Genomic DNA, 54,678 nt, shown 5'->3' with positions numbered 1-54,678 from the left:
GTCGGGAGCCGTCCATCAGCCAGCGACAAGTCTCGGTGGCTATGGTCGAGCCGCAAGTCACTGCCGACGCGCTGGAATCTGAGATGCGGGGACGCGCAACCGACGATGCCAACACATCGAGGTGACGATCTAAACGGACGAAGCGGGTCCTGGTCCTGACCCGCACACCTCGACAGCATCACGGCAAGGCGCGCACCCACCGCTTCGGGACACTGCTGCACTCCCGCAGCCGCTCGGCGCCAAGCAAATCAAGCACCCACGTTCGGAACTCTTGGGGCACACGCATCCGCGCGTGCCGGAGCGCTGAATGGACGGCATCCGCGAGGGCGGCGTCGCCAAGTTCCGTTCGGAGCCGGGGATGCGAGAGGAGGTCGAGGGTGCAGATCGGGGGTGAGGCGCAGAGGGGGATGGCAATCCGGGTCCCCTTGCGCTCATCGAGGACCGGTACTGCGCCGACCTCCACCGCGTACGCCACCGTGGCCGCCTCGCCGTCATCCAATCCATCCGGGGATGGGGCGCCAACAAGGTCGAGGTAGTGGAGGTAGGCCGCCTCGGACAGCGCGGCGAACCGGAGGAGGCCGGCGGTTTGCAAGCGTCTCAGCGCAACGTCGCCGGGGGTGCCCGCCAAGGGGTCGCGCCCAACCTCCCTCGCCGCCACCTTGGTCATGATCACCTCGTGGGGGAACGCCCGCGCGAGGGTTTTCAGCAGAGCGCGAGCGCTTCCGCAGGTCAGCCGGACACTGGGCCGATTGCCCCATCCACTCCTTCCTTACGTCTACGATTGACTACGACGTGTTTTCTCAGGAGCGCTCTCGGTCAAGCCACCGCCTCGCGGATGCCGATAGACAGTGCGATGGCACCGCTCGCCGAAGCACAGAAGAAGGGAAGCTGCGACGATCGGCGCGGTCTATGTCAGTGCCGATGGCAGATCGTTATAGCCGCTATCGTCCCCTGCTCGGTGGCAAGACGGGGTTGCAGGACCGGAACGCCCGCCTGCTCGGCTCCGCCCATCCCCTCATCGTCTGCTTCCCAATACTGACAATCGCAGCAATAGTTGTGCGTGCCGCGCGTCAAGCGCTGGCAATGCCATTGGGAGCGCCGGAGGGGCTGTGAACGCCATCCAGCTTGGCATCATCTGGCAGCGTCTGACTGGTCTGATGGACGAGGTCGCGCAGGCCGTCGTTCGCACCTCCTTCTCCACGGTAATCCGCGAGAACTGGGACCTCGCCTGCTCGCTGCTCGACAGCCAGGGCCGGCAGATCGCGCAGTCGAGCCGAAGCGTGCCGTCCTTCATCGGCACCATAGCGCCGGCTGCGCGTGCCATGCTCGCGAAGTTTCCGCCGAGTACGCTCGACCCCGGCGATATTCTCATCACCAATGATCCCTGGATCTCGAGCGGCCACCTCAACGACATCACGATGATGAAGCCGTTGTTCCGCGACGAACGCATCATCGCCTTCGTCACCAGCGTCTTCCATTCCGTGGACATCGGCGGCGCGCCCTCGCCGAGCGCGCGTGACTCTTACGAGGAAGGGCTCTGGATCCCGGTGAGCCGGATCGTGAAGGCCGGCGTGGAGAACGCCGAGCTGATCGAGCTGATGACGGAGAACCTCCGCATCCCGGCCGACACCTTCGGCGACATCCGCGCGCAATTCGCGGCCTATGGGGTGGCGGAGCGCAAGCTTCGCCGCATTATGGCAGAAGAAGGGCTGGAGGAGATCGACGGCGTTTCCTCGCTCATTCTCGACCGGTCCGAGACCAGCCTGCGTCGTTCGATCGAAGCGGCGCCGGACGGCACGTACACTGCCGAGGTGAGCGCTGACGGCTACGACGCCCCATTGCTGGTTCGCGCCGCTGTCACCATCGCCGGTTCCGACCTGACAGTCGATTTCGCCGGAACCTCGCCGCAGGTGGACCGGCCTATCAACTCGGTTCTGAACTACACCTTCGCCTGGACTGCCTTCGCGGTGAAATGCCTGTTTGATCCGGCTGTGCCGAACAATAGCGGCTCCTTTCGGCCGGTGCGGCTCACGGCACCCGCGGGCAGCATACTCAACCCGATCCGACCAGCGCCGGTCTGGGCGCGTCATCTGGCGGGGCATTATGTCCCGCTCGTGCTTTTCCGCGCGCTGGCGTCGGTCCGGCCAGACCGCGCCATGGCGGATTGTGCTGCACCGATCTGGTCGGCTTACTTCAAGGGCGAGCACAGCGACGGACGTCGCTTCGTCAAGATGTACTTCATGGCGGGCGGCCTTGGTGGCCGAGCGGCGATGGATGGCCTGGATTGCCGCAGCTACCCCAGCAACATCGCCAACTCGCCCGTCGAGGTGTTCGAGGCCGGTGTCCCGATGGTGATCCGGGAGAAGGCGCTGCGCACTAGCTCGGGTGGTGCGGGGCGGCATCGCGGCGGGCTAGGGCAGCGCATCACCTTCGAGTCTCTCTCTGAGACGCCGATTAGTATGACCATCCGGCACGAGCGCGTGCGGTTCCCCGCCGAGGGCCTGCTCGGCGGCAGTGCCGGCAAGCCTGGAAGCAACCAGGTCAACGGGTGCGAGATCGCAGCGAAGAGCGTAACGCGTTTGGAGAAGGGCGACCGCGTCACCTTTCTCACGCCAGGTGGTGGCGGCCTTGGCGACCCATCTGAGCGCTCCGCCGCGCTGATCGCGCGCGATCTGGCTTTCGGCTACGTGGAGGGGGAGCCGTCCGGAGAATGAGTGGCGTCACCATCGGTGTGGATGTCGGCGGCACGTTCACCGATTTCGTGCTCCACGACCCCGCGAGCAACGCGCTGCACTTCGAGAAGCTGCTGACCACGCCCGAGGACCCGTCGGTTGCCGTGCTCGACGGGGTGGCTCGCATCATGGCGAGCGCGGGCGTCACGCCGGCAACGGTCGCGCGGGTGGTGCATGGCACAACGCTGGTCGCCAACGCGCTGATCGAACGCAAGGGGGCCCGCGTCGCGCTGGTCACCACGGAAGGCTTCCAAGACGTCATCGAGATCGGGCGGGAGAACCGCTACGATACCTATGATCTATCAATCACCATGCCGGAGCCTTTGATAGCGCGTCCGTTACGCTTTGAAGTGGCCGAGCGCATTGGGCATGACGGTAGCGTGCTACAGGCTTTCGATCGCGACTCTGCGCTGTCCGCGGCCCGCGGGATCGCGTCGTCCGGCGCAGAGGCGGTAGCCGTGGTCTTCCTGCACGCGTTCACGAACCCCGCGCATGAGCAGGCGATGGCGGAACTGCTGCAGCAGATTCTGCCCGGTCGGACAGTCTGCACCTCCTCTGATGTCGTGCCGGTGATCGGGGAATACGAGCGCTCCACCACCACCATCGCTAATGCATACGTGCAGCCTGTCTTCGATCGTTACCTACGACGCCTCTCGGAGGGGCTCGCCCGCCTAGGCATAACACGCGAGCTGCAACTCATGCTGTCCGATGGGGGCACTGTGGAAGCGAGTGCAGCGATCGCTGCGCCGATCCGCCTGGTGCATTCCGGCCCCGCCGGCGGCGCCGAGGCCGCGGCGCTTTTCGGCGGGATTGCAGGTCTCGAACAGGTCGTCTGCTTTGACATGGGCGGCACCACCGCGAAGGCCTGCCTCATCGAAGGCGGCCGGCCGAGCCGCACGACGGAAGTCGAAATTGCGCGCCTGGCGCGCTTCAAGCCAGGCAGCGGCATTCCGCTGCGCGTGCCCATCGTCAGCATGATTGAGATCGGAGCTGGTGGAGGCAGCATCGCGCGCGTTAACTCGATGGGCCTGATCCAGGTCGGGCCGGAAAGCGCGAGTTCCCGTCCCGGGCCAGTCTGCTACGGGCAGGGCGGTAGGGAGCCGACGGTTACCGACGCGGACCTCGTGCTCGGCTACCTCGATGCGGGCAACTTCCTGGGTGGCGCCATGCGGCTCGACCTTGAGGCGGCGCGAGCTGCCATTCTCCGCGATCTTGGCGTGCCCCTTAACCTGCCGATGGAGGCGGCCGCCTGGGGTATCCTGGAGACCGTTAACGCCAACATGGCGCAGGCAATGGTCATCCAGGCGCTCGAGCAGGGAAAGCGGCTATCGGATTTCGCGCTGCTTCCGATCGGGGGCGCTGGTCCCGTTCATGCCTGCATTGTCGCGCGCAGGGCAGACATCGCGAAAGTGGTGTGCCCACTCGGGCCGGGCGTCGCCTCGGCACTCGGCTTCCTGTCCGCCCCGACGTCCTTCGAGTTGCTGCGGACCGCGGTCGCCCCGCTGCATGGCGCCGATTACGGCGCCTTGCTCTCGATGCTGGACGCGCTGCGCGACGAGGGCCGCGCTCTGCTCGCCCGCGCCGGCGTTAAGGACGGCGTGACGACGCAGATCACATGTGGCCTCCGCTACGCTGGTCAGGGCTATGACGTGGAGGCGCAGATAGCGCGCGAGGAGATCGCTAGCGCCGACGCCGCGGCGATTGCCGCGCGCTTCGAGCGCAACTACGCCGCGCTGTTCGGCCGCACAGAGGCCGGGATCAGCATAGAGATGGTCTCCTGGCGCGTGGTGACGAGCGGCCCGCGCGCCGGCCTCAGGCCCGATGTGCCCGTGCATGCGCGCGGAGACACCGCGGTTTTTCAGAAGGGGCAACGCGACGTGTGGTTCGCCGAGACAAGGGGCTTCCGCCGTACGCCAGTATTCAATCGCTACGCCGCGCGCCCCGGGACGCGGCTGGCCGGCCCCGCGGTGTTCGAGGAACGCGAATCTACCTTCGTCGTGCCGCCCGATGCGCGCGTCGAGGTCGACGAAGGGCTAAACTTGACCGTCAGCTTGTAACAGCTGAGCGTGCGGGGCTGGCGGCCTCGGCGCGGTCGAAGGGAGCGGAGCAGATGCAGCGTCGTGTTCTCATCCGTCTGGCCGCCACCGGGGTCGCCGCCGCTAGCGTGCGCGGTGCTTTCGCGCAGGAGCGCTACCCGAGCCGACCGATAACGCTGATCGTCGGCTTCGCTGCGGGCGGCAATGGCGACATCACGATCCGTTATCTAGCCAATGCGCTAAAGGATCGCTTTGACGTACCGATTGTGGTTGAGAACCGTCCTGGGGCAGGTGGTGCGCTGGCGGCCGAGCGCACCGCCCGCGCCCGGCCGGACGGCTACACCTTCAGCATGTACACGGCGAGCCCGTTCGTGGTCGAGCCGGTGATGCGTCCCGCACCCTATGACCCCGCGAAGGACTTCACGTATGTCGCGCAGTACCTGATCACGCCGCAGGCCGCATTCGTGCTTTCGTCCAGCCGCTTCAGGACCTGGCAGGACGTGATTGACTTCGCGCGGGCGAACCCCGACCGATTCCGTTGGGCAACCGCCGCCGCGCGTGGCGGGCCGTACATCGCGACAGAGGCCGCGTTCAGAAAAGAAGGGCTGACCACCATCGTCGCCTCGTACAACGGCGGGGCACCAGCCGTGGCTGCACTGCTGGCCGGTGACATCGACATGGTTGTCTCGCCGGACTACCCGCCACTGCTCGACGCTGGCCAGGTGCGTCTTCTAGCTGAGATCGGGCCCGAGCGGGTGAGAGGCCTGGAGAATGTGCCGACCTTTGGCGAACTCGGCTACCCACTGACACTGCAGGTAAACCTCGGTGTGGTCGGGCCGGCAGGCCTTCCTCCGGAAGTTGTGCGTATGTGGGAGGAGGGCGTACGGGAGGTGACGGCAACAGCGGAATGGGAAGCGCTCATGGTCCGGCTGCGCGCTGTGACGAGCTATCTCCCGAGCGCGCCCTTCACGCGGCGAGTGCTGGATACCTACCGGGAAATGGGGCCGGCCGTGGAGCGCCTGGGCCTGAAAGGCTGACGCTGGATGCGTATGTGAGCGACGGCGCATCCGCGCCTATTCGTTCAGTCCACGGCCGGGATACGGGTGCGTCGCGATCCAGTGCCGTGCGATCTCGCCGCGGCGTGCCACCCACACGCCGCGCCGTGCCGCGATGTGGTCGAGCAGACGCTTGAGCCCCATCGCGCGCGCGGGATGGCCGATCAGCCGCATGTGCAGGCCGACCGACATCATCTTCGGCCGGCCCTTCGCGCCATCTTCCCACAGCATGTCGAAGGCGTCGCGGATGTAGGAGAACCACTGCTCCCCCGTCCCCATCCATCCCGCGTATTTCCCGTCGTTGTTGGTGAGCGAGTAGGGCACGACCAGATGCGCCTTGCCCTCGACGGTAACCCAGAACGGGAGTTCCTCGCCGTAGTAGTCGCTGTCGTAGAGGAAACCGCCATGTTCGACGACCAGGCGACGGGTGTTCACGCTCGGTCCGTAGCGGCAGTACCAACCATCCGGCCGATGGCCCACCGTTCTCTCGAGGCTCGTCACCGCCCGCGCGATGTGCTCTCGCTCCTCCGCCTCGGGAAGCTCGAAGTGCTTCACCCAGCGCCAGCCGTGCGAGCACACGTCGTGCCCGGCATCCCGTATGGCGGCCGCCGCGAGCGGGTTTCTCTCCAACGCCAGACCGCAGCCGAAGACAGTTAGAGGCAGGCCGCGCTCTGCGAACAGCCGCATCAGGCGCCAAAAGCCAACGCGGCTGCCGTACTCGAACATGCCTTCCGCAGCCAGGTCGCGGCCCGACTTCACCTGACCGCCGCCGAGCGCCTCGGTCAGTCCGGATTCGGTGTATCCCTCGCCATCCTGCACCGAGGGTTCCGAGCCTTCCTCGTAGTTCATGACGAAGTTCACGGCGACCTTGGCGTCGCCCGGCCATTGCGGGTCGGGTGGAGCATCGCCATAGCCGACGAAATCGCGCGCGACCTGATAGGGCATGCGAGGGCTCCGGTCAGGGACGGATGATCTGGAAGGGTTCGACTTCGACGAACTCGTCGTCGGCCGGCGTGCCGTGTTTCCACATCAGCACGGCGAAGCTCGCCGGCCTATCCAGCACCGTGAAGGGGTGATGCCAAGCGCCGGCGCGATAGGTCACGCCCTGGTCGGGTCGCGCGAGGAACGCCTGCGCCCGGGCCATGTCGGGCCCGCCCACTGCCGCCTCCGGCGCAACAACAACGAGCCACGCGCCGGCGTCGAGCGGCATGAACGTCTGCGAGGAGAAGGGATGACGTTCCATCGTCGCGGACCGCAGGGGCAGGTCCGCATTGGGCTTGAAGACCACGGCGAGGCTTGGCCGCAGCGCCGGCTGCGTCGGGCCCAGCGCGTCATCGGCGACGACGCGGCCGGGCAGTGCCGGACCTTCCAGCACGTCGCCGAACGGCGCGAAGGCGTCTGCCGTCAGGGGGGCCACGATGAGCGTCATGGCGCAGTGTTGCGTCCGGCGCGCGCCCGCGACAAGCGGCTCGACAGAGGCAAGCGGCCGCCGGCGGTGCGCTTGACACCTTCCGCGCTGGCGCTTGATCCTCGGCTGTGCCGGTCCTCGACCAGACCCCCGCCCGGAGCTTCCGATGAACCGCCGCGCCTTTTTGCCCCTTATCGCGCTTCTGGCGTGCATCGCGGCCGGTGCCACGGCGCAGGAAGCGGACCACCCGTCGAACCGCCCCATGGTCGTCGGATCGGATTTCGGCGTCGCGCCCTGGATGATGCGCGGACCGAACGGCCCTGAGGGCTTCGGGGTTGATTTGATGAACGAGATTGCGCGCCGGCTCGGCCGACCGGGCGTCGAGATCGTCGACATCAACTTCTCTGGCCTCTTCGCCGCGCTCTTCGCCAAGCGCTTCGAGTTCACCGCGAACCCGCTCAACATCACGGAGGAGCGGGCGCAGCGCATGCTCTACACCGAGCCATTCTTCGCTACCGGCAACGGCTTCATCACGCGGCGTGGCGAGACCATGGCCAACCTTGAGGCGTTGCGTGGCCGCGCCATCGCGGTGAATCGCGGCACCATCAGCGATACCTGGGCCACGGCGAACGCCGAGCGCTATGGGTTCGAGGTCCAGCGATACGATACCTTCCCCGACAGCGTGCAGGCCGTGCTCACGCGCCGCGCCTTCGCTGCCATCAACGAGATCCCGACGGCGGTCTATGCCGCCAGCCAGAACCGCAACATCACAGTCGCCTTCCGCGACTATACCGGGCGCAACTTCGGCATCGCCTTCCGCCAGGAAAGCCGCGAGTACCGCAACCGCGTGGAGGAGGCGATCGAGTGCATGAAGCAGGACGGCACGCTCGCCCGCCTGCATGAGAAGTGGTACGGCAGCGCGCCTGAGCCCAATACTTCCCTGACCGAAGTCTTCCCGGGCTTCGGCCCGCCCGGCCTGCCCGGCTTCGAGGACACGCCGCACACGCCGCGTTGCAACTAGCCCGCGGGCGCCCGTGGAGCGCTTCGCGGAGTACTACCTCAATCTCGAGATCCTAGAGCGCTACTGGCCCGACATCCTGCCGGGCATCTGGGTAACGCTCGGCGTGGCTGCGGCCACTGTCGCGATCGGCGTCGGACTTGGGCTGCTGATGGCGATCGTGTTGGTCGCGCGCGTGCCGCTGCTGCGCTGGCCCGTCACCTGCTGGATCGAGGTGTTCCGTACGCTGCCGCAGCTCGCGGTCATCGTCTTCGTGTATTTCGGCCTGCCCTATGCGGGCGTGACGCTCTCTCCGTTCTGGGCGACGGCTGGTGCGCTGGGTGCCGTGCTCTCGGCCTTCGCGGCGGAGATCTTTCGCAGCGCGATTCAGGCCCTGCCGCAGGGTCAATGGGATGCCGCCGCCGCGCTCGGGCTGCGCTTCCGCGGCATCTTCTTCCTGGTGATCCTGCCGCAGGCGATCCGGCTCGCCGTGCCGCTGCTGACCAACCGCGCGATTGCCATCACCAAGGGCACAGCGCTCGGCACCGCGGTCTCCCTGCCGGAAATCCTCGGCCGCGCGCAGAGCGTAATGGCGATCGCCGCCAACCCCTCGCCTCTGAGCCTCGCGGCCGCGCTCTACCTCGTGCTGTTCCTGCCCCTCGTCATCGCCAGCCGGTGGCTAGAGGCGACCCGCATGGTGCCGCGATGATGCCGGAAGGGCTCGAGCTCCTCATCGAGAACTTCGCGGACTGGGACAGCGCCGTGCGGGCCTGGCCGCTGCTGCGGCAGGGACTGATGCTGACGGTGGAACTGGCCGCGGTGGCGCTGCCGCTGGGCCTGCTGGCAGGGCTGGGGATCGGCCTGCTCTACGCGCTGGGTGGACGCGTGCTGCGCGCCGCACTGATCGCCTGGATAGACCTGTTCCGCGCCTTTCCAGTGCTGGTACTGCTCATCCTAATCTATTTCGGCCTGCCCTTCCTGGGCGTGCAACTGCCCGCCTTCGGGGCGGCGGTGCTGGCGCTGGTGCTGAACAACTCCGGCTATTTCGGGGAGATCTTCCGCGCCGGGCTGCTCAGCGTGCCACATGGACAGATGGAGGCCGCCCAGGCTCTCGGCCTCACGCGGCTGCGCGCGCTGCGGCTTGTCGTCCTGCCGCAGGCGCTGCGCAGCATCGCCGCGCCGCTCGCCTCCAACTCCCTGGAGTTGGTGAAGGCGACCTCGATCGCGGCGCTCGCTGCCCTGCCCGAGTTGCTGCGCAGCGCGCGTGTCGCGCAGGAGCAGACCTACAATCCGACGCCGCTGATGGTCGCGGCGCTGATGTACTTCGTACTGCTCTGGCCGTTTGCTCATGCGGTGGCGCGGCTGGAGCGGCGAATGCTGGCGCGAGGCGCCCGCTGAGGAGGACACGATGGGAGACAGGCTCGCGGGCAAGGTGGCGCTTGTCACCGGCGGCGCCTCCGGCATCGGGCGCGCGATCGCGCTGCGCTTCGCACGCGAAGGCGCCAAGGTCGCGATCGCCGACGTGACGACGGCGGTGCGCGAGGGCGGCGTGCCCACGCATGAGCTCTTGGCCGCAGAGGGCCACGACGTCGTCCATCTCGCCTGCGACGTCTCGCGCGAGACGGATTGCGAGGCTGCTGTGGCGGATGTGGTGGCGCGGCATGGGCGGCTCGACGTGCTGGTTAACGACGCCGCGGTCGGCCTGGGGAAAACGCTACTCGATTGCACGCTCGAGGAGTGGAACCGTGTGATGGCCGTGAACCTGACCGGGGTCTTCCTGATGTCCCGGGCCGCCGTGCGCGCCATGGTGACGCAGGAACCACGCGGCGAGGTGCGGGGCCGCATCGTCAACATCTCATCGCAGCACGGCATGGTCGCCTCGCCGGAGGATGTGGCCTACGGCACGTCCAAGGCGGGCGTCGTCTACCTGACGCGCCAAGTCGCCGTGGATTATGCGCGGCAGGGCATCGTCTGCAATGCGGTAGCGCCGGGGAAGATCCTGACCGGCAAGACGGGGCGCGCGATCGAGCCGCGCTGGATCGACTACAGTCACGCCCGCACGCCCTGGCCGCGGCTCGGCCGGCCCGAGGACGTGGCAGGCGCGGCGCTGTTCCTTGCCTCGGAGGACGCGGCTTATGTGACCGGTCACAACCTGCTCGTGGATGGCGGCTGGATGGCGTTCTGAGCCACCCCCGACACGGCGCCGCGTCAGCCCTTCTGGGTCGAAAGCAGGATGCTAGTCTCCGTGTTGGCGACGCCTTCCAGCGCGCGGATCCGGTGCAACGCCTGATCGAGCGTCTCCAGGCTCGGTGCGGCGAGTTCCGCGACGACGTCCCAGCGCCCGTTGGTCATGTGCAAGGTTCGCACCTCCGGGAAGCCCTTCAATGCTCGGACGACCCCGTCCGTCGATCGGCCGCGGATCTCGATGGCCGTGATGGCACGGACCGAGGCGCCGGCCGTCTGCGACTCCGGCGCCAGGCGCAGCGTGAAGCCCTGGATGACGCCGCCCCGCAGCAAGCGCGCGATCCGGTTCTGCACCGTGCCACGCGAGACGCCGAGTACCGCCGCCAGGCTGGAGGCGGGCCGGCGCGCATCGGCACGCAGCAGCGCGATCAGCCGGCGGTCGGTGTCGTCGAGTTCCATGTCGTTTGCCGATTTGCCAGATGCGGCTGGCATTGTGCCAGCTTTCCCCCGCCCGGCTGGCGCTTTTTCAGCGGATTGCTGACGCGCGCCGTTGCGATGCTGGAGCATCGAGTTCGCGGTCGGGAGCGACCATGGCAGCGCAGATCCTGATGACCGACCCCGCCCACTTCGCGGTGGACTATGTGATCAATCCCTGGATGCGCCCGGCGGCGTGGCACGCCGATGCGGACGTCAACCGTGCCACAGCGAGCGCGTCCTGGGCCGCGCTGGCCACGGCCTTGCGCCAGGCTGGCGCGGAGCTCGAGGTCCTGCCCGGTGTGCCCGGCCTGCCGGACATGGTGTTCCCCGCGAACGCGGCCGTGGTGCTGGACCGGCGTGCGCTGCTTTCGCGCTTCGCCTGCCCCGAGCGCCGGCCGGAAGAGGCGCGCTTCCGCTCGGGTTTCGGCCGCCTTCAGGCGCGCGGCCTTGTGACCGAGGTTGCGACCCTGCCCGAAGGCCTCTTCCAGGAGGGCGCGGGAGACTGCATCTGGGACGAGGCACGTGGGCACTTCTGGGCCGGCCATGGCCAGCGCTCCCGGAATGACGCGATTGCGGAAGTCGCGACCTTCTTCGGACTCGAGGCGGTGCCGTTGGAGCTGGTCTCGCCGCGCTTCTACCATCTCGATGTCTGCTTCTGCCCTCTGCCTGGCGGCGAGGTTCTCTACTACCCCGGCGCCTTCGCCCCGGCCTCGCTCGAGGCGATCCGCGAGCGCGTCCCCGCCGTGCAGCGCATCGAAGCCACCAAGCAGGAGGCAGGGCTGCTCTGCCTGAATGCGGTCGCCATCGGCCGCACCGTGGTGATGGCCCGGACCTCCGCCCGCCTGCGCGCCGTGCTCGACGGGTGCGGCTACCGCACGGTCGAGCTCGATCTTGCACCCTTCATCCTCGCCGGCGGTGCCGCCTTCTGCATGACGCTCCGCTTGGACCGGAGCTCGGTCGGCGCGTCGCGCCGCCTGGACCTCGCCACCGCAGCTGAATGACGACGGAGGCTTCGCCATGCCCGACACCATGATCCCCAGCATCCGCTACGACCACATCGGCGTCGAGGAGCGCCTCGGCGCCCACAACTACCGCCCGCTCGACGTCGTGCTCACGCGTGGGCAGGGCGTATGGGTGTGGGACGTCGACGGCAACCGCTATCTCGACTGCCTGGCGGGCTACTCGGCGGTCAACCAGGGCCATTGTCATCCGCGCATCCGCGAGGCGCTCGTCGAGCAGTCGGGACGGCTCACCCTGACGTCCCGCGCCTTCCGCAACGACCAGTTCGCGCCCTACCTCGAGGAGCTCTGCGCGCTGACGCGCTCCCACATGGTGCTGCCAACGAACACCGGCGCGGAGGCGGTCGAGACCGCCATCAAGGCAGTGCGCAAATGGGGCTATGAGGTCCGCGGCGTGCCGGAAGGCGCGGCCGAGATCATCGTCTGCGCCGAGAACTTCCACGGCCGCACCATCGCCGTGATCGGCTTCAGCAGCGACGCCGAGACGCGCGGCGGCTTCGGCCCCTTCGCGCCGGGCTTCCGCGTCGTGCCCTTCGGCGACGCCGCCGCGCTGGAAGCGGCGATCAATGCGAACACGGTCGGCGTGCTGATTGAGCCGATCCAGGGCGAGGCCGGCGTGATCATCCCGCCACCCGGCTACCTGCGCGCGGTGCGTGACCTCTGCACCCGGCACGGGCTGACGCTGGTCCTCGACGAGATCCAGACCGGGCTCGGCCGCACCGGCCGTCTATTGGCGGAGGAGCATGAGGGGATCGAGGCCGACGTGACCCTGGTCGGAAAGGCGCTGTCGGGCGGCTTCTATCCGGTCTCCGCCGTGCTGTCGAACACCGCCGTGCTCGGCGTGCTGCAACCGGGGCAGCATGGCAGCACCTTCGGCGGCAACCCGCTCGCCTGCGCGGTGGCGCGCGCGGCGTTGCGGGTGCTCGTTGAGGAGGACATGATCGGCAATGCCGAACGCATCGGGGCGTATCTTGCGGCGGGGCTGCGCGGCATCGCCGGCGATCGTGTGAAGGACGTGCGCGGCCGCGGCCTGATGCTGGCAGTCGAGCTGGAAGCGGAGGCCGGTGGCGCCCGTCGCTACTGCGAGGCGCTGCGCAGCGCCGGGCTGCTCTGCAAGGACACGCACGGGCACACCATCCGGGTCTCGCCGCCGCTGGTGATTACGCGCGAGCAGGCGGACTGGGCGCTGGAGCGCATCGGCGCCGTCCTGACCGGGCCGACGCCCGACCCCGATCCATAGGCTGCGCACGGCGCAACCCCGAGGGATGCGCTGCATCCGGCACTGACACGGCTTTGAGCCGTGCTGCGCAGGACTTGCAGCCAATGATGTGCCAGTTGGGGATCGAGCCGCGGATCGGTGAGCAGGTTCGCCGCGGCCTCCTGGCAGGCAAAGGGATGAAGGCGAGGCCGGCGGGCAGCGCGGGATCGGCGCGCGCCAGCAGCTCCACTCGAGCTCGGGCTCGCGGCCCATGGTCAGCACGAATCGGTTCTCGCTGTCCGGCATCTTGGCGAGATCCGCCATGCCATCGGGCATCAGCCGCGCGCGGCCGGACGGCTCGGGGAAGCCGTCACGCAAGGCGATCGCCTCACCGGGCGCGTCGGGCGCCTCGCGGGGATAGAGTGACGCTGTTCCCGGGTCGGTCGGGCCATTGAGGACGGCGATGTCTACACGCCCTTCATGGACCCACGCCTCCAACACCGGGCTCCGAGCGTTCGTGCTGCGCAACCGCATGCCGGCAAAGCTGCTCAAGCTGAGCGCGGCGAAGCGACCGCCGAACAGCTTCGGCAGCTCGCGGAAAAGCTCAGGGTCACCATGCCTTGCGGCTCGCTCGCTGTGCTGGAGCCGCCTCGCGCATAGCGGTCGAGCAGCCGGACCCCGAGCTCATCTTCGAGCTTCGCGACCTGTTGGTTCGCTGTAGCCGTGCTCGCGCATCACGCGCTCCACCGCTCCGAACCGCTCAGCAGGCCCAATCTGAGACCTGAGGCCGGCAGGCGCCTGTGTTCAGTGTTCAACTAGCCAAACCGAGGGATGCTGGTACGCTCTGCGTCCAGCTGGGAGGAGATAGCACATGGCCGGTTCTAGGATCGTGCACCGTCGACTCCTTATCGCGGGGCCACTGCTTGCAGCCATTGGTCGCAGGGCAGATGCGCAGGGGAGCTTGCAAGCCCTCGCCACACAGGCCGCCGGCGAGGACGCGGCGGTTTGGTATGAGTCAAGTCGCAGCGACGAGGCAGACCGGGTCCTCGCCGCTTTCCGCCGCAGCTTCCCCGACCTGCGCGTGCGGCATGAGAGCATTCCCGGCGGCAACGGCGTCGCCGCCCGCGTGATGCAGGAGACCATGGCGCGCGGCGCTACCGGTGACATCGTCACCGTCGGCGGTGGCGAGACGGCGCAGTTGCTGCGCCAGGACCTGATCTCACAGCAGGACTATGCCGCTCTCGGCGTGGATCCGCGCCTAGTCCACGCGAGCCGGGCCGTGAACACGGCCGTCTCGATCTACTGCCTCGTCTACAACACGCGCATGATGCCACGGCCGGCCGGCTGGGATGACCTCCTGGCACCACGCAACAAGGGCAATGTCGGCACCTGGGTGCGCGCCGCAGGCTTCGCGGAACTCTCGGCCGTCTGGGGCGAGCAGCGCGTGCTGGACTTCTATACGCGCTTCCTGACGCAGGGGCCGATGTTCTTCAACGCGACCGCTCCCCTGGCGCAGGCCGTCGCTTCCGGCGAGATCGCATTGGGCCTCGGCATTTGGCACAATGCGCAGGCGCCGAAGCGCCGCGGCGCACCGATCGACATGGTATCGCTCGATCCGACGCCGGTAAGCTCCGTCTATACCTTCGTGCCCACCAAGGCCCGCGCCCCGAAGACCGCCACCGTGTTCACCGCCTGGCTGACCGGGCCGGAGGGCAACCGGGCCTATGAGCAGGCGGTCGGTCGCGGCAGCGCGCTGATCCCGACGACGCAGACCCATGCTTTCCTGGCCGGGAAGCAGATCAGCGAGTGGCCGATCGACAACAAGCAGCCCTATGCCGAGATCTTCGAGCGCATGAACCGCATGGTGGTCGGCGCGCGGGCGCGCTGAGAAGGTGGGCGCCTTCGCGCGCCGCGGCGCCTTCACAAGCGCGCCGCTGCCCGTACTGCTGGGCGGCGCGGCGCTGCTGCTGGTGCTGGGCTACCTGGTCGTCGTGCCGCTGGCGATGCTGGTGGTCAGCGCCTTCAAGCCGAGCGGCTTCCCGCTGGAGCCCGGCTTCACGACGGCGCATGTCGCGAAGGCTTTCGCCGATCCCTTCCTGCCGGGACTGATCCTCAACACGCTTGCCTTCTCGGCCGGGTCCACGCTGGTCGCGGTGACGCTGGGCCTGGCACTCGCCTTCCTGCTGGAACGCACCGACCTGCCGATGCGCGGCCTGATGCGCGGGACGGTGGTGATGGCGATGGCGATCCCGCTGATGCTGCTGGCGATCGCCTGGACGCTGCTGCTGAGCCCGCGCATCGGCGCGATCAACGTGGTGGTCGGCGGCTGGCTCGGTACGCGGCAGCCAATCTTCAACATCTACACCCTCGGGGGCATGGTCTTCGTGGAGGGGCTGGCGCTGGTGCCCTCGGCCTACCTGATGCTGGCGGCGCCGGTGGCGAATATAGGCCAGTCGCTGGACGAGGCGGCCTCCTTGTCCGGCGCCAGGCCCCTGCGGCGGCTTCTTCGCATCCATCTGCCGATGCTTCTGCCGGCCATCGCGTCCGCCGCGCTGGTCCTGTTCATCATAGGCCTGGTGATCTTCGACGTCCCCGCCATCATCGGCATCCCCGCGAAGCTCTGGGTGTTCAGCACGCATCTCTACAACCTCGCGAACAATCCGCCGGAAAGCATCCCGCTCTATGGCGAGATCGGCGCGCTGTCCTTCCTGCTGCTGCTCGCGCTGGGCGCGTTGGTGCTGCTGGTGCAGCGCCTGGGGCGCGAAGCGCAGCGCTTCGTCGCCATCACCGGCAAGGGCTGGCGCGCCGCGCCGCAGCCGCTCGGCGCGTGGCGTTGGCCCCTGGCGGGACTCGTCGCGCTCTATCTGGTGCTGGCGGTGCTGCTGCCCTTCGCGATGCTGCTCTGGACGTCGCTGCTGCCCTACCAGGCGCGCTTCTCGCTGGACTTGGTGGAGTTGCTCACCACCGAGAACCACCTGACTTTCCTGCGCAACGCGCGCGCGCTGGAAGCGACGTCGAACGCGCTGCAGGTCGCGCTGATCTCGGCCACCGGCGTGGTGCTGCTGGCCTTCGCCGTGGCGACCTATGTCCACCGCGCGAAGGGGCCGGGCCGGCGGATCATCGACACCCTGGCATTGGTGCCGCTGGCGCTGCCGGGCGTGATGGTCGGGCTGGCGCTGGTCTTCGTCTATCTCTCGCTGGATTTCCTGCCGGTCTACGGCACGATCTGGATCATCGTCATCGCCTTCGTCACCGACTACGTCGCCTATGGCAGCCGCAGCATGGGAGCGGTGATGGTGCAGTTGCACCCGGAGCTGGAGGAAGCGGCGCGCATGTCCGGCGCCGGTCCCGCCCGGGTGATGCGGCGCATCCTGGTGCCGCTGTTCCTCCCGGCCGCGCTCGCGGTATGGATCTGGGTCTTCGCGCATGCGCTGCGCGCGCTCTCCACGCCGATCATGTTGCAGGGGCGAGACAACGTGGTGCTGTCGACGCTCCTCTGGGGCTACTGGAACACCGGGGAGCCGACGATCGCGGCTGCCATCGGCGTCTGGCTGGTCGGGATCCTGGCCATCGCCACCGTCGCCTGGCGGGCCTGTGCGCGACGGGGGGCGATCGGTGCCGTCTGACGAGGATCCGATCCTGCGCGCGCGGGGCCTGGGCAAGACGTATCCGAATGCCGCGGCACCGGCCGTCGCCGCGCTCGACCTCGACGTGCGGCGCGGAGAGTTCTTCACGCTGCTCGGACCGTCCGGCTGTGGCAAGACCACGACGCTGCGCATGATCGCCGGGCTCGAGCGGCCGGATGCGGGCCGGATCGCCCTGGCGGGCGAGACGCTGAGCGAAAGCACCCGGAACAGCTTCGTCCCGCCGCACAAGCGAGACATCGCGATGGTGTTCCAGTCCTACGCGATCTGGCCGCACATGACGGTCTTCCAGAACGTGGTCTTCCCGCTGGAAGGCGAGCGGGGCCTGGACGCCGCCACGCGCCGCCGCCGCGGCATGGCGGCGCTGGAGCAGGTGGGCCTGGCCGCGCTGGCCGATCGCGGCGCCACGCTGCTGTCGGGCGGGCAGCAGCAGCGCGTCGCGCTGGCCCGCGCCATCGTGCGGGAGGCGAAGCTGCTGCTGCTGGACGAGCCGCTGTCCAACCTCGACGCCGCGCTGCGCGAGCAGATGCGCACCGAGCTGAAGGATCTGCAGCGTCGCATCGGCACCACGTCCATCTACGTCACGCACGACCAGGAGGAAGCGCTGAGCCTGTCGGACCGCATCGCCGTCCTGCGCGACGGCGTGCTGGCCGATCTCGGCACGCCGGAAGAACTGTACCTCCGCCCGCGCGATGCCTTCACCGCCGCCTTCATCGGCCGCACGCGCTTCCTGCCCTGCCGCGTCGTCGCGCGCGACGACGCCGGCGCGCTGGTGGAGACCGAATTCGGCGCGGTGCGCTGCGCGGCGGCCGCGCCGGACGGCACCGTGCAGCTGATGGTGCGGCCGGAACACATACTGCTCGGCCCGCCAAGCGCCGATGCGCCGAACCGCTTCGCCGGCACGGTCGAGGACGTGAGCTTCGCTGGCCGCACCGTGGCCTACGCGGTGCGGGTCGGATCGACGCGGCTGGATGTGCTGGCGATGTCCGTCGCGATGCGCGCGCCGGGCGATGCCGTCTCGGTCGAGCTGCCGCCCGATCGCTGCGTCCTGCTGCCGGGCTGAACGCCATGCACCTCATCGAGCCCGAGCGCCGCACGCCGATCCTCGCCGAGGCCGATGTCGTCATCCTCGGCGGCGGCCCCGCCGGCATCGCCGCCGCCATCGCCGCCGCCCGCGACGGCGCGCGCACGCTGCTCCTGGAACGCTACGGCTTTCTGGGCGGCATGGGCACCGCGGGCGGCGTCACCAGCTTCTGCGGCCTCTACGCGAATGTGCATGGCGAGCGCGTCCGCGTGACGCGCGGCGTCGCCGACGATCTGCTGGCACGGCTGGAACGGCTCGGCGCGTTGCACGAGCCGCACGCCATCATGGGCCGCACCTGGGGCCAGGCCTATGACAACGCGGCGATGAAGTGCATCGCCGATGACGCGGTGCTTGCAGCCGGTGCCACGATCCGGTTCCACACGCTGGCGGTCGGCGCGGCGATGGAGGGCGAACGGATCGTCGCGCTGCTGATCGAGACGAAGTCCGGGCGCGGCGCTGTCACGGCGTCGGTGTTCATCGACTGCTCCGGCGACGCCGACCTCGCGCATTGGGCCGGCGCGCCGACGGAGAAGGGCGACGACGACGGCTTCGTCGCCTATCCCACGATGATGTTCCGCATGGGCCATGTGGATGACGAGCGCGGTTGGGCGGAAGGCAAGCCGAGCCTGCGAGCACGCCTGGCCGCGGCGCAGGCGGCAGGGCGAACGGACCTGCCGCGTCTTTCGGCCTCGATCAACAGGCAGCCGCATGCGGGGGAATGGCGGTCGAACGCCACGCAGATATCGGTCGGCGCTAGGCCGGTGGATGGCACTGACTGGCTGTCCTTCAGCGAGGGCGAGATCGCCGGCCGCCGCCAGGTCCGCAGCTATTTCGACTTTTACAAGGCCGAGGTGCCCGGCTTCGAGCAGGCCTATCTGCTGGAGATCGCACCCCAGCTGGGTATCCGCGAGACCCGGCGCCTGGTCGGCCGGCATGTGATCGGGGAGGAGGAGATCCTGGCCGGCGGGGACGTTCCCGACGCCATCGGCGTGAACGGCTGGCCGATCGAGCGCCACACCAGGGGCGACACGGAATGGCGCTTCACGCCGGGACGCGGCTTCCACCAGCTGGGCTTCGCCGCGCTGCTGCCGCGTGGCGTGGCGAATCTGCTCGTCGCCGGCCGCTGCGCATCGGCGACCGCGATCGGGCAATCCTCGATCCGCGTCACCGGCCCCTGCTACGTGATGGGGCAGGCGGCGGGCACGGCGGCGGCGATGGCGGTGCGCGCCGGCGTGCCGGTCGCCGGCCTCGACATCGCCGCGCTGCAGCGCCGCCTGGTCGAGGAGGGCGCCTTCCTTGGCTGACACGCTGCGCGTCGGGCTGATCGGCTGCGGCAGCGTCAGCGGCGACCATCTGCGTGCCTGGGCGCGCTGCGCCAGCGCCAAGGTCGTCGCGCTCTGCGATCCCGCGCCCGGCCGCGCCGCCGCGCGCGCCGCGGAATTCGCGATCCTCGGCGTGCATGCGACGCCAGAGGCGATGATCGCGAAGGAACGGCTCGACCTGCTCGACATCGCGAGCCCGCGCGGTCTGCACGCCGAGCATCTCAAGCTGGCCGCGCGGCATGGGCTGCACGCGCTCTGCGAGAAGCCGCTTTGCCCGACGCATGCGGAGGCGGTCGGGCTGCTGGATGCGCTCGACGGCGGCATCCGCGTGATGGTCAACGAGAATTGGCGCTTCCGGCCCTACTACGCGCGCATCGGCGAGTGGATTCGCCAGGGGCGGCTCGGCCGCATCACGCAATACCGCGCGGCCCTGGTGCGATCGAGCCTGATCCCGGATGCGCAAGGCGTCGCCAACGTGCTGGTGCGCATGCCCTTCATCGCGACCGAGCCACGGCTGATGACGGCGGAGTGGCTGATCCACCAGCTCGACGTCGCGCGGTCGCTGATCGGGGAGATGCGTCTCGTCGCGGCGCGGATGGCGCGCGCGTCGTCGCAGGTCGTGGGCGAGGATTCCGTCGCCATGCTGCTGGAAGGGGAGGCCGGCCTGCCCGTCACCGTGCAGGGCGTGATGTCCGCTGCCGGGCATGACATCCGCGGTCCGGACCGGGTGGAGATCACCGGCACGCGCGCCAGCGTGGTCTTCGATGGCGGCGTGCTGCGCCTGCTGGGCCCGGAACCCGAGACGGTCGCCTTCGACGAGGACGACGCCCGGCAGGCCGGCTTCGACGCCTCGATCGCGCATTTCGTCGCCCGCCTCCGCGACGGTGCCGCCTTCTGGACCTCGGCGCGGGACCAGATCGCGACGCTGAAGCTGGTCGAGGACGCCTATACCAGCGCCGGCGTGCCGCGCGCGCTGCCCTAGGCGCGCGCGAACCCGCCCGCCGAAGCGCCCGCCAGCCTTCCGAACACCGTGCCGGAGGTGAGCCCGCTGCCGCTGGGGTAGTTGTGGTAAAACAGCCCGCCGACCATCTCGCCGGCCGCGTAGAGGCCCGGGATCGGGTCGTCCGCGGTGTCCAGCACGCGGCCCTCGGTGTCGATCTTCACGCCGCCGAAGGTGAAGGTGATGCCGCAGGTGATGCCATAGGCCTCGAAGGGCGGCGTCTCGATGCGGTTGGCCCAGTTCGACTTGGGCAACGCCAGGCCCTGCGTGCCGCGGCCGTCCTTGACCGCGGGATTGAAGGGCACGTCGTCACGCACCGCGGCGTTGAAGGCGGCGACGGTGCGCAGGAAGCCCGCGCCGTCCACTCCCTCCAGCTTCGCGGCCAGACCCTCCAGCGTATCGGCGGTGACCTTCGTCACCTGGCGGATGCGGTAGTCGTCGTTCAGCAGCGTCGCGACCCGGGCGTCGAAGACCTGCCAGGCGAACTGCCCCGGCTGCTCCAGCACGGCGCGACCGTACTTCGCGTAGGTGAAGTTGCGGAGGTCCGCGCCCTCGTCCACGAAGCGCTCGCCGCGCGCGTTGAGGATGATGCCGAGCGGATAGGAGTGCTTCTGGAACTTCTCGCCGACTGCCAGGTCGCCGAACTCCGGCGCGTTCATGTCCCAGCCGACGGCGTGGCAGCCCGACCAATGGCCGTGCGGCCGCGCGCCGACATCGAGCGCCATGCGGATGCCGTCGCCCATGTTGAAGCACGTGCCGCGCACCTTCGCGAGGTCCCAGCCCGGCCCGATATAGCGCGCGCGCCACTCGGCATTGGATTCGAAGCCGCCGCAGGCGAGCACCACGGCGCGCGCGGCGACAGCGAATTCGCGCCCGTCGTGGCGCAGGCGCACGCCGCGCACGCCACCGGCATCGGCGACCAGCGCCGTCGCCCGCGCACCATACAGCACGCGCCCGCCGCCGCGCCGGACCGCGCTGGTCAGTGTGTCCACCAGCCCCGGCCCGCCGCCCACCGCCTCGATCGTCAGGCCGTCGCCGAAGCGATACTTGTTGTTCACGTTGAAGGCCTGCGCGCCATAGGCCGGCAGGAACCGGATGCCGTGACCACGCAGCCACATCAGCGCGTCGAAGCTCCGGTTGACCAGGATCTCCACCAGTTCGGGCTGGGCGCGGTACTGCGTCAGCCGCGCCATGTCGTCGAAGAAGGCGTCGCGGGAATAGCCGGCGAATTCGGTGTTGGCGCGCTCCGCCGCGCCGAGATCCGGGATCAGCTTCAGGATGTCGGCGAGGCCGTCATAGGGCACCCGCATCGCGCCGGCGGTGAAGCGGCTGTTGCCGCCGCGCGCATCGAAGGGCGCCGCCTCCAGGACCAGCACCGAGGCACCGCGTTCGCGCGCCGACAGCGCCGCGCAGAGCGCCGCATTGCCGGCGCCGACCACGACGACGTCGCTCGACGTCTCCTCCATGACCGCACCTTTGCGCCACCGCGATCAGGATGCTGCCGGCCGCGGGCGGCACGCAAGCCTCAGCGCCGCAGCGGCCAGGCGTCGGGCCGCAGCCCAAGCCCGGGCGCGCCGCGCGGGACGGCCATCACCGCGCCCGGCTCGACCGGCGGCATCGGGCCCAGATCGGCAGCGAGGAAGCGTCCCATCGGGATGCCGCAATCCGGCAGGGGCGTCGGCAGCGTCGCCGCGACATGCAGCGCGACCGCCGTTCCGATGGCCGATTCCAGGCTGACCGTCACCGTGACCTGCACGCCGGCATCGGCGGCCTTGCGGATCATGCGCCGCGCGAGGTCGGGCCCGCCGGCGCGCTGCGTCTTCAGGATGATGACGTCTGCCGCATCGGCCGCCAGGATCGCGTCCAGGCTTTCGGGACCCGTCGCGCTTTCGTCCAGCGCGACCCGAACGGGCGAGGCGCGTCGGAAGGCGGCGATCTCGGCCAGCGGCCGATGGGAGGGGATGGGCTGCTCGACATAGTCGAGGTCGAACCGCGCCAGCGCGCGGACGTGATCGAGCGCCCATGCCGCGTCCCAGGCCTCGTTGGCGTCGAGGCGGATGTGCGCCGCCGGCGCGGCCTCGCGGATGGCCGCGACGCGTGCCAGGTCCGCGGCGGGGTCAGCCCAGCATTTCACCTTCACCGTGCGATAGCCCTCCGCCACCAGCGCGGCGGCCCGCGCGGCGGCGTGTTCCGGCGTCTTCTCCGTGACCAGGCCGTTCACCGGCACGACATCGGCCGGCGCCGCGCCATCCGCCAGCAGCGCGGCAAGCGCCACGCCCTTCGATGCCGCGCGTGCCGACAGCCAGGCCGCCGCGATACCGCAGCGGAGGCGATCCGGGGCGCTGCGTGCGTCGAGACGCGAGAGGAAATCGTCGGCTTCCGGCGGCAAGCCCGCGACGAGCGCGCCGGCTTCGCTCGCTAGCGCGGTGACGTCGGTATCGAGATGGATGGCCGGCGCGCATTCGCCGAAGCCCTCAGCGCCCCATGCTTCCACCCGCACGATTAGGCCGCGGCGCTCAGTCTGTACACCTTTCGCCCAACGGTATTCCTGCGCAAGCGGCAACACGAAGGGCGCAATCTCGATGGATCCGACCATCCGCCTATCCTTCCCGTCAGCCAATTCCAACCGCACCTGCCAACAAGTATTGATCGAACTGCCATTTGCACCAGAGTGGTCCGCGAAGTGGCGCGGAAGGACAAGCACTACCAAGAGGACGCCGCGGCAGCCCACGCCCAGTGGCGTACCGTGGCCGACCAGCTCCGTCCCGAGGTGCCCAAGCGCGCCACGCTGATGGACAGCGCCGAGGAGGACGTGCTGGCCTACATGCACTTCCCCGCCGCGCACCGGGCCAAGCGGCAATCGACGAACCCGATCGAGCGCCTCAGCGGCGCGATCAAGCGCAGGACCGATGTCGTTGGCATCTTTCCCAACGGGGCCGCCGTGGTCCGCCTCGTCGGCGCCATGCTCCTCGAGCAGCCCGACGAGTGGGCAACCCAGCGGTCCCGCTACATGACCCGGGAAGCCATCCGCACCGTCAGCGATCCTGCCACTGTCAGGCTCTCGGCCGTGCCAGCCTGACACGGTGGCCCAGCCCACCGAGGATCATCGCGCTCCTACACCATGCGATCGGTCACGGCCCGGGCGAGCCATGCGCCACCCCGCCTACAAGGTGAGCCAGCGCATCCGCAAGCGGATCGAGGAGGTGTTCGGCTGGGGCAAGGAGATCGGCAGCATGCGGCGGACGCGGAAGCGCGGGGTGGAACGGGTCGGATGGAGCGTCAAGCTGGCTGCAGGTCGCAGCCTCCAGCCTCCAGCCTCTTCCGGCTACCGACGCTGCTTGCTCCGCCTGCCTGATCAGTGCCAGGAGAGTCCCTGGCGCAATAATCCACGGCGGTTGGCCAACAAAACGTGGCCCATTACCCCGCCAAAGGTCGCGCACTCGCGCCGCCGCCCAGGAAAGCCGAGCCCTCGGCCGCAAATTTCCGTAGCCTGCTAACGCCCCGGCTCCTCCGCCAGCAGGTCGGCGAGGATGGCGCGGCCGCGCGGCGGCGCGATCGTGACCTCGTCACGCGCGACGATCGCGCGGCAACCGAGCACGGGCCGGCCGTCCACCACCAGGGCACAGGCGCCGCAAGTGCCGATCTTGCAAAAATGGTCGGGATAGCAGAGCGACGGGTCGACTTGGCGCCGCACGGCGGCGAGCAGGTTCAGCACGTGGTCGCCATGCGGGATGGAGACCTGGTGCTCATCCCACCACCCTGCGGCCGCATCGGGCGGCTGGCGCCAAACGCGGATGGTCACCACTCTCTCCTCGAACCCGGTCACGCCGGCGCCTCCGCGACGGCATCGCCGCGCACCAGCAGGTGGCGCAGCCATCGCGGGTCTTCCTTGGGATGATCCAGGCGCAGATGCGCGCCACGCGATTCGTCCCGCAGCAAGGCGGCGCGCGCATGCAGCCGCGCAGCCGCCAGCATGTGCCGTAGTTCCAGGATGCGGGCGAGTTCCCAGTTCAGCCGAAGGCCCGGCTGACGGCTGGCCAGGCGCGGCAGCATCGCTTCAACCTGATCAAGCAAGGCGAGCGTGGCGCGCAGAGAGGCCGCGGAGGTCAGCACGCCGGCGCCGGATTGCATCGCCGCGCGCAATGCCCCGGCCGCCTCGCCGAGATGCGGTGCGCCGCATCTCGGCGAGGCGGGACTCAGCGCCGCCGCGATCGCGTCGTGCCAGGGCGTATCGACCTGGATATCCCGCGGTGCCCGCGATTCCGCCCCGGCGGCGCGGCCAGCGGCGGCGCCGAAGACCAGCGACTCCGGCAGCGCAACGCCGGTCAGCCTGTTCGCGCCATGCAGGCCGGCCGCGACCTCGCCCGCCGCGAGCAGGCCCGGAACGTCGGTGCGTCCGTCCCGGTCGATGCGCACGCCGCCGAGGGTGAAATGCGGCGTCGGCGCGACTTCCTGCCAGTCACGCCCGACGTCGATGTCGAGGTCTCGAAAGTAGCCTTCGAAATGCACGTTACGGAGCGTCTCCTGCGCGACGGCGCGTGCATCGACGAAGGCGCCGCCGCGTGGTGAGCCGCGGCCGGCCGCGGCCTCCAGCACGATCGCGCGGGAAAGCGCGTCACGCGTGGCTTGCTGGATCGGCAGGTCGCAATAGCGATGGAAGAACTCCTCACCGTTCCCGTTCAGCAGCCGCGCCCCGAAGCCAAGCAGGCGGCCCGTGGGGTAGTGCAGCCCCCGCGCCGCCGGAGGCGAGATCAGCACCGTCGGGTAGGATTGCACGAATTCGAGGTCGGTCAGCGTCGCGCCGGCCGCATGCGCGATCGCGATGCCGTCGCCTGTCACCTCGTCCGGGTTGGAATGAAGCGCATACATTGCGACATTGCCGCCGGTGGCGAGCACGACGGCGCCCGCCGGCATCGCCACCAGCGCGCCGCGCCGGAGGTCGAGCAGCAGCACGCCTGCCGCCACGCCGTCGCGCAGCAGCACCTGCAACGCCACAGAATGATCGCGCACGGCAGTACCGAGCATCCCAGCACGACGGCCGAGCGCCACCATCACCGCCTTGCCGGTGCGCAGGCCCACATGGATAGCGCGCTGGAAACGATGCCCCGCGAAGGTCGCGAGCTGGTGGCGGCCGGCGGGATCGCGCTTCCACGCCACGCCCCAGCCTTCCAGCAGGTCCGCTTCGCGCCCCGCATCCTCCCCCAGGCGCAGCGCCAGCGCGGGATCGGCGAGGCCGTGGCCGCTGGCGAGGATGTCGGCGGCATAGGCTTCCGGCGTGTCCTCCGCACCGAAATGGCCGAAGCTCGCACAGTAGGAGAAATTGGCCGAGGCCGAGGCGCCAGAATAGAGCAGCGAGCCCTTTGTCACCACGCAGACGCGCCGTCCCGCCTCCGCCGCCGCGATCGCCGCACGCAGCCCGGCAGCGCCGGAGCCCACCACGACGACGTCGTAGCCCGGGGCCGGCTCCGTCTTCATGTCAGTTGGCGTAGCGACCGAGCTTCAGCTCGCGCAGCAGCGCCTCGAAGCTGCGGAGATCCTCGTTCAGGATGCGCGTCGCCGCCACGGAATCGTTGCGCAGTTCCGCGACCGCGATCTCCTCCATCACGCGCTTGAAATCGGCGTCGCCCATGCCCTGCAGGAAGGCGTCCTGCAGGCGCTGCACGATGGGCTGCGGCATGCCGCGCGGTCCGGCAATACCGAGCCAGGAGTTCATCTCCCAGTTGTAGCCGAGCTCGCGGATGGAGGGCACGTCGGGCAGGGAGGGCACGCGCGATCCCATCAGCGTCGCGAGTAGCCGCACCTGGCCGCTCGCGACATGGGGCAGCACCTCGCCGGAGACGACGGCGGTGGTGATGTGCCGCCCAAGCAGCGCGGTGACCGCCGGCGCGCCGCCGCCGAAGGGCACGAAGCTGACCTGCGCCTGCTGTTCCTGCGCCATGCGCGCGAAGCCGAGATGCGACGACGCGCCGATCACCGACACGCCCGCCGTGGTGACGCGCGGATTGGCCTTCGCGAAATCCATCAGGTCCTTCAGCGTGCGATAGGGGCCGTCGGCGCGCACGCTGACGAAGGTGTTGAAGGCGCCATAGGTCATCAGCGGCGTGAAGTCCGTCGCCGCGTTGTAGGGGACATCGCGCATGTGCGGCGCGATGGAACAGAGGATCGCGGTGGAGTTGACGATGGTGTAGCCATCCGGCGCCGCGCGCGCGACTTCCTGCATAGCCGCGGCGCCGCCTGCCGCGGGGCGGTTCACCACGGTGATGGGCTGGCCCAGGATCGGCTCCGCTGCCTTGGCCAGCGCGCGCGCGGTCAGGTCCGATCCGCCCGCGGGGGTGAAGGGGATCACCAGCGTGATCGGCCGTGTCGGGAAGGTCTGCGCCAGGGCGGGTGCCGCCAGCGTGGCGGCTCCCGCCGCCAGCGCGGTGCGGCGGGTCAGGCGTGCGGTCATGGTCTCGTTCTCCCTGTCCTCGTTGTCACCCAGCGCAGCGCGGGCCAGAGCAGGACCAGCGCGGCCATCACCAGAAGCGTGGCGGAGATCGGCTTCTGCACCAGGATCATCGGGCTGCCGATGCCGATCAGCAGCGCCTGACGCAGCGACTTCTCCAGCAACTCGCCCAATACGAAGGCCAGCATGAAGGGCGCGGGATCCAGCTTCACCAGCCGCAGCAGGAAGCCCAGCACGCCGAAGATGCCGACCATCACCACGTCGAAGGCACTGTTCTGCAGGCTGTAGGCGCCAACCACGCAGAACAGCAGGATCAGCGGCGCCAGGATGCGCTGGGGGACGCGCAGCAGCGCCACGAAAACGGGCAGCAGCGGTATGTTCAGCACCAGCAGCATGACGTTGCCGACTAGCATGCTGGCGATCACGCCCCAGAACAGGTCCGGCCGCTGCGCCGCCAGCATCGGGCCCGGTGCGATGCCCTGGATCATCAGCGCGCCGATCATCACGCCCATCACCACATTGCTGGGGATGCCGAGCGAGAGCAGCGGCACGAAGCTGGCCTGCGCCGCGGCGTTGTTGGCGCTTTCCGGTCCCGCCACGCCCTCGATCGCGCCCTGCCCGAAGCGCGACGGATCCTTCGCCAGCCGCCGCTCCATCACATAGGACGCGAAGGAGGAGATCAGCGCGCCGCCACCCGGCAGCAGCCCCAGCACGAAGCCCAGCACCGACCCGCGCCCGATCGGCGCGGCGGAGGCGCGCCAATCCGCGCGGTCCGGCAGCAGCGCGCGCAGGCCGCGCGGGCTGTCGATCATCTGCGCCTTGTCGTCTCGTGCCGCGGCGAGCGCCAGCACCTCCGCCACGCCGAACAGGCCCATGGCGAGCACGGCGATGTCGAGCCCGTCCTGCAGTTCCACGATGCCGAAGGTGAAGCGCGGCATGCCGCTGATGGGATCGAGCCCGATGGCGCTGGCCAGCAGGCCGAGCGCGGCCATCAGCAGCGCGCGGAGCCGCGACCCCTCCCCGATCTGTGTCACCAGCACCAGGCCGAACAGCACGAGCGCGGTGTATTCCGCCGGGCCGAAGGCCAGCGCCAGCCCCGCCAGCGGCGGCCCGGCCAGCGCCACGCCGAAGGTCGCGACCACGCCCGCGATGAAGCTGCCAAAGGCGGAGATGCCGAGCGCGGCGCCGGCACGGCCGCGCCGCGCCATCTCATGTCCGTCGATGCAGGTGACGATGGAACTCGCCTCGCCGGGGATCTTCACGAGGATCGAGGTGATGGAGCCGCCATACATCGCGCCGTAGTAGATGCCGGACAGCATGATGAGGGAGGCCGTCGCATCCAGCCGGTAGGTGATCGGCAGCAGGAGCGAGATGGTCGCTGTCGGCCCCAGCCCCGGCAGCACGCCGACCGCGGTGCCGAGCGCGACGCCGACGAGGCACCAGAGCAGGTTCGCCGCCGTCATCGCGACGCCGAAGCCCTGCGCCAGGCCGGCAAGGGACTCCATCATGCCGGCAGCACGCCGTGCGGCAGCGGCACGCCGAGCAGCCTCTCGAACAGCAGCCAGCCCAGTCCGACGGTGGCCCCCGCGATGCCGAGCGCGGCGGTCCAGCGCATCCCCTCCCCAAGCCGCATCAGCAGGGCGAGCGCGAGAAGCGAGGAGACCGCGAAGCCGAGCGTCGCGAAACTGGCGGGCCAGGCGAGAACAATCGCGGCATAGACCAGCAGCCGCCGCCATTCGATGCGCTCGCCCGTGACCGCCGTGCCGCGCCGACGCGCCAGCAGCGCCTCGCCCAGCGTCGCGGACGCGCAGAGCGCGGAGAGGCTCGCCGCGATGGCGGGGAACAGTCCCGGGCCCGGCTGCATGTACTCCCAGAGGGGATAGGCGAGGGCCAGCGCGACGGCGCCGAGCGAGAAGGCAAAGACGAAAGCGAGCGCGGCGGTCTCCCCGATACCTGGTGCGGGGGGCGCCTCGCTCTCCATGGTCAGCCGCGGCCTTCGGCGAGGTCCTGCGCCACCAGCGCGGGATTGCGCAGGGTGGGATCGCCGAAGCCGCCGCCGCCGGGCAGTTCCAGCGTGAAGACATCGCCCTGCCTGAGCTCGAAGGGACGCTCGCCCTGCACCGGCTCCCCGTTCAGCAACACGCGCTCCAGCGCGCCGTTCTCCCCGCCCTGCCGGCCGAGCGGCGGATAGCGCAGCCGCTGGGAGAGAATGACCATGTTCGCCCCCTCGGGGTTCACGACCTCCACCTCCACGCTCTGGCCATCGCCGCCGCGCCACTGGCCGGCGCCACCGGAGCCCAGCCGAAGCGTCTTGCGGCGGATGCGCACGGGCAGCACGGCTTCGAGCACCTCGATCGGCGTATTGGAAACGTTGGTGGGGAAGCTCAGCGTATCCGGCCCGTCCAGGCCCGGGCGCGCGCCGAAGCCGGCCGAGAAGAAGAAGATCGCCGCGAAGGGCCTGGTGCGCCCGTCGCGCTGCGTCTGGCCGCGGATGGTGAAGCCATGCAGCGGGATTCCGGATTCCGCGGGCACGCGGTCCGGCAAGGCGAGGGCAAGCGCGTTCAGCACCGCGCTGGTGGTGTAGTGGCCGACGGTGGCGCGCGCCTCCACCGCCGCGGGGTAGCGCGGATTGAGGAAGCTGCCCTCCGGCGCATCGATGCTGATCGGCGCGACGTTGCCCTCGTTGTTCGGCACGTCCGGCAGCAGCACGCATTTCAGCGCATAGGTGGAATAGGCGCGCGTATAGCCCAGCACGGAATTGAGCGGCGAGGCGTTCTGGGGCGAGGAGCCGGCGTAGTCCACGGCCATCGTGTCGCCCGTCACGCTGATGGTGCAGACCATCTTCAGTGGGCGGTCGGTGTCGAAGCTGTCGACCATCGTCGTCGCCTGGTATTCGCCATCGGGCACGGCGGCGATGGCGCGGCGCATCGCGGCCTCGCTGCGGCCGATGATCTCGCCGCCGATGGCCGCCAGGTCCGGCAGGCCGTATTCGCCGAGCAGCGCGGCGACGCCCTGGCCCATCTTCTCCGTCGCGCCGACCATGGCGTGGATGTCGCCCAGCACCTCATCCGGCACGCGGACGTTGCGCCGCAGGATCTCGGCCAGCGTCTCGTTCTGCCGCCCTTCCTCCCGCCATTTCAGGATCGGGATCTGCAGCCCTTCCTCGTAGATGTCGCGGTTGTCGGGGGCGCGGCGGCGGCCGCCGATGTCGGACATGTGGGCGATGACGCCGGCCAGGCCGACCAGCACGCCCTTGTGGAAGATCGGCGCGGCGATGGTGAGGTCGGGCAGGTGCCCGGTGCCGATCCAGGGATCGTTGCTCATCACGACGTCGCCGGGGCGCCAGGTGGAGGCGGGATACTTCTCGAGGAAGGCGCGCGCGGACATGGGCAGCGTGCCGATGAAGCTCGGCACGCTGCGCGTCGCCTGCGCCACGGCGCGGCCCGCGGGATCCAGGACCATGCAGGTGTAGTCGTGGCTTTCGCGCACGACGGTGGAGAAGGAAGTGCGGTGCAAGGTCAGCGCCGCCTCGTCCACAGCCGAGACCAGGCGGGTCCAGAGGACCTCGATAGTGATCGGATCGAGGATCATCGGCCGGCCTCCATCTCGATCACCAAGTGGCCGACGGCGTCGCGGCCAAAGCGCGCGCCGGAGCCGATGACGATGGAGGTCTCACGCTCCTCCACGATGGCGGGGCCATCGAAGCGCGTGTCGGGCGGCAGTGCGTAGCGGTCGTACACGGTCGCCTCGGCCGGTGCGCCGCGGCCGTCGAAGCGCACGGGCCGGGTGCCCTTGGCGGGGTTGCCGCCGCGTCCGGGCGGTTGCCGGAGTTCGGGCGGCGTCGTCACCTGCTCCACGCGCGCGCGGAGGTTCACCACCTCCAGCGGCACGCGCGGCGGAGCGTGGCCATAGACGCCCTGGTAGGTCTGCGCGAAGGCGGCGGTCAGCGCCGCGATGGCCCCGGCCGATACGGCGATGCCCTGCGGCAGGCGAACGCCGACCGCGTAGCCCTGCCCTTCGCAGCGCAGTTCGAAATCGAGGTCGAGGCGGGTGGTGGCGCTTTCGCCGGCCAGGCTCGCGATCAGCTCATCGGCGCCGGCGCGCGTCGCATCGACGCGTGCGGCCACCGACGCCCAGTCGAGCGTGGCGAGCGGCGCACGCAGCGCAGCCACCATGTCCACCGCCGGCGGCGCGACGAGGCAGCCGATGGCACTCGCCACGCCGGCGCCGAAGGGGATCACCACGCGGGGGATGCCGAGCTTGCGCGCCAGCGCCCAGGCATGCACGGGGCCGGCGCCCCCGAAGGCGATAAGCCCGAAGCGGCGAAGATCGACGCCCTGTTCCGCCGCATGGGCGCGGATCGCCGCGGCCATGTGCTCGTTGACGATGTCATGGATGCCGAAGGCGGCCTGCGCGGCATCGAGGCCGAGCTTCGCGCCGAGCGCCGTCATCGAGGCGTGCGTCGCAGCGACGTCCAGCGTCATGGCGCCACCCAGGAAGAAGCCAGGGTCGAGGTAGCCCAGCAGCAGGTCAGCATCCGTCACCGTCGGCTCCGTCCCGCCGCGGCCATAGCAGACCGGGCCCGGGCGGGCGCCTGCGGAATGCGGACCGACCGTCAGCAAACCGAGCTGCGTCAGCCGTGCGATGGAGCCGCCGCCCGCGCCGATCTCCAGCAGTTCCACCGCGGAGATCTGCAGCGGCAGGCCGGAGCCGCGCTTGAAGCGATGGACATGCGCGACCTCGTATTCATGCGTCACGGCCGGCGTGCCGCCGCGGACCAGCGACATCTTCGCGGTGGTGCCACCCATGTCGAAGGCCACCGCATCGGCGCCGCCCAGCGCCTGGCGCGCGACATAGGCAGCGGCGGCGGCGCCGGCGGCGGGGCCACTTTCGATCATGCGCACGGGGTGGCGCGACGCGACCTCCCGCGCCTCGCCGATCCCGCCATGGGACAGCATGAGCGACAGCTGGCGGCCGATGCCGGCGCAGCGCAGCCCGTCCGCCAGGCGCTCCACGTAGCGCCGCATCATCGGCTTGACATAGGCGTCGACCGCGACGGTGGAACTGCGCTCGTATTCCCGCGCCTCGCCAGCAACCTCAGAGGAGACGCTGATTTCCACCTGCGGCAGCTCCGTGCGGAGGATCTCCGCGACGCGCCGTTCATGGGTGCCGTTGACATGCGCATGCAGCAGGCAGATCGCGACGGCTTCCACGCCGGATGCGGCCAGCGTCTTCGCCGCAGCGATCACAGAGGCGTCGTCGAGGGGTCGCAGCACCGCCCCGCGGAAGTCCAGGCGCTCGGCGACCTCCACGCGCCGCGCGCGCGGCACCAGCGGCTCCGGCAGGGTGATGGCGAGGTCGTAGATGTCGTACCGCGCCTCCCGCCCATTCGCCAGGATGTCCCTGAATCCCTCCGTGGAGACGAGGCCGGTCACCGCGCCCTTGCGCTCGAGCACGGCGTTGGTTGCGACCGTCGTGGCGTGCACGACGTCGCGCACTGCGCCGGCCTCGATCCCCGCTTCCGCGAGCGTGTCGCGCGCGCCTTCCAGCGAGCCAACGGACTGGTCCTCCGGCGTGGAGAGCACCTTGCCGAAGCGGAGCAATCCCTGCGCCTCGTCGAGCAGCACCACGTCGGTGAAGGTGCCGCCGACGTCGATGGCGATGCGCGCGGTGGGTTCGGTCAACGCGCCGTCTCCGTGTTCCACATCGGCGTCAGCCAGGATCGGCGCCCGGGCAGGCCGCCGCGCACCGCGTCGAAATAGGCCTGCTGCACGCGACGCGTCACCGGCCCGACCGTGCCGTCGCCGAGCTTCAGGCGATCGACTGAGAGGATCGGCTGGATCTCGTTGCCCGAGCCGCAGAGGAAGGCCTCCTGGGCGGCGTAGAGCTCCGTCCGCGCAATCGACCGCTCCTCGGCCTCGATCCCAAGCTCCTGCCGCGCGAGGTCCAGCACGGTGGCGCGCGTGATGCTCTCCAGTATGTCGTCGGCATGGGCGGGTGTGAGCAGCCTGCCCTCGCGAACCAGGAAGACGCAGGCGCCCGGTGTCTCCGACACATGGCCGGACGCGGTCAGCAGGATGACGCCGCCATAGCCGTCGGCCTTCGCCTGGAGGCCGGAGAGGCGGCCGTTATTGTAGTTCGCCGTCACCTTGATGCGCGGGGGCATCGCATTGTCCGCGATGCGCGTCCAGGAGGAGACGGCGACATGGATGCCCTCCCTCACGCGCGGGTCGGCTTCGCGCGGTATGGCGGCAATGCCCCAGCCGATCGGGCCGGTCGCGGTCTGCTCGCCGTCGCCATCCACCCAGACCATCAGGCGGATATGGCAGTCGCCGCGGATATCGTTGCCCTGCACCAGTTCCCGAAGCGCCCCGATCATCTCCGCATCGCCGGGATGATCGTCGAAGCGCATCACATGCATCGAGAAATGAAGTCGCTCCAGATGCTCGGCCAGGCGGAAGACATGCATCTCGTCCCGCGCCGCGTCCCGATAGCCGCGCAGGCCTTCGAAGGCGCAGGCACCGTACTTGAAGGCGGGCGTCAGCATGTGGATGCGCGCATCGTCGAAAGCCACGAGTCGCCCGTTGAGCGACATCAGCTTCGGCGGTCCCGCCATTGCGCACTTCCTCTGGTCAGGTCGGATGATAGACGCGTGGACCGGCGCGGCAAGCCGCGGGCTGGCGGCCTCGTCGCCAGCGCCGGAGCCATGCTCGCGTCGGGCGCCGACGCGGCGGGCTCGGCGCGGCTGCGTCGCCCGCAACGACCGCGTGAGATCTATTCATCTCCCGGCAGGTCCGCGCCCTCCTCCGGGACCAGAACCGCAGTTCGGCGTTCAGGCGCAGCGCCTTCCAGGACGACGGCGTCGAGCTGATGCCGCGCCTCGGCAAGATCGCGGCGAAGCCGTTCGACCTCCGCCTGCAGGTCGGCATCGCCGGCAGCCCAGCGAGGTGACGGCCTGGTGGGCCTCGGTCTGGAGCCGCAGCCGCAATCCGCGCCCTGCCGCGAAGTTTGTAGAATACATGGTCGGCCAGGAGGCCGGCGAGCTCTGGACCGACCAGGGCGGCCAGATCCCGGTGCGGCAAAGCGTCTGGCGGCAGCCGCGTTTCCGCGATCCCCGCTTCGCTGCGATGGGCACCGTCATCGACGGGCTGCTGCAGGACGGCATCATCATCCCGACAACCTGCAACATGACGCGCTTCGATTCCGATCTTGTCGCGCTCGCCGCGGGTCAATGAGGCGGCGCGCTTGCAGCGCGTGGTAGTCGGCGGCGCGAGCGTCGAGGACGCGCTGAAGGAAGCCGCGCGGGCCTTTACGGAAAGACAGTAGGCAGGGGGAACCGCCCGTGACGATCCTGGTCACCGGCGCAGCCGGCCGCATCGGCAACCGCATCGCGGAGGCGCTGCTGGCGCGCGGCGACGCGGTGACCGGGTTCGACCTCGCGCCGCCCCGCATCGCACACGCGCGGTACCGCCATGTTCGCGGTGCCTTCGACGATCCCGCCGCGGCGGCCGAAGCCGTGCGGGGCGCGCGCGCGGCCGCATATCGGTGCGCTGATGGCCTGGACCGAGGACCGCAAGCGCGACATGTTCGCGGCCAACGTAACCGGCACGTTCACCATCCTTGAAGCGACGGTGAAGGCGGGCATCAGGCGCCTGGTCTTCGCCAGCAGCGGCGAGTTGTATCCCGAACTCCGGCCGCGCGCCCGCCCGATCACCGAGGAGCATCCGCTCGAGCCGCTCAGTCCCAGGCCCCTCAGCGGTTCACGCGTCCCACCAGGTCGGCCTCGTGCAGGCGCTGCACGACGATAAGCGGGCGGGCAGCAGGCACGTCCTGCCGGCCGACATGCGGCGGGAGGACGGCAAGGCGGCGACCTAACCGGTGCGCTACCGCCGGCGAGGCGCGCCGGCGGGCCGTGCCGGATCTGGTCTCACTGGCGGTGTCCCAATCGCGATCCGCCTCGACAGCCAACCCAGAGCCTGGGAGGTGCTGTCCACCTGGTCGTCGTGCGCACCGTTCGGGAAGGCCAGGAGCTCACTGATGTAGGTGGCGAGCCATGGTGCATCCCGCGGGAGCAGCACCTGGCCGGCCTCAAACTTCGGCGCCTGCGCCAGCAGTCGCGCCTCCTTGTCGTAGCGCACAGGCCAGAGGATCGGCCGGACATGGCTGTGCAGCCGCATCTCCTGCAGGATCGCCCGGCCGATGTCCGTCTCTTCGATCAATGTCGCCTGCGCCCTGTAGTGATCGGCAGTTGCCTCGATGCGCCGGCGAAGATCGGGGACTTCGAACCGCCCGCGGACTACGTCCAGCAGATAGATGTCGCTGCCCTTCAGGCCCCAGATTGTGCCGACCGAATAGTCGCTGGTCTCGCCCAGGGTCGACGCGGTGTCCCAGCTGGTCATCACGAGGTCGAGGCTGGGTGCGGCATCGTAGTAGCGCAGCCACTCTCGGCGGATCGCGTTGCCGTCCGGCGGCACCGGGTCCTGCTGGTACTGGGCGGCGAAGTTCATGCTGCCGAGGGTGCGCCGGATCTGCTCCAGCACCTGACGGTCTTCGCGCTCCGACTGGATGACCTCGCCGGCACGCCGCCGGTACACCTCCTGCGGAGCGGGACCGGTTCGGTAGTCCTGGCCCTCCGTCGCGATCGCCGGGATAGCCGACACCTCCCACGCCTCCTTCGCGGTGACGTGCCCGACCAGGTCATCCTCGTGCAGCCGCTGCATGACGATGACGATCGCGCCGCGAGCCTTGTCATTCAGGCGCGTGTAGAGGGTGTTATCGTAGAACTCCTTGACTTTACGCCGCTCGGCCGCGGACAGGGCCGCCTGTGCTTTGATCGGGTCGTCGATGACGATCAGGTCGGCACCGCGGCCGAGAATGGCGCCGCCGACCGAGCCGGCAAAGCGGAACCCGTGCCGGGTGGTGGTGATCTCGGTCTTCCGGGCCGAGGTGATCTGGAAGGCAGGGAAGAGCTCGCGGTACCACGGGCTTTCCACGATGGTCCTGAAGGCGGTGGCATGGACGCGGGCGAGCTCCTCCGAGTAGGAGACGGTCATCACCTTGAGGGCAGGGTTACGCCCCATCGCCCAGGCCGTGTAGGCGACGGTGACGCAGATCGACTTCAGGTGCCGCGGCGGGATGGTGATGGCGAGCCTCGTGAGCTCGCCATCAGCCACGCGCTGAAGCTGGTAGCCGATGTGATCGACGTGCCAGTTGGGGTGAAACGGTCTGCCCGCTTCGAGGGTCGCGAAGCACTTCGCGATGAAGCTGGGCAAGTCCTGCCGCAGCAGCGCGCGCAGCAGGGCACGTCGGTCAGTCATGCCCCCCTCCCCTGCCCCGACGCTGCTCAAAGGCTGCGATGATCGCCGCGTCGTCCGGCTCAAGCGCAGAGCCGCCGCCTATCGCCGCCTCGGGCTGCGCACCGGCGTCCATCTTATGTATCAACGCGAGCAAGAGGGCCGCCGCCTTCATGTCGCCGGCGACCCCCTTTGCGATCAGTGCCTTCATCAAGAGCTGCCCCTTGGTGACCCGGACTGACCTGCCGTTCTCTTTGACTGTAACGGGGCGTCGAAGCTCGTCCAGCATGGCGCCGCGGAGGTCCCGCGCGCCTCTCGGGCGCCCGGCAGGATTGCCGGACTTCCCCTTCTGAAAGCGCGTGTGCCGCGGCGGGCGGCGGTAGCCGACCTCGTGCTCATCATCGTGATCGTCAGTCATGGCGGCCGGCCTCCGCCCCCTGTGCGAGACGCTGCTCGGCCGCCTCGAAGGCCTCACCCGTCACGGCATGACGTGCGACCTCCCCGGTCAGCGCCTGCCAGCGCCGGATGATGACGTCGACATAAAGGGGGTCGATCTTCAGCAGATAGCCGCGTCGACCGGTCCGATGCGCCGCGATCAAGGTGGTCCCGCTACCGCCGAAGCCGTCGAGCACAACCCCGCCCCGCCGAGAGCAGTCTTTGATAGCGTCCATCACCAACGCCACGGGCTTCACCGTCGGATGCATGGCGAGCTCTTCAGCGCGCCCCCGCTTGAAGCTGTTCGCGCCGGCGTAGTCCCAGACGTTGGTGCGATACCGCCCCTTCTCGCCAAGACCGAAGGTGTTGATGTGGGAGGCCGTCCCCTTCTTGAAGACGAAGATCAGCTCGTGCTTCGAGCGGTAGAAGGCGCCTATTCCCCCGTTGTCCTTGTTCCAGACGCAGAGGTTCTTGAGCTCGCAGTAGACCGCCCTTCCCGCCGCCAGCACCTCGTGCATGTGACGCCAGTCCATGCAGACAAAGTGGATAGCGCCGTCGGCCGACACCGCGGCCATGTGGCCGAGGACGGTGGTCAGAAAGCGCGTGAAGTCCGCCTCGGTCATCTCGCCGGACGCCATGGCGAACTCACCATGCTGGACGCGCCCAAGGCCGGAGACGTGGCCCTGAATGGGCACGTTGTAGGGCGGGTCGGTGAAGACCAACTGCGCCTCCGCGCCGTCGAGCAGGTGCTGATAGGCCCCGCTATCGCAGGCGTCGCCGCAGCACAGCGGCCGCCTTCGAGCATCCTCAAGTGATCACCGCGATCGAAGCGTCAGGCGGGATCGCCGTGACGGTGGTGGAGTTCGCTTATCGGTCGACCACGCGGCTGGCATGGACCACGATCCAAAATGAGGCGTCGGCACGACGCTTCGCCGGCGAGATTCGCTCGCTTGTCCGGAGTGAGAACGGGTTCATCACCGCAATCGGCGATGCGTTGGAGCACGGCCGTGAGCTGCTGCGATCGCCTCCCTGTATCCCGGAGCGCCGTGTGATGGATGTCTCCACCGACGGGTATGCTGAAGGAGGAAGCATGGGGCCGGCGCAAGCCCGTGATGCTGCGGGTGCCGATGGCATTGAGATCAATGCGCTGCTGTTCGACGCGACCGTCGACCCGGACACTGAGCCCTATGATGCCGATGAAATGTGGGCCGCCGAGGAATGGCTGCGACAACACGTAGCGACTGGGTTTGTGCGCCTTACCTACCGGACAGGCAGCTATGGCGACGCCTTTCGACACAAGCTGATACTGGAGATTGCGGCCCGCTAGAGCCCACGCGGCGCGGTGACCCAACCGCTTCGCTGAAACGCACCCTGCGAGCCAATGTCGTCGAGGGGCTGTTGCTCGCCGGCCCCAGGCGTTTAGCGTTTCGGGCGCGTAGCTTGCCTGATCAGGCCTTACTGGTCCCTGATCGTCGATCAGAAATTCCCTGTTTCTCGACGTGGCGAATTGCGGCTGAAACCGAGGCTTTCTGCGGAGTTGAGCGCTCAATCGAACGCCGAAGCTGCCCTTGCGCTCGAGTTTCCCTATTATTTTCCCTGTTAACAGGGAAACAGACGCTGAGACGGGTTCGCTCGGGACTGCGTCCACAACTCAGCTCGCCGGCGCGGAGATGAAAAGGTCCATCCCGAGCCGCCGGGACAGGTGCCGCGCGACCAACTGGCCCTTCACGCTGTTCCCCGCGGCGTCGAGCGGCGGCGCGAAGGTGCCGAGCCCACCCTTCCCCGGCGAGACCGTGACGATCCCGCCGCCGATGCCGCTCTTGCCCGGCAAGCCGATCTCGTAGAGCCAGTCTCCGGATGTTTCGTAGAGCCCCGCGATCGCCATCGCCGCCAGCGTGTAGTGGCAGGTCGCGGCGTCCACCACGCGCGCCTTCGTCACGGGATTGACCCCGCCATCCGCGAGCGTCGCGCCCATCACCGCGAGGTCGCGCGCCGTCACGTTCAGCGAGCACTGACGGGTGTAGAGTTCCACCGCCTCCATCGGATCGGCGTAGATCGTGCCGGCGGACTGCAGGAACCAGGCCAGGCTGCGGTTGCGGAAATTGGTGGCGCGCGCCGATTCGAGCACCTCCTCGTTCATCGGCAGCGCGTGGCCGGCGAAGCGCGAGAGCCCGTCATGGATCGCCCGCCAGCGCGCTTCCATGTCCGCGCCTGGCACCAGGGACGTCGTCGCGATGGCGCCGGCGTTCACCATCGGATTGGTGCGGCCGTCGCCCATGTGCTCGATGCCCGCGGCGGAGTTGAAGGCGTGGCCGGTCGCGTTGACGCCGATCCGCCCCCGCGCCGCCTCCGGCCCGATCGCCTGGCAGACGAGCGCGAAGACGAAGGGCTTGGAGACCGACATGATGGAGAAGGGGTAGTCGCACTCGCCGGCCGTGAAGACCGTGCCGTTCACGCCGACCACCGCGATGCCGAACAGCGCGGGATCCATCCGCGCCAGCGCGGGATAGACGGACGAGACCGCGCCATCGGTCACGGCCGCGAACCGCGCATGCGCGTCCTCGACGAGCTCGCGTACCCGCGCGCCGTCGGGCAGCCTGCCCGTCGAGACGAAATCGCCTTCCTCACCGAACGACATGCGCGATCGCTCCTATCCGTCCAGCACGTCGTCCTCGGGCTTGGTCCGTGCGCGGTGGCGGTCCACCCAGCTCGCGACCGGCCGCAATAGCCGGTTCACCGCCAGCACCAGCGCCGTGACGAAAAGGCCCGCCACGACCTCCCGCGCGCCAAACAGCAGCCCGATGATGGCGACGCACCAGATCGTGCCGGCCTCGCCCAGCCCCGTCACGGCGTCGCGCTGCCCACCCTTGATGATCGCCCCGGCGCCGAGGAAGCCGACGCCCGTCGCGACCGCGCCGAAGGCGGTGCCCCATTGCATGTCCGGCACGCGCCGCACCACGAGGTCGGCGAAGGCCCCGGCCGCGAGTGCCACCAGCGTGCAGGTGCGGATGCCGACGGAGCTCGTGCTCAGCCCGCGCTCGATCCCGACCGCGGCGCCGGCCAGGAAGGCCAGCACCAGCACGACGATCATCGCCAGAAGCGGATCAAGCTCGCTCACCCAGAGCGAAAAGCGCATCATGGCACCGAGCATAGGCCCCGCGCGCCGCCCGGCCGGGCGGGCTTCGGGCCCTGGGACGGCGTGCACAGTCCCGGCATCAAGCGACCATGCCGCGGCGCGCGGCGCACCCTAAGGAAGGCTCATGACCACACAGCTGCTGCTGGTCCTCGGCCTGCTCGTCGCCGCGATCGCCATGTTCGTCGCGAACCGGCCGCGCATGGACGTGGTCGGGCTGCTGATGATCGTCCTGCTGCCCTTCACCGGCGCGGTGACGATGAACGAGGCGCTCGCCGGCTTCGCGGACAGCTCCATCGTGCTGATCGCCGCCCTCTTCGTGATCGGCGAAGGCCTGGTGCGCACCGGCGTCGCGCGGCGGATGGGCGACCTGCTCGGCCAGGCCGCGGGCGGCAGCGAATCACGCGCGCTGGTCATGCTGATGATCGCCGCCGCCTTCCTCGGCGCCTTCATGAGCTCGACCGCGGTCGTCGCGATCTTCATCCCGATCGTGCTGCGCCTCTGCGCCGGCACCGGCGCCTCGCCGCGCGCGCTGATGATGCCGCTGTCGGTGGCCGCGCTGATCAGCGGCATGCTGACGCTGATCGCGACCGCGCCCAACCTGATGGTGAACGCCGAGCTCGCGCGGCAGGGGCTGGAGGGCTTCGGTTTCTTCGGCATCACGCCTTTCGGCCTGCCGATCCTGGTCCTCGCCGTGCTCTACATGCTGGTCGCGCGGCGGCTGCTGGCGGGCCCGGCCGCCGCACCCGAGGCCGTGACCCGCCGCGCCAGCCTGAACGACTGGATCGAGGCCTACGGCCTGCCCGACCGCGAATACCGGCTGGAGGTCGTGGCAGGCTCCCCGCTGGCGGGCAGGCGGCTCGAGGAACTGCAGCTCCGCAAAGACGGTCTGAACATCCTGGCGATCGAGCGCCCGCGCCGCTTCGGCGCCGAGCTTGTCCGACCGCACGGGCCCGTCACGATCCAGGCCGGCGACATCCTGCTCGCCGATGTCCAGGCGCCGGCGGCAGGCCACGACGCGCTCTTCGCGCGCCATGGGCTCGTCGTGCTGCTGCTGACGGGCGGCGCGCGCTACTTCACCGACCGCAGCCAGGACATGGGCATGGTCGAGGCGCTGGTCCCCGCGGAATCGGCCCTGGTCGGTAAGACGATCCTGGAAGCGCGGCTGCGCTCGGACTACGGCATGACCGCGATCGGGCTGCGCCACGGCAGCCGCGCCGCGGGGCCCGACCTGCTGTCGCAGCGGATCGAGGTCGGCGACACGCTGCTGCTCTTCGGCTTCTGGTCGGACCTGAAGCTGCTGCGTCGCGACAACCGCGACCTCGTGCTGCTCAACCTGCCGGCGGAATACGACGAGATCCTGCCCGCCCCAGGCCGCGCGCTGCCCGCCGTCGCCTCGCTTGCGGTCACCGTCGCGCTGATGGTCGGCGGCGTCGTGCCGAACGTGCAGGCCGCGCTGATCGGCTGCCTGCTGATGGGCCTTTTCGGCTGCGTGGACATGACCAGCGCGTACCGGTCCATCAGCTGGAAGACGCTGGTGCTGATCGTCGGCATGCTGCCCTTCTCCATTGCGCTGCAGCGCACGGGGGGCGTGGACCTCGCGGCGGACGCGCTGCTTGCGGTCGCCGGCGATTTCTCGCCGCGGCTGGTTCTCGCGGTGCTCTTCGTCGTGACGGCGGGGCTCGGGCTCTTCATCTCCAACACGGCAACTGCCGTGCTGATGGCGCCGGTGGCGATCGCGATGGCGAAGGACCTCGGCTTCTCGCCCTATCCCTTCGCGATGATCGTCGCGCTGGCGGCCTCCACCGCCTTCATGACGCCGGTCTCCTCGCCCGTGAACACGCTGGTGGTCGCGCCCGGCAACTACGCCTTCGGCGACTTCCTCAAGGTCGGCGTGCCCTTCTCGCTGGTCTGCCTGGTGGTCAGCGTGATGATGGTGCCCTGGCTGCTGCCGCTGCGCTGATCCGCGCCCGGCCGCCAAGGGGCCTTGCGAGCGCCCGCTGCCGCCCATAGCGTCGTGGGATGGCATTGCGGCGACGCGACTTCGACCCCGCGGCGCGCGGCGCGCTGGATGCGCTGCGCGTGGTGGACCTCTCGCGCCTCGTGGCGGGCAACACGCTGACCAAGGTGCTGGCCGATCACGGCGCCGATGTCGTGAAGGTGGAGCCGCCCGCCGGCGACACGCTGCGCGCCTGGAAGGTCAAGGGCGTCGAGACCAGCTGGAAGACCTGGTGCCGCAACAAGCGCAGCGTGTGCCTCGACCTGCGCGCCGCCGACGGCATCGCGATCGTCAGGCGCATGGCGGAACAGGCCGACCTCTTCGTCGAGAGCTTCAGGCCCGGCGTGCTGGAGGAGATGGGCCTGTCGCCCGATGCCCTGCTCGCCGCCAATCCGCGCCTGGTCGTGGTGCGCGTCTCCGGCTGGGGGCAGACCGGGCCCTTTCGCCACAAGCCGGGCTTCGGCACGCTGGTCGAGGGCTATTCCGGCTTCGCCGCGGTCAACGGCTTCGCCGACCGCGAGCCCGTGCTGCCGCCGATGTTCATGGCGGATGCCTATGCCGGTCTCTACGGCGCCTCCGCCGCGATGATCGCGCTTTGGCACGCCAGGGCGACGGGACAGGGCCAGGTCGTGGATCTCTCGCTGTTCGAGCCGATCTTCGCGGTGATGGAGCCGCAGGTCGCGAATTGGCGTCTGACGCGGACGCTGAAGCCGCGCACCGGCAGCCGCAGCACCAACACCGCGCCGCGCAACGCCTACCGCACGAAGGATGGGGGCTGGGTGAGCCTCTCGACCTCGACCCAGGGCATGTTCGTCAAGCTGATGCGCAGCATCGGGCGCGAGGACCTCGTCGCCGATCCCCGCTTCCGTGCCAATCCCGACCGGCTGCAGCATATCGAGGAGCTCGATGCCGTCGTCGGCGCCGCGATCGCCGGGCACACGCTGGAGGAGGCGCTTGCGAAATTTGACCGCGACGGCGTGACCATCGGGCCGATCATGGATGTCGCGCAGCTCGACGCCGACGATTATGTCGCGGCGCGCGAGGCCCTGGTGGAGGTTCCGGACGAGGAGATGCCCGGCGGCGTGCTGCCCATGCATGGCGAGGTGCCGCGCCTCTCCGCCACGCCCGGCATCCTCCGCCGCCCCGCGCCGAAGCTCGGCGAGCACAACCGCGCGGTGCTCGGGCCGCTGCTGGGCGAGGCCGAGTATGCGCGGCTGCGCGAGGCCGGCGTGATACAGGGGGCTGCGTGATGCGCATCTGGCGGTCCATGCTCTACGTGCCCGCCAACGTGCCGCGCTTCGTCGCCAAGGCGCCGGGCGCGGGCGCCGATGCCGTGCTGCTCGACCTCGAGGATTCCGTCCCGGCCGACCGCAAGGACGAGGCCCGCGCGGCGCTGGCCGATGCCGTGCCTGCCGTGCGCGCCAACGGTGCCGACGCGCTCGTCCGGGTCAACCGCCCGCTGCGGCTCGCCGTGCCCGACATCGAGGCCGCGGTTGCCGCCGGCGCCGACGGCATCCTGCTGACCAAGGCGATGGGCGCGGAGCATGTCGCGCTGGCCGCGGAACTGCTGGACGGCACCGCGATGCGCATCGTCGCCATGGCAGAGACCGCGGCGGCAATCGCGAATCTCGATCAGATCGCGCGCGCCCCGCGCGTCGCCGGCCTGCTGATCGGCGCTGAGGACCTCGCCGCCGAATGCAACGCCGCGGCGGATGACGAGCTGATCGTGCTCGCCAAGCGCCGGATGGTGCTGGCGGCCTATGCCGCGGGGGTCGCGCCCTTCGGCACGCTCGGCACCGTGGCGGACTACCGCGATCCCGACCGCGTGCGCGACCTCGTCGCGCGGTCCAGGCGCTCCGGCTTCGTCGGCGCGACCTGCATCCACCCCGCGCTCGTGCCGATCCTGAACGCGGGCTTCGCGCCCTCGGCCGCCGAGATCGACCTCGCCCGCCGCCAGCTCGCCGCGGCCGCGGAAGCCGCCAAGGAAGGCCGCGGCAGCTTCAGCGTGGACGGGCGCATGGTGGACGAGCCCATCCTGATCCGCGCGCGGCGCATCCTGGCCCAGGCCGATGCGCGCCGTTAGTACGACTCCTGGAGCGGGACTATCACCTCAGCCGTGTACGGCTGAGGTGAACCCGCTCTAAGCTCCGTTGCCGGACCGCAGCGGAGCGCGCCGTGATCAACCTGCGCAGCCTCGACCTCAACCTGCTCACCGTCTTCGAGGCGGTCTACGAGGCCGGCTCCATCACCCGCGCGGCGGAACGCCTGGCGCTGTCGGTCTCCGCCACCAGCCATGCGATGGCGCGGCTCCGCGACGTCTGCGGCGACGAGCTCTTCTCCCGCATCGGGCAGGGCGTGCAGCCCACCCCGGTCGCGACCCGCATCTACCCCGAGATCCGCAAGGCGCTCGACCTGCTGCGGCGCTCGATCGCGGAGGCCAGGGGGTTCGACCCCGCGACCTCGACGCGCGAATTCGCGATCTCCATTCCGCATCCGCTGGGTCCCGTTTGGGCGCTCGCGATCCGCGAGGCCGCGCTGGAGGCCGCGCCGAAGCTCGTGCTGCGCTTCGAGACGCGGACGCTCCCGGTCGAGCAGACCGAGCGGATGCGCGCCGGCACGCTCGACCTCGCGGTGGACTGGCTGCCGCCGGCGGATGACCGCTTCGTGCTGCGCAAGCTCTTCGACGACCACCTGGTGCTGGTCGCGCGCGCCGGCCATCCCCGCATCGGGCCTGATGCGACGGCCGAGGCGATCCGCGCGGAATGCTTCGTGCGCGGCTACCGCCGCCCGGGACCGCTGTCGAACGCGCTGACGCTTGTCGCCGCCGCCGCGGACGAGGTGTCGACGGATTGGCGCATCGAGGTCAGCGAGGCGCTGGAGATCCCGCTGGTGGTCTCGCGCAGCGACCTGCTGGGCTATGTGCCGGCCAGCATGCAGAAGCGCGCGGTCGAGGATTTCGGCCTGGCGGTCCTCCCCTCCGCCGTCTCGGACGTACCCATCCCGATCCTGTCCATCTGGCACGAGACCCGCCGCAGCGACGAAGGCCATCGCTGGCTGCGCGACTTCGTGGCTGAGCACGTGATGTCCCTGGCCGGCTGACCCGCCGGTTGCAGCGCGTCGAAGGCGCGCTTGCACCGCCATGCGTCACGCCCTGCGCGGCTTCCGGGCTTCTCTCCGTCCCGTAATGAACGGAGGGACCGCCGATGCGCGGCATCGAACTGCCCGCCGCGGCGCAGGGCGGCGACCACTGGCTGACCATGGACGGATCGCGCCTGCACGCGCTGGCGGAGGACACCCGCCGCCTGCTCTGCCGCGACTGGTCGGAACGGCACCTGCGGCTGCGCCATCTCATGATGCTCGTGCTGTTCCACCAGTTCGAGGGCGTGCGCGACGCCGTGCGGGTCGCGGCGCTCTCGCCGGACGCGGCGGCGGCCGGCATGCGCTCCGACTTCGGGCTCGGCTACCTCTCGGGCCTGGTCGCCGACTATGCCGAGACCTGCGGCCTGCCCGCGGATGGCGGGATCGCGTCCGCGGCGCGGCTCGACCTGCATCTCTTCACCTTCGGCCTGGTGGAAGGCCAGGCGCTGCTCGCGACGCGGGACCACGTGATGCAGGGCGACGGCTTCGCGCGCGGCCAGGTCATGGCGGAATGGGACGTCGAGACCTACAAGGCCTGGCTGGAGGGCGCCGATGACGACCCCGCCCAGGGCCTGCGCGACGGGCTGATGCGCATCGCGGCCGCGCCAGGCGGGCTGGCGAAGGCGGCCTGGGTCGGCTGGGCCTGAAAAGGGGCCCGCAATCGCCCGATCCCCGGCCGGGCGGCGCTCAGGCCCCGGCGCGCATCACCTTCGGGATCTCCTCCCGGAAGCGGAAGCGCAGCGCGGACCAGGTGTCGTCCAGCGCGATCTGGGTGACCGGCAGCAGGCCCTCGGAGGTCACGGGGTCCCAGCCATGGTCGCGGTCGAGGTCTGAGCGCACCGGACCGGTCTTCTTGGGATAGGCGAACCACAGCCGAGCGCCGATGCCATAGAGGTTCAGCGCGCGCGGGGCGATCGCCCGCAGCGTGGCGCGGTCCGTCGCGAAAGCCAGGATAAGGTCGGCCGCGGCGGTCGCCCCGCTCGGCAGCCCAAAAGTCAAGCCAGGCGGGTTTCCGATCACCGCGCAAGCCATACCCGGGCGGTAGCCAAGCTTCCTTGCTACCTCCCCGATCACGACGCCCATCGTCCAGCCAGTTCCGTCAGAGGGTTGTAAGACAAGACGGGGGCCATAGCGCATAACCCGGGGGAGTGCAGCATTTTCCTGGACAGGGCCGCCCTGCATTTTTCGGCTCCCCCTCTGGCGCATTAACACTTGAAAAATGCGTGACAGAACCGTTTCGGCCTGGCGCGGACGCTTTCCGGCCCGCGTTCCGGCACCGTTCCTCCCCGCGGAAGCCTCTGGACAGCCCGGCCGGCCGACGGCCAGGGTCCTGTTGCGATGCAAAACGCCTTTCCTGCCTTCCCTCCGGGGCTCCGGCACAGCCTGACCCACCGGATCGCGACCGCCGAGATCGCCGCGGTGGCGGCGATCCTCGGCACCGGCGACCCCGCCCTGTCGCCGCGCGCGGCCGCGGCGCTGATGACCCGGCTTCTGGTCACTCGCTTCCCTGGGCGCGGCACCCGCCTCCTTCGGGAGGATTTCCGCTATGCCGGCGAGCTGGCCGAGGGCGATCTGGTGGAACTGTCGGCCGAGGTGGCGGCGCCGGGCACGGCTGGCGGGCTGCTTGTGCGCTGCGCCGTCCGCCAGTCCGACGGCACCGCCGTCCTGGAGGGCGTGGCCGAGGTCCTGCCCCCGGACGCCCCGGCCACCCTGCCGGACTCTCCCTTTGGCACCCAGCCCCGCCGGATGATGGACCATCTGCTCGGCCTCTGCCGCGGCAGGCCGGCGGTGCCGACCGCCGTCGTGCATCCCTGCGACGTCGCCTCGCTGGAAGGCGCCGTGCTGGCAGCGCGCCACGGCCTGATCGAGCCGATCCTGGTCGGACCGGAAGCCCGCATCCGCACGGCGGCCGAGCAGGGCGGGCTCGACATCGCGGGCCTGGCCCTGGTCGCGGCCCCGCACAGCCATGCCAGCGCGGAACGCGCGGTGGCCGAGGTCGCCACCGGCCGCGCCGCGGCCCTGATGAAAGGCAGCCTGCATACGGACGAGCTGCTCTCGGCCGCGCTCGCCCGCGCGGCCGGCCTGCGGACGGAGCGCCGGGTCAGCCATGCCTTCGTGATGGACGCGCCGCTCTATCCCCGGCTGCTGATCATCACCGACGCCGCCATCAACATCGCCCCCGACCTCGAGGCCAAGGCCGACATCGTGCGCAACGCGATCGGCCTGGCCGCCGCGATCGGGGTGGATTTGCCGAAGGTCGCGATCCTCTCGGCGGTGGAGACGGTGACGCCCCGGATGGCCAGCACGCTGGAGGCCGCGGCGCTCTGCAAGATGGCCGATCGCGGCCAGATCGTGGGGGGGCTGCTGGACGGGCCGCTCGCCTTCGACAACGCGGTCAGCGAGGCCGCGGCGCGCACCAAGGGCATCGTCAGCGCGGTCGCCGGCCGGGCCGACGTGCTGGTCGTCCCCGACATCGAGAGCGGCAACATGCTGGCCAAGCAGCTCGCCCTGCTCGGGGGCGCGGAGAGTGCGGGGATCGTGCTCGGGCTGCGCGTGCCCGTGGCGCTGACCAGCCGCAGCGACGACGCTGCGTCGAGGCTGGCCTCCGCGGCGCTGCTGCGTGTGATGGCGGAATAGGACCCCTCAGCCGCAGCGGCAGCTGTCGCCGGGGCTCTTGTTGAGGTTCTGCCGCACCCAGGTCACGCCGTCGGGCTGAAAGTCGAAGCTCGGGCCGATGATGCAGATCCGGGCATGGCCAAGGCGCGACTGGACCTGCTGGATCGTCGAGCGTTCAACCAGGATGCGCTCGTTGGCGCAGAAGACGGTGGCGGGCGTGGATTGCGCGAAGGCCGGCAACGCCATCGCGGCGAGCCCGGCAGCGGCGAGCAGGATCTGGCGCAGCATGGAAGCTCTTCCTCGAGCAGGATTCCGGCAGCGGGATCATGACGCCGCCGATGCCGGTGCTGCAAGGCGTGGCGCCGGGGTCCGCGGCCTTCACCGCGGCCCGGGCCTGGCAAGTTCCGGCGTGGCCGGCGACTGAAGGCGCAGGGTCAGGCGGCGCGCGCCGCGCATCACCCGGCCTGCGGCGGCGAGCGCGCGGGCGAGCGTTGCGACGCTCCATCCGGCGGGCCGCGGTGGCGCTTCCTCCAGCCAATGCTCGGCGTACCAGCCGGGATCGACCTGGAAGGCCTGCATGGGATGCCGTGGCCGGTTGCTGCGGGATGTCATCGGACGCTCCTTTCTCCATCGCCGGGGCCTTTGCCGGCCCGCCGCGACAGGGCCACCATGCGGCAGGGGCCCGCCTTCCGCTTTCGCGCCGCTTCCGTTTTCCTGAGGCAGGCCTCGCTTCTCCTTTGCTAGGGTCGCCAAGGCGCCGGACGGCGCGGAGCGGGCGATGCGCTGGCATTTCGCGGAGTTCTGCCTGGACACGGACCGGCGGGAGCTGCGCCGCCGTGGCGAAGCCGTGCGGATCGAGCCGCAGGCCTTCGACCTGCTTGAACACCTGATCGTGCACCGCGACCGGCTGGTGACGCGCGACGACCTGATCGAGGGCGTTTGGGGCGGGCGCATCGTCTCGGAGTCCGCGCTCGCCACCTGCATCAACGCCGCGCGCGTCGCGGTCGGCGACAGCGGCGACCGCCAGGCGCTGATCCGCACCATCCCGCGCAAGGGTCTTCGCTTCGTCGGCGACGCCAGGGAGGAGGTGGGCGCGTCTTCCGCTCCACCGCCCGCGCCGGTGCCGCTGCCGGACCGTCCCTCAATCGCCGTGCTGCCCTTCGACAACCTCGGTGCAGACCCCGCGCAGGACTACTTCGCCGACGGCATCGTCGAGGGGATCATCACCGGCCTCTGCCGCGCGCGCTGGCTGTTCGTCATCGCGCGCAATTCGAGCTTCGCCTACAAGGGCCGGGCGGTGCCGGTGACGCAGGTCGGGCGCGAGCTCGGCGTGCGCTATGTGCTCGGCGGCAGCATCCAGCGCGCCGGCAGCCGCGTGCGGATCGGCGCGCAGCTCCTGGATACGACGACCGGCGCGCATCTCTGGGCCGAGCGCTTCGACCGGGTGCTCGAGGATGTCTTCGCGCTGCAGGACGAGGTCGCCGTCGCGGTGGTCGGGGCGCTGGCGCCGCGGCTGGAGGACGCCGAGATCGCGCGGGCCCGCCGCAAGCCCACCGACAGCCTGGACGCTTACGACCTGGTGCTGCGCGGCATGGCCGAGCACCGGCGCTGGACGCGGGACGCGATCACGGAGGCGCTGCGGCTCTACATGGCCTCGACGGCGATCGACGACCGCTTCGCGATGGCGCACAGCCTGGCGAGCCTCTGCTACCACGAGCGCGCCGCGAATGGCTGGATGGCGGATCGTGATAGCGAGTCGGCGGAGGCGATGCGCCTGGCTGCGCGCGCGCTGGAGCTTGGCCGGGACGATGCCGCGATCCTCGCCTGCGTGGCTTCGGTCTACGCGCAGATCGCACAGGACATAGAAGCGGCGAGTGACCTCATCGCGGAGGCGCTCGCGATCGACGCCAACCAGGCCTACGCCTGGCTGCTCCGCGGCTGGGTGAAGGCCTGGAACTGCGCGTCGGAGGAAGCGATCGAGAGCTTCCAGACGATGATGCGGCTCAGCCCGCTCGATCCGCATGTCTTCCGGGCACAGGCCGGCATCGGCGCCGCGCATCTGGTCGCCCGCCGCTTCGAGGAAGCGCGCCTCTGGGCTGAGCGCGCGCACCGGGCCAACCCGGTCTACGGCCCACCGTTGCGCGTCGCCGCCGCGGCGCTGGCGCATGCCGGACGGCTAGAAGATGCGAGGCGGGTCATGGCCGAACTCAGAGCGAACGACCCGGGCCTCAGGATCGCCAACCTGCGGCAGCGCGCGCCGTGGCGCGCGGAGGCTTTCGCCGTGCTCGCGGATGGGCTGCGGCTGGCAGGTCTGCCGGAATAGCAGGCCCCCAGCCGCATCCCGCCCTACTCCGCCGCCACCGCGATCGGCTTGCCGCCGCCCGCGCCGTTGTCCGGCTTGTCGCCCCGCGTCTTCCAGAGGGAATAGAGGACGCCGCCCGCGATCAGCGCCAGCGTGACGCCGAGCGAGATGATGGGGTCCACCTTCCCGAAGATCTGGTTCCAGAAGATCTTCGTGCCGATGAAGACCAGCACCAGCGCCAGCGCGTATTTCAGGTAGTGGAAGCGGTGCACCATCGCGGCCAGCGCGAAATACAGCGCGCGCAGGCCGAGGATCGCCATGATGTTGGCGGTGAAGACGATGAAGGTGTCGGTGGTGATCGCGAAGATCGCCGGCACGCTGTCCACCGCGAAGATCAGGTCGGCGATGTTGATCACCACCAGCGCCAGGAACAGCGGCGTCGCGAAGAGCACGACCTTGCCCTTCGCGGGGTCCAGCTGGCGGACGAAGAACTTCTGGCCGTGCAGCTGGTCCGTCACCCGCATGTGCCTGCGGAAGAAGCGCACCACCGGGTTCTTCGAGATGTCGGGATCGCCCTCCGGCACGACCAGCATCTTCACGCCGGTCGCGATCAGGAAGGCGCCGAAGACGAAGAGGATCCAGGCGTATTCCTGCACCAGCGCCGCGCCGACGCCGATCATCAGGCCGCGCAGCAGGATCACCGCGATGATGCCCCAGACCAGCGCGCGGTACTGGTACTTCCGCGGGATGGCGAAGAAGCCGAAGATCAGGCTGATGACGAAGACGTTGTCGATGGACAGCGCCTTCTCGATGGAGAAGCCGGTGAAATAGGTGATGCCGGCATGGGTGCCGTCGGCTGTGGCGACGTGCCCGGCCTCGTAGCCCCACCAGATCACGCCGCCGAAGATCATGGCGACAGTGATGTAGAAGGCGGACAGCCACAGGCTCTCGGCGATGCCCATTTCCTTGTCGTCCCTGTGGAGGACGCCGAGGTCGAAGGCGAGCAGCACGAAGACGATGGCGAGGAAGCCGAGCCACATCCAGGCGGGCTGGCCGATCCAGAGGGCTGCGAGGAATTCCATGGCGGGTCCGTTCTCCCGGAACACGCCCGTCCCCGATCGCTGTCGGGCCCGGGCATCCTGTTACGCCTGCCCGACAGGCCCCACCTGCGGCCAGCGAAGCTGGCCGAGGCCGCTTCTGCGGCCCGCCGCTGGTGCGGCGAGCCAAGCGAAGCGCCGGCGCCTGAGGGCGACATGCTGCCGCATGTCGCGTGGCAAGCACGATGCGATCCGACATCGCGGGGGCGGCAGGCGGGCTGCCGACCCGTCCGCCAGAGGGGCCCGGATCAGGGAGGCGATCTGGCCGAAGCCGGCACGGCTTTCAAGAGTTACAGTTCGTAAATCCGGGAGTCATGTTCAATTTAATCTTCGCGGCAGCCGCGGAGGCCGGATTCACCGTTTCCCCCGGGTTGTCTCCCGCCGCGCGACGCGCCATGTGCGGTTTGCGCCGGACCCGAACGCGGACTAGTGTCCGGCCCCAGTCAACCTGGTTGGGATCAACCCGGATGGAAGGCGGGCCGGGAGCCGCTTCCACTCCGCTTACGGGATCGAGGCGTCACGATGGGTTCGTTCAGCATCTGGCACTGGCTTGTGGTGCTGCTGGTCATCCTGCTGCTGTTCGGCAGCGGCAAGATCAGTGGGCTGATGGGCGACCTGGCCAAGGGCATCAAGTCCTTCAAGCAGAACATCAAGGAAGAGGAGAAGGACGCCTCCATGGCGGCCGACGCGGCGTCGCAGACGCCGGCGACGCCGGCGGGCAACCTCTCCGGGCCCCAGGGGGCCACGGCCAGCACGGCGCAGGCCCAGCCTAACCCGACCCGCCCCGCGGCCTGAACCGCGGCCGGCGGGGCGCTTGGCCTCGAGCCGGGGTGCCGCGCCCGAGTATCGCCGCGCCGACCCCGGAAGGGGCCGGCGCGTTGCGTTTGAGGGGAGCGATGGGGGTCCCTTACGACATCGCCGAGGCGATCGTCGCCGCGGGCAGGCGGATGGACGCGCTCGGCTTCGTGCCGGCGACAGCGGGGAATTTCTCCGTCCGGCTCGCCGACGGGTGTATCGCCATCACCGCCTCGGGCCGGCACAAGGGCTTCCTGACGCCAGACGACGTCATCGCCGTGGATACCGAGGGCGCGCCGCTGCAGCAGGGCCACAAGGCCTCGGCCGAGACGCTGCTGCATTGCGGGATCTACCGCCGCTTCCCCGATGCCGGCGCCGTGCTGCACGGCCATTCCATCGCCAACACCGTGCTGTCGCGCCGCGCGGGCAACACGCCGCTGCGCCTGGCGGCATTCGAACTGCTGAAGGCCTTCCCAGGCCTGCCCACGCATGAGGCCGAGATCCTGCTGCCGGTGGTGCCGAACGACCAGGACATCGCGCGCATGCAGCGCGGGCTCGATGCGTTGTGGGACGCCATGGGTTCCGTCCCGCCGGGCTACTTGATCGCGGGCCACGGGTCCTATGTATGGGCGCCCGACATGCCGACCGCCCTGGTCCGCATGGAGGCGTTGGACTTCATGCTCCGCTGCGAGCTCGAGGAGAGGAGGACGCCGGCATGAGCCGCCTGACCGTCTGGGACGCCGACACCAACCGGCAGGTCCTGGTCACCGAGGACCCGAAGGCGATCGCCGCCGAGCTGAAGGCGATCGGCGTGCGCTTCGAGCAGTGGCCGATCGCGCCGATCCCGGCCAGCGCCTCGGCCGAGGAGATCCTGGAGGCCTATCGCCCGCATCTCGATGCCTTCCTCGCCGCGACGGGGGCGGGCACGGCCGATGTCATCAAGCTCACGCCCGACCATCCGCAGAAGGATGCGATGCGCGCGAAGTTCCTGTCGGAGCACACCCACACCGAGGACGAGGTGCGCTTCTTCCATGCCGGCACCGGCAACTTCGTGCTGCATATGAACGGCAAGGTCTTCGACGCGCATTGCGGCGCCGGCGACCTCATCAGTGTGCCGGCGAACAGCAAGCACTGGTTCGACGCCGGCGAGAACCCGTCCTTCGCGGTGGTGCGCGTGTTCACCGCGACGTCGGGCTGGACGCCGCACTACACCGGGACCGACATGGCGGAGAAGTTCCCGGCGGCGACTTCTTGATTGCCTCAGGCGCCGGCGCGGCCTCTGGCCGCTTGGCTTGCGCGCAGGCCACTGTCGACCTGGCGATGAGGTCGGTTTGTGCGCGGGCCGCATTCGCGGCCTCGGCCCGCTGCGCCGGCCGCCAGTGAAGGCCATCCTCACCGACATCGAGGGCACGACCAGCGCGATCGCCTTCGTCAAGGACATGCTCTTCCCCTTCGCCGAGGCCGCGCTCGACGGCTTCCTCGACGCGCACGGCTCCGACCCGCAGGTCGCCGCGATCCTTGCCGACATTCCCGGCCCCGATCCCCGCGCGCAGCTCCGCCGCTGGATGAAGGACGACGCGAAGGTCACGCCCCTCAAGTCGCTCCAGGGCCTGATCTGGCGCGCGGGCTTCGAGGACGGGCGGCTCAAGGGCCATCTCTGGCCCGACGTGCCCGCCGCGCTCCGCGCCTGGCACGCGGCCGGCCTCGCGCTCGCCGTCTATTCGTCGGGATCGGTGGAGGCGCAGAAGCTGCTTTTCCGGCATTCGCTGGCCGGCGACCTCGAGCCGCTCTTCGCCGGCTTCTTCGACACACGCATCGGCGCGAAGCGGGAGACAGTGTCCTACGCCGCGATCGCGCGCGAGCTCGGCCTGCCGCCCGCCGAGGTCCTGTTCCTCTCCGACGTCGCGGAGGAGCTCGACGCCGCTGCCGCCGCGGGGCTTGCGACCTGCCAGCTCGTCCGCGCCGGCGACGGCACGAAGCCCAGCGGCCGGCACCCGGAGGCCGCGGATTTCCCGGCCGTAACCAGACACTTCGCGCTCCCGGTGCCGGGGTGACAGCGCGCCTCCGCTCGGGCTAGATGCGCGCGATCCCGCGGCGGGAGCCTCCCCCATGCTGACGACCTACACCCTAGCCGAGGGACGCGTCCTCTCGCAGGACGGGCTCCTGCCGCCAGAGTCGCTGCGCCAAGCCGTCTGGATCGACCTGCTGAACCCGACGCCCGAGGAGGAACGCGCCGTCCAGGGCGCCTTGCGGCTCGAGGTCCCGACGCGGGAGGAGATGCAGGAGATCGAAAGCTCCTCGCGTCTCTATCGCGAGGACGACGTGCTCTTCCTCACCGCCAACTTCCTCTACGGCGTGGAGGGCGGGGAATACGGCTCGACCGCCATCACCTTCGTCCTCGCCAGCCAGTCGCTGGTCACGGTGCGCTACCAGACGCCCAGGGCCTTCGCGGTCTTCGCGCTGCGCTGCCAGAAGAACCCGGGCCTGGTCGCCTCGCCCGACGGGGTGATGCTGCATCTCTTCGAGCAGATCGTGGACCGGCTCGCCGACATCCTGGAGCGCGTGGGATCCGACATGGACCGCGCGTCGTCTGCCGCCTTCCGCAGCGCGCGCAGCTCGATCAAGGCGAACAAGCGCGATGCCGACCTGAGGGAAGCGCTGATCACCCTCGGCCAGGTCGGCGAGGTCACGACGCGGGCCTCGGAGACGCTGCTCGGGCTCACGCGCATCCTGACCTTCGTCGGCGCCGAGAAGGCGACCGCGGTCAGGAAGGAGAACCAGGCGCTGATCAAGACGCTGGTACGCGACGTGCGCAGCCTGGTCGATCACGCGGGGTTCCTGAACAACAAGGCGAATTTCCTGCTCGACGCCGTGCTCGGCATCCTCAACGTCGAGCAGAACAACATCATCAAGACCTTTACTGTGGCCTCGGTGGCCTTGATGCCGCCGACGCTGATCGCCAGCATCTACGGCATGAACTTCGAATACATGCCGGAACTGAAGCAGGGCTGGGGCTATCCGGCGGCGCTGGCGCTGATGGTTGTCTCGGCGCTGCTGCCGATCCTCTATTTCCGGCGGAAGGGCTGGCTCTGACCCGCCGCGCCGGCTTCGCCCTGCTGCTGCTGGCCGGCGCCGCCCACGCGCAGGAGGCGCCCTCCGCGCCCGGGCCGGCCTGCCCGGCGCGCGGCCAGCCCGCGGTCTCGGTGGAGTTGGTGGATCCCGCGCCGCGGGTGCTGCCGCCGCGCCCGGCCGCCGCGCTGCGCACCGAG

At 69.8% G+C, this 54,678-nt stretch carries 53 protein-coding genes and 3 pseudogenes (1 of these 56 cut by a window edge); 33 read left to right on the top strand and 23 right to left on the bottom strand.

Annotation, left to right across the window (positions count from 1 at the left end; all coding sequences use genetic code 11):
• Window positions 1-178 precede the first annotated feature (178 nt).
• Entirely contained in the window at window positions 179-667 is a 489-nt protein-coding gene (locus ACLF3M_RS24675) for a hypothetical protein (RefSeq protein ID WP_430659644.1), read from the bottom strand.
• 442 nt (window positions 668-1,109) lie between these two features.
• Between ACLF3M_RS24675 and ACLF3M_RS24670 the strand changes: the two genes are divergently transcribed.
• The 3 genes from ACLF3M_RS24670 to ACLF3M_RS24660 are packed head-to-tail and all read left to right on the top strand — an operon-like array spanning window position 1,110 to window position 5,805.
• Window positions 1,110-2,714, top strand: coding sequence for a hydantoinase B/oxoprolinase family protein (locus tag ACLF3M_RS24670; protein WP_430659643.1), 1,605 nt, complete (start codon window positions 1,110-1,112; stop codon window positions 2,712-2,714).
• Window positions 2,711-4,789, top strand: coding sequence for a hydantoinase/oxoprolinase family protein (locus ACLF3M_RS24665; RefSeq protein WP_430659642.1), 2,079 nt, complete (start codon window positions 2,711-2,713; stop codon window positions 4,787-4,789). Before ACLF3M_RS24670 ends, ACLF3M_RS24665 begins: the two co-directional genes overlap by 4 nt.
• Before the next feature lie 53 nt (window positions 4,790-4,842).
• On the top strand, window positions 4,843-5,805 hold the full coding sequence (locus ACLF3M_RS24660) for a Bug family tripartite tricarboxylate transporter substrate binding protein (RefSeq protein WP_430659641.1): 963 nt from the start codon (window positions 4,843-4,845) through the stop codon (window positions 5,803-5,805).
• A gap of 36 nt (window positions 5,806-5,841) precedes the next feature.
• On the opposite strand, the gene ACLF3M_RS24655 is transcribed toward ACLF3M_RS24660, so the two are convergent.
• On the bottom strand, window positions 5,842-6,768 hold the full coding sequence (locus ACLF3M_RS24655; protein WP_430659640.1) for an allantoinase PuuE: 927 nt from the start codon (window positions 6,766-6,768) through the stop codon (window positions 5,842-5,844).
• A gap of 13 nt (window positions 6,769-6,781) precedes the next feature.
• On the bottom strand, window positions 6,782-7,252 hold the full coding sequence (locus ACLF3M_RS24650) for an ureidoglycolate lyase (RefSeq protein ID WP_430659639.1): 471 nt from the start codon (window positions 7,250-7,252) through the stop codon (window positions 6,782-6,784).
• 145 nt (window positions 7,253-7,397) lie between these two features.
• Here ACLF3M_RS24650 and ACLF3M_RS24645 point away from each other — a divergent pair, with 145 nt between their 5' ends.
• The 4 genes from ACLF3M_RS24645 to ACLF3M_RS24630 are packed head-to-tail and all read left to right on the top strand — an operon-like array spanning window position 7,398 to window position 10,413.
• The gene (locus ACLF3M_RS24645; protein WP_430659638.1) at window positions 7,398-8,252 is read left to right on the top strand and encodes a transporter substrate-binding domain-containing protein; all 855 of its coding nucleotides are present in this window, start codon (window positions 7,398-7,400) and stop codon (window positions 8,250-8,252) included.
• Between the two features lie 13 nt (window positions 8,253-8,265).
• The gene (locus ACLF3M_RS24640; protein WP_430659637.1) at window positions 8,266-8,937 is read left to right on the top strand and encodes an amino acid ABC transporter permease; all 672 of its coding nucleotides are present in this window, start codon (window positions 8,266-8,268) and stop codon (window positions 8,935-8,937) included.
• On the top strand, window positions 8,904-9,626 hold the full coding sequence (locus ACLF3M_RS24635; RefSeq protein WP_430659636.1) for an amino acid ABC transporter permease: 723 nt from the start codon (window positions 8,904-8,906) through the stop codon (window positions 9,624-9,626). Before ACLF3M_RS24640 ends, ACLF3M_RS24635 begins: the two co-directional genes overlap by 34 nt.
• Window positions 9,627-9,636: 10 nt before the next feature.
• Window positions 9,637-10,413, top strand: a complete 777-nt coding sequence (locus ACLF3M_RS24630; RefSeq protein WP_430659635.1) for an SDR family NAD(P)-dependent oxidoreductase — start codon at window positions 9,637-9,639, stop codon at window positions 10,411-10,413.
• Between the two features lie 23 nt (window positions 10,414-10,436).
• Here the strand turns inward: ACLF3M_RS24630 and ACLF3M_RS24625 are convergent, their stop codons facing one another.
• A complete protein-coding gene (locus ACLF3M_RS24625) occupies window positions 10,437-10,871 on the bottom strand; it encodes an Lrp/AsnC family transcriptional regulator (protein WP_430659634.1) in 435 nt (144 codons plus the stop codon).
• A 131-nt stretch (window positions 10,872-11,002) separates the two neighbouring features.
• On the opposite strand from ACLF3M_RS24625, the gene ACLF3M_RS24620 reads away from it, so the two are divergent.
• The 7 genes from ACLF3M_RS24620 (at window position 11,003) to ACLF3M_RS24590 (ending at window position 20,138) form a co-directional block, all read left to right on the top strand.
• Window positions 11,003-11,890, top strand: a complete 888-nt coding sequence (locus ACLF3M_RS24620) for a dimethylarginine dimethylaminohydrolase family protein (protein WP_430659633.1) — start codon at window positions 11,003-11,005, stop codon at window positions 11,888-11,890.
• A 16-nt stretch (window positions 11,891-11,906) separates the two neighbouring features.
• Window positions 11,907-13,148, top strand: coding sequence for an ornithine--oxo-acid transaminase (gene rocD, locus ACLF3M_RS24615; protein WP_430659632.1), 1,242 nt, complete (start codon window positions 11,907-11,909; stop codon window positions 13,146-13,148).
• Window positions 13,149-13,977: 829 nt separating this feature from the next.
• The gene (locus tag ACLF3M_RS24610; protein ID WP_430659631.1) at window positions 13,978-14,994 is read left to right on the top strand and encodes an ABC transporter substrate-binding protein; all 1,017 of its coding nucleotides are present in this window, start codon (window positions 13,978-13,980) and stop codon (window positions 14,992-14,994) included.
• A 4-nt stretch (window positions 14,995-14,998) separates the two neighbouring features.
• The gene (locus ACLF3M_RS24605; protein ID WP_430659630.1) at window positions 14,999-16,732 is read left to right on the top strand and encodes an ABC transporter permease; all 1,734 of its coding nucleotides are present in this window, start codon (window positions 14,999-15,001) and stop codon (window positions 16,730-16,732) included.
• Complete coding sequence (locus ACLF3M_RS24600) at window positions 16,722-17,813, top strand: ABC transporter ATP-binding protein (protein WP_430659629.1); 1,092 nt, start codon at window positions 16,722-16,724, stop codon at window positions 17,811-17,813. Before ACLF3M_RS24605 ends, ACLF3M_RS24600 begins: the two co-directional genes overlap by 11 nt.
• Window positions 17,814-17,818: 5 nt before the next feature.
• A complete protein-coding gene (locus ACLF3M_RS24595; protein WP_430659628.1) occupies window positions 17,819-19,138 on the top strand; it encodes an FAD-dependent oxidoreductase in 1,320 nt (439 codons plus the stop codon).
• Entirely contained in the window at window positions 19,131-20,138 is a 1,008-nt protein-coding gene (locus ACLF3M_RS24590) for a Gfo/Idh/MocA family protein (protein ID WP_430659627.1), read from the top strand. The genes ACLF3M_RS24595 and ACLF3M_RS24590 overlap by 8 nt, the downstream gene beginning before the upstream one ends.
• Here ACLF3M_RS24590 and tcuA read toward each other — a convergent pair.
• Together tcuA and ACLF3M_RS24580 are read right to left on the bottom strand one after the other, a co-directional pair.
• The gene (gene tcuA, locus ACLF3M_RS24585; RefSeq protein ID WP_430659626.1) at window positions 20,135-21,622 is read right to left on the bottom strand and encodes an FAD-dependent tricarballylate dehydrogenase TcuA; all 1,488 of its coding nucleotides are present in this window, start codon (window positions 21,620-21,622) and stop codon (window positions 20,135-20,137) included. The genes ACLF3M_RS24590 and tcuA overlap by 4 nt on opposite strands.
• Before the next feature lie 59 nt (window positions 21,623-21,681).
• Complete coding sequence (locus ACLF3M_RS24580; protein WP_430659625.1) at window positions 21,682-22,752, bottom strand: mandelate racemase/muconate lactonizing enzyme family protein; 1,071 nt, start codon at window positions 22,750-22,752, stop codon at window positions 21,682-21,684.
• Window positions 22,753-22,863: 111 nt separating this feature from the next.
• Here ACLF3M_RS24580 and ACLF3M_RS24575 point away from each other — a divergent pair.
• Both ACLF3M_RS24575 and ACLF3M_RS24570 read left to right on the top strand, forming a co-directional pair.
• Window positions 22,864-23,235 (top strand): annotated as a pseudogene (locus ACLF3M_RS24575) (transposase); the annotation flags it as partial.
• Window positions 23,236-23,296: 61 nt separating this feature from the next.
• Window positions 23,297-23,428, top strand: a pseudogene (locus ACLF3M_RS24570) (IS5/IS1182 family transposase); the annotation flags it as partial.
• Window positions 23,429-23,649: 221 nt separating this feature from the next.
• Here ACLF3M_RS24570 and ACLF3M_RS24565 read toward each other — a convergent pair.
• Genes ACLF3M_RS24565 through ilvE form a run of 8 tightly spaced genes read right to left on the bottom strand, consistent with a single transcriptional unit; the run spans window position 23,650 to window position 33,217 of the window.
• Window positions 23,650-23,958 carry a 2Fe-2S iron-sulfur cluster-binding protein gene (locus ACLF3M_RS24565; RefSeq protein ID WP_430659624.1) on the bottom strand — a complete coding sequence of 103 codons (309 nt, stop codon included), beginning with the start codon at window positions 23,956-23,958 and terminating at the stop codon, window positions 23,650-23,652.
• A gap of 20 nt (window positions 23,959-23,978) precedes the next feature.
• A complete protein-coding gene (locus tag ACLF3M_RS24560; RefSeq protein ID WP_430659623.1) occupies window positions 23,979-25,631 on the bottom strand; it encodes an FAD-binding protein in 1,653 nt (550 codons plus the stop codon).
• A gap of 1 nt (window position 25,632) precedes the next feature.
• Window positions 25,633-26,604, bottom strand: coding sequence for a tripartite tricarboxylate transporter substrate binding protein (locus ACLF3M_RS24555; RefSeq protein ID WP_430659622.1), 972 nt, complete (start codon window positions 26,602-26,604; stop codon window positions 25,633-25,635).
• On the bottom strand, window positions 26,601-28,109 hold the full coding sequence (locus ACLF3M_RS24550) for a tripartite tricarboxylate transporter permease (RefSeq protein ID WP_430659621.1): 1,509 nt from the start codon (window positions 28,107-28,109) through the stop codon (window positions 26,601-26,603). The genes ACLF3M_RS24555 and ACLF3M_RS24550 overlap by 4 nt, the downstream gene beginning before the upstream one ends.
• On the bottom strand, window positions 28,106-28,582 hold the full coding sequence (locus ACLF3M_RS24545; protein ID WP_430659620.1) for a tripartite tricarboxylate transporter TctB family protein: 477 nt from the start codon (window positions 28,580-28,582) through the stop codon (window positions 28,106-28,108). The genes ACLF3M_RS24550 and ACLF3M_RS24545 overlap by 4 nt, the downstream gene beginning before the upstream one ends.
• Before the next feature lie 2 nt (window positions 28,583-28,584).
• Entirely contained in the window at window positions 28,585-30,192 is a 1,608-nt protein-coding gene (locus ACLF3M_RS24540; RefSeq protein ID WP_430659619.1) for a hydantoinase B/oxoprolinase family protein, read from the bottom strand.
• Window positions 30,189-32,285 (bottom strand): hydantoinase/oxoprolinase family protein, encoded by a 2,097-nt coding sequence (locus ACLF3M_RS24535; RefSeq protein WP_430659618.1) that lies wholly within the window; start codon window positions 32,283-32,285, stop codon window positions 30,189-30,191. The genes ACLF3M_RS24540 and ACLF3M_RS24535 overlap by 4 nt, the downstream gene beginning before the upstream one ends.
• Window positions 32,282-33,217 carry a branched-chain-amino-acid transaminase gene (gene ilvE / locus ACLF3M_RS24530; protein WP_430659617.1) on the bottom strand — a complete coding sequence of 312 codons (936 nt, stop codon included), beginning with the start codon at window positions 33,215-33,217 and terminating at the stop codon, window positions 32,282-32,284. Before ilvE ends, ACLF3M_RS24535 begins: the two co-directional genes overlap by 4 nt.
• 331 nt (window positions 33,218-33,548) lie before the next feature.
• Here ilvE and ACLF3M_RS24525 point away from each other — a divergent pair, with 331 nt between their 5' ends.
• The 3 genes from ACLF3M_RS24525 to ACLF3M_RS24515 all read left to right on the top strand — a co-directional run bounded on the left by ACLF3M_RS24525 (window position 33,549) and on the right by ACLF3M_RS24515 (window position 34,409).
• Window positions 33,549-33,836 (top strand): hypothetical protein, encoded by a 288-nt coding sequence (locus ACLF3M_RS24525; RefSeq protein WP_430659616.1) that lies wholly within the window; start codon window positions 33,549-33,551, stop codon window positions 33,834-33,836.
• Between the two features lie 107 nt (window positions 33,837-33,943).
• Window positions 33,944-34,225 (top strand): NAD-dependent epimerase/dehydratase family protein, encoded by a 282-nt coding sequence (locus tag ACLF3M_RS24520; RefSeq protein WP_430659615.1) that lies wholly within the window; start codon window positions 33,944-33,946, stop codon window positions 34,223-34,225.
• The gene (locus tag ACLF3M_RS24515; protein WP_430659614.1) at window positions 34,155-34,409 is read left to right on the top strand and encodes an NAD-dependent epimerase/dehydratase family protein; all 255 of its coding nucleotides are present in this window, start codon (window positions 34,155-34,157) and stop codon (window positions 34,407-34,409) included. The genes ACLF3M_RS24520 and ACLF3M_RS24515 overlap by 71 nt, the downstream gene beginning before the upstream one ends.
• A 75-nt stretch (window positions 34,410-34,484) precedes the next feature.
• On the opposite strand, the gene terL is transcribed toward ACLF3M_RS24515, so the two are convergent.
• From terL to ACLF3M_RS24500, 3 genes are read right to left on the bottom strand one after another with little or no spacing between them, the layout of a single operon-like run.
• Entirely contained in the window at window positions 34,485-35,918 is a 1,434-nt protein-coding gene (terL, locus tag ACLF3M_RS24510; RefSeq protein WP_430659613.1) for a phage terminase large subunit, read from the bottom strand.
• Window positions 35,911-36,312: a DUF5681 domain-containing protein gene (locus ACLF3M_RS24505; protein ID WP_430659612.1), complete on the bottom strand. Its 402-nt coding sequence runs from the start codon at window positions 36,310-36,312 to the stop codon at window positions 35,911-35,913. The genes terL and ACLF3M_RS24505 overlap by 8 nt, the downstream gene beginning before the upstream one ends.
• Window positions 36,305-37,051: a DNA-methyltransferase gene (locus tag ACLF3M_RS24500; protein ID WP_430659611.1), complete on the bottom strand. Its 747-nt coding sequence runs from the start codon at window positions 37,049-37,051 to the stop codon at window positions 36,305-36,307. Before ACLF3M_RS24500 ends, ACLF3M_RS24505 begins: the two co-directional genes overlap by 8 nt.
• Before the next feature lie 50 nt (window positions 37,052-37,101).
• On the opposite strand from ACLF3M_RS24500, the pseudogene ACLF3M_RS24495 reads away from it, so the two are divergent.
• Window positions 37,102-37,656 (top strand): annotated as a pseudogene (locus tag ACLF3M_RS24495) (DUF1194 domain-containing protein); the annotation flags it as partial.
• Window positions 37,657-37,980: 324 nt separating this feature from the next.
• On the opposite strand, the gene glsA reads toward ACLF3M_RS24495, so the two are convergent.
• Window positions 37,981-38,967 carry a glutaminase A gene (glsA, locus tag ACLF3M_RS24490; protein WP_430659610.1) on the bottom strand — a complete coding sequence of 329 codons (987 nt, stop codon included), beginning with the start codon at window positions 38,965-38,967 and terminating at the stop codon, window positions 37,981-37,983.
• A 12-nt stretch (window positions 38,968-38,979) separates the two neighbouring features.
• Entirely contained in the window at window positions 38,980-39,468 is a 489-nt protein-coding gene (locus ACLF3M_RS24485; RefSeq protein WP_430659609.1) for an MgtC/SapB family protein, read from the bottom strand.
• A 121-nt stretch (window positions 39,469-39,589) separates the two neighbouring features.
• Here ACLF3M_RS24485 and ACLF3M_RS24480 point away from each other — a divergent pair, with 121 nt between their 5' ends.
• The 5 genes from ACLF3M_RS24480 (at window position 39,590) to ACLF3M_RS24460 (ending at window position 45,246) form a co-directional block, all read left to right on the top strand.
• Window positions 39,590-41,425 (top strand): SLC13 family permease, encoded by a 1,836-nt coding sequence (locus ACLF3M_RS24480; RefSeq protein ID WP_430659608.1) that lies wholly within the window; start codon window positions 39,590-39,592, stop codon window positions 41,423-41,425.
• A gap of 59 nt (window positions 41,426-41,484) precedes the next feature.
• The gene (locus ACLF3M_RS24475; protein WP_430659607.1) at window positions 41,485-42,711 is read left to right on the top strand and encodes a CaiB/BaiF CoA transferase family protein; all 1,227 of its coding nucleotides are present in this window, start codon (window positions 41,485-41,487) and stop codon (window positions 42,709-42,711) included.
• The gene (locus ACLF3M_RS24470; RefSeq protein WP_430659606.1) at window positions 42,711-43,544 is read left to right on the top strand and encodes an HpcH/HpaI aldolase/citrate lyase family protein; all 834 of its coding nucleotides are present in this window, start codon (window positions 42,711-42,713) and stop codon (window positions 43,542-43,544) included. Before ACLF3M_RS24475 ends, ACLF3M_RS24470 begins: the two co-directional genes overlap by 1 nt.
• Before the next feature lie 92 nt (window positions 43,545-43,636).
• Window positions 43,637-44,560: a LysR substrate-binding domain-containing protein gene (locus ACLF3M_RS24465; RefSeq protein WP_430659605.1), complete on the top strand. Its 924-nt coding sequence runs from the start codon at window positions 43,637-43,639 to the stop codon at window positions 44,558-44,560.
• Window positions 44,561-44,664: 104 nt separating this feature from the next.
• Window positions 44,665-45,246 carry a hypothetical protein gene (locus ACLF3M_RS24460; RefSeq protein WP_430659604.1) on the top strand — a complete coding sequence of 194 codons (582 nt, stop codon included), beginning with the start codon at window positions 44,665-44,667 and terminating at the stop codon, window positions 45,244-45,246.
• A 40-nt stretch (window positions 45,247-45,286) separates the two neighbouring features.
• Here ACLF3M_RS24460 and ACLF3M_RS24455 read toward each other — a convergent pair whose 3' ends face one another.
• Window positions 45,287-45,598 (bottom strand): hypothetical protein, encoded by a 312-nt coding sequence (locus tag ACLF3M_RS24455; RefSeq protein WP_430659603.1) that lies wholly within the window; start codon window positions 45,596-45,598, stop codon window positions 45,287-45,289.
• Between the two features lie 339 nt (window positions 45,599-45,937).
• Here ACLF3M_RS24455 and ACLF3M_RS24450 point away from each other — a divergent pair, with 339 nt between their 5' ends.
• A complete protein-coding gene (locus ACLF3M_RS24450) occupies window positions 45,938-47,236 on the top strand; it encodes a bifunctional enoyl-CoA hydratase/phosphate acetyltransferase (RefSeq protein WP_430659602.1) in 1,299 nt (432 codons plus the stop codon).
• A gap of 6 nt (window positions 47,237-47,242) precedes the next feature.
• Here ACLF3M_RS24450 and ACLF3M_RS24445 read toward each other — a convergent pair whose 3' ends face one another.
• Both ACLF3M_RS24445 and ACLF3M_RS24440 read right to left on the bottom strand, forming a co-directional pair.
• Window positions 47,243-47,503, bottom strand: coding sequence for a hypothetical protein (locus ACLF3M_RS24445; RefSeq protein WP_430659601.1), 261 nt, complete (start codon window positions 47,501-47,503; stop codon window positions 47,243-47,245).
• A 90-nt stretch (window positions 47,504-47,593) separates the two neighbouring features.
• Window positions 47,594-47,827, bottom strand: coding sequence for a hypothetical protein (locus tag ACLF3M_RS24440; RefSeq protein WP_430659600.1), 234 nt, complete (start codon window positions 47,825-47,827; stop codon window positions 47,594-47,596).
• A 166-nt stretch (window positions 47,828-47,993) separates the two neighbouring features.
• Between ACLF3M_RS24440 and ACLF3M_RS24435 the strand changes: the two genes are divergently transcribed.
• Window positions 47,994-49,538 carry a winged helix-turn-helix domain-containing protein gene (locus tag ACLF3M_RS24435; RefSeq protein WP_430659599.1) on the top strand — a complete coding sequence of 515 codons (1,545 nt, stop codon included), beginning with the start codon at window positions 47,994-47,996 and terminating at the stop codon, window positions 49,536-49,538.
• Window positions 49,539-49,561: 23 nt separating this feature from the next.
• On the opposite strand, the gene ACLF3M_RS24430 is transcribed toward ACLF3M_RS24435, so the two are convergent.
• A complete protein-coding gene (locus ACLF3M_RS24430; RefSeq protein ID WP_430659598.1) occupies window positions 49,562-50,599 on the bottom strand; it encodes a TerC family protein in 1,038 nt (345 codons plus the stop codon).
• A 537-nt stretch (window positions 50,600-51,136) separates the two neighbouring features.
• Here ACLF3M_RS24430 and ACLF3M_RS24425 point away from each other — a divergent pair.
• The 6 genes from ACLF3M_RS24425 to ACLF3M_RS24400 all read left to right on the top strand — a co-directional run.
• The gene (locus ACLF3M_RS24425) at window positions 51,137-51,409 is read left to right on the top strand and encodes a twin-arginine translocase TatA/TatE family subunit (RefSeq protein ID WP_430659597.1); all 273 of its coding nucleotides are present in this window, start codon (window positions 51,137-51,139) and stop codon (window positions 51,407-51,409) included.
• Between the two features lie 101 nt (window positions 51,410-51,510).
• Window positions 51,511-52,128, top strand: a complete 618-nt coding sequence (locus ACLF3M_RS24420; RefSeq protein ID WP_430659596.1) for a methylthioribulose 1-phosphate dehydratase — start codon at window positions 51,511-51,513, stop codon at window positions 52,126-52,128.
• Window positions 52,125-52,664: a 1,2-dihydroxy-3-keto-5-methylthiopentene dioxygenase gene (locus ACLF3M_RS24415; protein ID WP_430659595.1), complete on the top strand. Its 540-nt coding sequence runs from the start codon at window positions 52,125-52,127 to the stop codon at window positions 52,662-52,664. Before ACLF3M_RS24420 ends, ACLF3M_RS24415 begins: the two co-directional genes overlap by 4 nt.
• 124 nt (window positions 52,665-52,788) lie before the next feature.
• On the top strand, window positions 52,789-53,463 hold the full coding sequence (gene mtnC, locus ACLF3M_RS24410) for an acireductone synthase (protein WP_430659594.1): 675 nt from the start codon (window positions 52,789-52,791) through the stop codon (window positions 53,461-53,463).
• 55 nt (window positions 53,464-53,518) lie between these two features.
• On the top strand, window positions 53,519-54,502 hold the full coding sequence (gene corA / locus ACLF3M_RS24405; RefSeq protein ID WP_430659593.1) for a magnesium/cobalt transporter CorA: 984 nt from the start codon (window positions 53,519-53,521) through the stop codon (window positions 54,500-54,502).
• A gap of 119 nt (window positions 54,503-54,621) precedes the next feature.
• Window positions 54,622-54,678, top strand: the 5' end (the start) of a protein-coding gene (locus tag ACLF3M_RS24400; RefSeq protein WP_430659592.1) for a hypothetical protein. 519 nt of this gene lie beyond the right edge of the window; only the first 57 of its 576 coding nucleotides appear in the window; it begins with the start codon at window positions 54,622-54,624; its stop codon lies beyond the right edge, outside the window.

This window comes from Falsiroseomonas sp. HW251, from assembly GCF_050563545.1.
Lineage (GTDB): Bacteria > Pseudomonadota > Alphaproteobacteria > Acetobacterales > Acetobacteraceae > Falsiroseomonas.
Note: the sequence above shows the minus strand (reverse complement) of the source record. Positions and strands in the feature narration are given on the sequence as shown.

What these genes read in the sequence shown, in the direction of transcription:
- ACLF3M_RS24675 (WP_430659644.1), bottom strand. Translation starts at nt 667, where the DNA reads ATGACCAAGGTGGCGGCGAGGGAGGTTGGGCGCGACCCCTTGGCGGGC.
- ACLF3M_RS24665 (WP_430659642.1), top strand. Translation starts at nt 2,711, where the DNA reads ATGAGTGGCGTCACCATCGGTGTGGATGTCGGCGGCACGTTCACCGAT.
- ACLF3M_RS24660 (WP_430659641.1), top strand. Translation starts at nt 4,843, where the DNA reads ATGCAGCGTCGTGTTCTCATCCGTCTGGCCGCCACCGGGGTCGCCGCC.
- ACLF3M_RS24655 (WP_430659640.1), bottom strand. Translation starts at nt 6,768, where the DNA reads ATGCCCTATCAGGTCGCGCGCGATTTCGTCGGCTATGGCGATGCTCCA.
- ACLF3M_RS24650 (WP_430659639.1), bottom strand. Translation starts at nt 7,252, where the DNA reads ATGACGCTCATCGTGGCCCCCCTGACGGCAGACGCCTTCGCGCCGTTC.
- ACLF3M_RS24645 (WP_430659638.1), top strand. Translation starts at nt 7,398, where the DNA reads ATGAACCGCCGCGCCTTTTTGCCCCTTATCGCGCTTCTGGCGTGCATC.
- ACLF3M_RS24630 (WP_430659635.1), top strand. Translation starts at nt 9,637, where the DNA reads ATGGGAGACAGGCTCGCGGGCAAGGTGGCGCTTGTCACCGGCGGCGCC.
- ACLF3M_RS24625 (WP_430659634.1), bottom strand. Translation starts at nt 10,871, where the DNA reads ATGGAACTCGACGACACCGACCGCCGGCTGATCGCGCTGCTGCGTGCC.
- ACLF3M_RS24620 (WP_430659633.1), top strand. Translation starts at nt 11,003, where the DNA reads ATGGCAGCGCAGATCCTGATGACCGACCCCGCCCACTTCGCGGTGGAC.
- rocD (WP_430659632.1), top strand. Translation starts at nt 11,907, where the DNA reads ATGCCCGACACCATGATCCCCAGCATCCGCTACGACCACATCGGCGTC.
- ACLF3M_RS24610 (WP_430659631.1), top strand. Translation starts at nt 13,978, where the DNA reads ATGGCCGGTTCTAGGATCGTGCACCGTCGACTCCTTATCGCGGGGCCA.
- ACLF3M_RS24595 (WP_430659628.1), top strand. Translation starts at nt 17,819, where the DNA reads ATGCACCTCATCGAGCCCGAGCGCCGCACGCCGATCCTCGCCGAGGCC.
- tcuA (WP_430659626.1), bottom strand. Translation starts at nt 21,622, where the DNA reads ATGGAGGAGACGTCGAGCGACGTCGTCGTGGTCGGCGCCGGCAATGCG.
- ACLF3M_RS24580 (WP_430659625.1), bottom strand. Translation starts at nt 22,752, where the DNA reads ATGGTCGGATCCATCGAGATTGCGCCCTTCGTGTTGCCGCTTGCGCAG.
- ACLF3M_RS24560 (WP_430659623.1), bottom strand. Translation starts at nt 25,631, where the DNA reads ATGAAGACGGAGCCGGCCCCGGGCTACGACGTCGTCGTGGTGGGCTCC.
- ACLF3M_RS24555 (WP_430659622.1), bottom strand. Translation starts at nt 26,604, where the DNA reads ATGACCGCACGCCTGACCCGCCGCACCGCGCTGGCGGCGGGAGCCGCC.
- ACLF3M_RS24550 (WP_430659621.1), bottom strand. Translation starts at nt 28,109, where the DNA reads ATGATGGAGTCCCTTGCCGGCCTGGCGCAGGGCTTCGGCGTCGCGATG.
- ACLF3M_RS24545 (WP_430659620.1), bottom strand. Translation starts at nt 28,582, where the DNA reads ATGGAGAGCGAGGCGCCCCCCGCACCAGGTATCGGGGAGACCGCCGCG.
- ACLF3M_RS24540 (WP_430659619.1), bottom strand. Translation starts at nt 30,192, where the DNA reads ATGATCCTCGATCCGATCACTATCGAGGTCCTCTGGACCCGCCTGGTC.
- ilvE (WP_430659617.1), bottom strand. Translation starts at nt 33,217, where the DNA reads ATGGCGGGACCGCCGAAGCTGATGTCGCTCAACGGGCGACTCGTGGCT.
- ACLF3M_RS24515 (WP_430659614.1), top strand. Translation starts at nt 34,155, where the DNA reads ATGGCCTGGACCGAGGACCGCAAGCGCGACATGTTCGCGGCCAACGTA.
- terL (WP_430659613.1), bottom strand. Translation starts at nt 35,918, where the DNA reads ATGACTGACCGACGTGCCCTGCTGCGCGCGCTGCTGCGGCAGGACTTG.
- ACLF3M_RS24505 (WP_430659612.1), bottom strand. Translation starts at nt 36,312, where the DNA reads ATGACTGACGATCACGATGATGAGCACGAGGTCGGCTACCGCCGCCCG.
- glsA (WP_430659610.1), bottom strand. Translation starts at nt 38,967, where the DNA reads ATGTCGTTCGGTGAGGAAGGCGATTTCGTCTCGACGGGCAGGCTGCCC.
- ACLF3M_RS24485 (WP_430659609.1), bottom strand. Translation starts at nt 39,468, where the DNA reads ATGATGCGCTTTTCGCTCTGGGTGAGCGAGCTTGATCCGCTTCTGGCG.
- ACLF3M_RS24480 (WP_430659608.1), top strand. Translation starts at nt 39,590, where the DNA reads ATGACCACACAGCTGCTGCTGGTCCTCGGCCTGCTCGTCGCCGCGATC.
- ACLF3M_RS24475 (WP_430659607.1), top strand. Translation starts at nt 41,485, where the DNA reads ATGGCATTGCGGCGACGCGACTTCGACCCCGCGGCGCGCGGCGCGCTG.
- ACLF3M_RS24470 (WP_430659606.1), top strand. Translation starts at nt 42,711, where the DNA reads ATGCGCATCTGGCGGTCCATGCTCTACGTGCCCGCCAACGTGCCGCGC.
- ACLF3M_RS24460 (WP_430659604.1), top strand. Translation starts at nt 44,665, where the DNA reads ATGCGCGGCATCGAACTGCCCGCCGCGGCGCAGGGCGGCGACCACTGG.
- ACLF3M_RS24450 (WP_430659602.1), top strand. Translation starts at nt 45,938, where the DNA reads ATGCAAAACGCCTTTCCTGCCTTCCCTCCGGGGCTCCGGCACAGCCTG.
- ACLF3M_RS24445 (WP_430659601.1), bottom strand. Translation starts at nt 47,503, where the DNA reads ATGCTGCGCCAGATCCTGCTCGCCGCTGCCGGGCTCGCCGCGATGGCG.
- ACLF3M_RS24440 (WP_430659600.1), bottom strand. Translation starts at nt 47,827, where the DNA reads ATGACATCCCGCAGCAACCGGCCACGGCATCCCATGCAGGCCTTCCAG.
- ACLF3M_RS24435 (WP_430659599.1), top strand. Translation starts at nt 47,994, where the DNA reads ATGCGCTGGCATTTCGCGGAGTTCTGCCTGGACACGGACCGGCGGGAG.
- ACLF3M_RS24430 (WP_430659598.1), bottom strand. Translation starts at nt 50,599, where the DNA reads ATGGAATTCCTCGCAGCCCTCTGGATCGGCCAGCCCGCCTGGATGTGG.
- ACLF3M_RS24425 (WP_430659597.1), top strand. Translation starts at nt 51,137, where the DNA reads ATGGGTTCGTTCAGCATCTGGCACTGGCTTGTGGTGCTGCTGGTCATC.
- ACLF3M_RS24420 (WP_430659596.1), top strand. Translation starts at nt 51,511, where the DNA reads ATGGGGGTCCCTTACGACATCGCCGAGGCGATCGTCGCCGCGGGCAGG.
- ACLF3M_RS24415 (WP_430659595.1), top strand. Translation starts at nt 52,125, where the DNA reads ATGAGCCGCCTGACCGTCTGGGACGCCGACACCAACCGGCAGGTCCTG.
- corA (WP_430659593.1), top strand. Translation starts at nt 53,519, where the DNA reads ATGCTGACGACCTACACCCTAGCCGAGGGACGCGTCCTCTCGCAGGAC.